The organism is Streptomyces sp. Inha503 (genome assembly GCF_047215865.1).
Lineage (GTDB): Bacteria > Actinomycetota > Actinomycetes > Streptomycetales > Streptomycetaceae > Streptomyces > Streptomyces lycopersici.
In genome coordinates, this window is sequence record NZ_CP178360.1 from 4,119,112 (window position 1) to 4,175,556 (window position 56,445).

General features: G+C 71.8%; 50 protein-coding genes and 3 pseudogenes (2 of these 53 cut by a window edge). 34 read left to right on the plus strand and 19 right to left on the minus strand.

The genetic code is table 11. The annotated features are described in order from the left end of the window. Together efeU and ACJX2R_RS17015 are read left to right on the plus strand one after the other, a co-directional pair. A protein-coding gene (gene efeU / locus ACJX2R_RS17010) for an iron uptake transporter permease EfeU (protein ID WP_413100787.1) crosses the window boundary here: on the plus strand, positions 1-355 show its 3' portion. 623 nt of this gene lie to the left of the window's left edge; the window shows 355 of its 978 coding nt (coding positions 624-978); the start codon falls outside the window, past its left edge; its stop codon occupies positions 353-355. After that, complete coding sequence (locus ACJX2R_RS17015) at positions 342-1,211, plus strand: hypothetical protein (RefSeq protein WP_413100788.1); 870 nt, start codon at positions 342-344, stop codon at positions 1,209-1,211. Before efeU ends, ACJX2R_RS17015 begins: the two co-directional genes overlap by 14 nt. Positions 1,212-1,300: 89 nt before the next feature. Here the strand turns inward: ACJX2R_RS17015 and ACJX2R_RS17020 are convergent, their stop codons facing one another. Further along, positions 1,301-2,032 carry a bifunctional DNA primase/polymerase gene (locus tag ACJX2R_RS17020; protein ID WP_413100789.1) on the minus strand — a complete coding sequence of 244 codons (732 nt, stop codon included), beginning with the start codon at positions 2,030-2,032 and terminating at the stop codon, positions 1,301-1,303. A 168-nt stretch (positions 2,033-2,200) separates the two neighbouring features. On the opposite strand from ACJX2R_RS17020, the gene ACJX2R_RS17025 reads away from it, so the two are divergent. Then, a complete protein-coding gene (locus ACJX2R_RS17025; protein WP_413100790.1) occupies positions 2,201-3,109 on the plus strand; it encodes a glycerophosphodiester phosphodiesterase in 909 nt (302 codons plus the stop codon). A gap of 435 nt (positions 3,110-3,544) precedes the next feature. Further along, entirely contained in the window at positions 3,545-4,561 is a 1,017-nt protein-coding gene (locus tag ACJX2R_RS17030; RefSeq protein WP_413100791.1) for a small ribosomal subunit Rsm22 family protein, read from the plus strand. A gap of 377 nt (positions 4,562-4,938) precedes the next feature. Here the strand turns inward: ACJX2R_RS17030 and ACJX2R_RS17035 are convergent, their stop codons facing one another. The 3 genes from ACJX2R_RS17035 to ACJX2R_RS17045 form a co-directional block, all read right to left on the minus strand. Beyond that, a complete protein-coding gene (locus tag ACJX2R_RS17035) occupies positions 4,939-6,270 on the minus strand; it encodes a cytochrome P450 (protein WP_413100792.1) in 1,332 nt (443 codons plus the stop codon). Between the two features lie 203 nt (positions 6,271-6,473). Next, positions 6,474-7,478, minus strand: a complete 1,005-nt coding sequence (locus ACJX2R_RS17040) for a serine hydrolase domain-containing protein (RefSeq protein WP_413105878.1) — start codon at positions 7,476-7,478, stop codon at positions 6,474-6,476. 59 nt (positions 7,479-7,537) lie between these two features. Further along, positions 7,538-8,863 carry a multidrug effflux MFS transporter gene (locus tag ACJX2R_RS17045; RefSeq protein ID WP_413100793.1) on the minus strand — a complete coding sequence of 442 codons (1,326 nt, stop codon included), beginning with the start codon at positions 8,861-8,863 and terminating at the stop codon, positions 7,538-7,540. Between the two features lie 95 nt (positions 8,864-8,958). Between ACJX2R_RS17045 and ACJX2R_RS17050 the strand changes: the two genes are divergently transcribed. Continuing rightward, positions 8,959-9,957, plus strand: coding sequence for a Gfo/Idh/MocA family protein (locus tag ACJX2R_RS17050; protein ID WP_413100794.1), 999 nt, complete (start codon positions 8,959-8,961; stop codon positions 9,955-9,957). A gap of 244 nt (positions 9,958-10,201) precedes the next feature. Here ACJX2R_RS17050 and ACJX2R_RS17055 read toward each other — a convergent pair whose 3' ends face one another. After that, positions 10,202-10,969 carry a hypothetical protein gene (locus tag ACJX2R_RS17055; protein ID WP_413100795.1) on the minus strand — a complete coding sequence of 256 codons (768 nt, stop codon included), beginning with the start codon at positions 10,967-10,969 and terminating at the stop codon, positions 10,202-10,204. Positions 10,970-11,400: 431 nt separating this feature from the next. Between ACJX2R_RS17055 and ACJX2R_RS17060 the strand changes: the two genes are divergently transcribed. Then, the gene (locus ACJX2R_RS17060) at positions 11,401-11,766 is read left to right on the plus strand and encodes an alpha/beta fold hydrolase (protein WP_413100796.1); all 366 of its coding nucleotides are present in this window, start codon (positions 11,401-11,403) and stop codon (positions 11,764-11,766) included. 186 nt (positions 11,767-11,952) lie between these two features. Then, positions 11,953-12,207 (plus strand): alpha/beta fold hydrolase, encoded by a 255-nt coding sequence (locus ACJX2R_RS17065; RefSeq protein WP_413100797.1) that lies wholly within the window; start codon positions 11,953-11,955, stop codon positions 12,205-12,207. Positions 12,208-12,310: 103 nt separating this feature from the next. Here ACJX2R_RS17065 and ACJX2R_RS17070 read toward each other — a convergent pair whose 3' ends face one another. Continuing rightward, on the minus strand, positions 12,311-13,933 hold the full coding sequence (locus tag ACJX2R_RS17070) for an alkaline phosphatase D family protein (protein ID WP_413100798.1): 1,623 nt from the start codon (positions 13,931-13,933) through the stop codon (positions 12,311-12,313). Between the two features lie 173 nt (positions 13,934-14,106). Here ACJX2R_RS17070 and ACJX2R_RS17075 point away from each other — a divergent pair, with 173 nt between their 5' ends. From ACJX2R_RS17075 to ACJX2R_RS17085, 3 genes are all read left to right on the plus strand, one after another. Then, complete coding sequence (locus tag ACJX2R_RS17075) at positions 14,107-14,880, plus strand: SDR family oxidoreductase (protein WP_413100799.1); 774 nt, start codon at positions 14,107-14,109, stop codon at positions 14,878-14,880. 278 nt (positions 14,881-15,158) lie between these two features. Then, the gene (locus ACJX2R_RS17080) at positions 15,159-15,776 is read left to right on the plus strand and encodes a hypothetical protein (RefSeq protein WP_413100800.1); all 618 of its coding nucleotides are present in this window, start codon (positions 15,159-15,161) and stop codon (positions 15,774-15,776) included. Positions 15,777-15,922: 146 nt separating this feature from the next. After that, entirely contained in the window at positions 15,923-16,771 is an 849-nt protein-coding gene (locus ACJX2R_RS17085) for a glycosyltransferase family 2 protein (RefSeq protein ID WP_413105879.1), read from the plus strand. A gap of 798 nt (positions 16,772-17,569) precedes the next feature. Here the strand turns inward: ACJX2R_RS17085 and ACJX2R_RS17090 are convergent. Further along, positions 17,570-18,190, minus strand: a complete 621-nt coding sequence (locus ACJX2R_RS17090; RefSeq protein WP_413100801.1) for a TetR/AcrR family transcriptional regulator — start codon at positions 18,188-18,190, stop codon at positions 17,570-17,572. A gap of 200 nt (positions 18,191-18,390) precedes the next feature. Between ACJX2R_RS17090 and ACJX2R_RS17095 the strand changes: the two genes are divergently transcribed. From ACJX2R_RS17095 to ACJX2R_RS17155, 13 genes are all read left to right on the plus strand, one after another. Further along, positions 18,391-19,455, plus strand: coding sequence for a DMT family transporter (locus ACJX2R_RS17095; protein WP_413100802.1), 1,065 nt, complete (start codon positions 18,391-18,393; stop codon positions 19,453-19,455). Positions 19,456-19,531: 76 nt separating this feature from the next. Next, on the plus strand, positions 19,532-20,734 hold the full coding sequence (locus ACJX2R_RS17100; RefSeq protein WP_413100803.1) for a PP2C family protein-serine/threonine phosphatase: 1,203 nt from the start codon (positions 19,532-19,534) through the stop codon (positions 20,732-20,734). 19 nt (positions 20,735-20,753) lie between these two features. Next, on the plus strand, positions 20,754-23,273 hold the full coding sequence (locus ACJX2R_RS17105) for a SpoIIE family protein phosphatase (RefSeq protein ID WP_413100804.1): 2,520 nt from the start codon (positions 20,754-20,756) through the stop codon (positions 23,271-23,273). Between the two features lie 162 nt (positions 23,274-23,435). Then, on the plus strand, positions 23,436-25,358 hold the full coding sequence (dnaK, locus tag ACJX2R_RS17110) for a molecular chaperone DnaK (protein WP_413100805.1): 1,923 nt from the start codon (positions 23,436-23,438) through the stop codon (positions 25,356-25,358). A 41-nt stretch (positions 25,359-25,399) separates the two neighbouring features. Next, positions 25,400-26,041, plus strand: coding sequence for a nucleotide exchange factor GrpE (locus tag ACJX2R_RS17115; protein ID WP_413100806.1), 642 nt, complete (start codon positions 25,400-25,402; stop codon positions 26,039-26,041). A gap of 7 nt (positions 26,042-26,048) precedes the next feature. Next, positions 26,049-27,020, plus strand: a complete 972-nt coding sequence (locus ACJX2R_RS17120; RefSeq protein ID WP_413100807.1) for a DnaJ C-terminal domain-containing protein — start codon at positions 26,049-26,051, stop codon at positions 27,018-27,020. Then, a complete protein-coding gene (locus ACJX2R_RS17125) occupies positions 27,017-27,403 on the plus strand; it encodes a chaperone modulator CbpM (RefSeq protein WP_413100808.1) in 387 nt (128 codons plus the stop codon). Before ACJX2R_RS17120 ends, ACJX2R_RS17125 begins: the two co-directional genes overlap by 4 nt. Next, entirely contained in the window at positions 27,394-30,036 is a 2,643-nt protein-coding gene (gene clpB, locus ACJX2R_RS17130) for an ATP-dependent chaperone ClpB (protein ID WP_413100809.1), read from the plus strand. Before ACJX2R_RS17125 ends, clpB begins: the two co-directional genes overlap by 10 nt. 121 nt (positions 30,037-30,157) lie before the next feature. Beyond that, entirely contained in the window at positions 30,158-30,421 is a 264-nt protein-coding gene (locus tag ACJX2R_RS17135; protein ID WP_262703286.1) for a UBP-type zinc finger domain-containing protein, read from the plus strand. Next, entirely contained in the window at positions 30,421-32,214 is a 1,794-nt protein-coding gene (locus tag ACJX2R_RS17140; protein ID WP_413100810.1) for an FAD-dependent oxidoreductase, read from the plus strand. Before ACJX2R_RS17135 ends, ACJX2R_RS17140 begins: the two co-directional genes overlap by 1 nt. Further along, positions 32,211-32,771 (plus strand): Hsp20/alpha crystallin family protein, encoded by a 561-nt coding sequence (locus ACJX2R_RS17145; RefSeq protein WP_413100811.1) that lies wholly within the window; start codon positions 32,211-32,213, stop codon positions 32,769-32,771. Before ACJX2R_RS17140 ends, ACJX2R_RS17145 begins: the two co-directional genes overlap by 4 nt. Positions 32,772-32,840: 69 nt before the next feature. Further along, positions 32,841-33,272, plus strand: coding sequence for a DUF2267 domain-containing protein (locus ACJX2R_RS17150; protein WP_262703283.1), 432 nt, complete (start codon positions 32,841-32,843; stop codon positions 33,270-33,272). An 83-nt stretch (positions 33,273-33,355) separates the two neighbouring features. Further along, positions 33,356-34,126, plus strand: coding sequence for an IclR family transcriptional regulator (locus ACJX2R_RS17155; protein ID WP_413100812.1), 771 nt, complete (start codon positions 33,356-33,358; stop codon positions 34,124-34,126). 3 nt (positions 34,127-34,129) lie between these two features. Here ACJX2R_RS17155 and ACJX2R_RS17160 read toward each other — a convergent pair whose 3' ends face one another. Both ACJX2R_RS17160 and ACJX2R_RS17165 read right to left on the minus strand, forming a co-directional pair. Next, positions 34,130-35,005, minus strand: a complete 876-nt coding sequence (locus ACJX2R_RS17160; RefSeq protein ID WP_413100813.1) for a citryl-CoA lyase — start codon at positions 35,003-35,005, stop codon at positions 34,130-34,132. Then, positions 35,002-36,228, minus strand: coding sequence for a CaiB/BaiF CoA transferase family protein (locus tag ACJX2R_RS17165; RefSeq protein WP_413100814.1), 1,227 nt, complete (start codon positions 36,226-36,228; stop codon positions 35,002-35,004). Before ACJX2R_RS17165 ends, ACJX2R_RS17160 begins: the two co-directional genes overlap by 4 nt. A 135-nt stretch (positions 36,229-36,363) precedes the next feature. Between ACJX2R_RS17165 and ACJX2R_RS17170 the strand changes: the two genes are divergently transcribed. Continuing rightward, positions 36,364-37,782 (plus strand): MFS transporter, encoded by a 1,419-nt coding sequence (locus ACJX2R_RS17170; protein ID WP_413100815.1) that lies wholly within the window; start codon positions 36,364-36,366, stop codon positions 37,780-37,782. Between the two features lie 8 nt (positions 37,783-37,790). Here ACJX2R_RS17170 and ACJX2R_RS17175 read toward each other — a convergent pair whose 3' ends face one another. After that, a complete protein-coding gene (locus tag ACJX2R_RS17175) occupies positions 37,791-38,693 on the minus strand; it encodes an alpha/beta fold hydrolase (protein ID WP_413100816.1) in 903 nt (300 codons plus the stop codon). A gap of 116 nt (positions 38,694-38,809) precedes the next feature. On the opposite strand from ACJX2R_RS17175, the gene ACJX2R_RS17180 reads away from it, so the two are divergent. From ACJX2R_RS17180 to ACJX2R_RS17190, 3 genes are all read left to right on the plus strand, one after another. Beyond that, entirely contained in the window at positions 38,810-39,712 is a 903-nt protein-coding gene (locus tag ACJX2R_RS17180; protein WP_413100817.1) for a LysR family transcriptional regulator, read from the plus strand. An 81-nt stretch (positions 39,713-39,793) separates the two neighbouring features. Next, a complete protein-coding gene (locus ACJX2R_RS17185) occupies positions 39,794-40,870 on the plus strand; it encodes a tartrate dehydrogenase (protein ID WP_413100818.1) in 1,077 nt (358 codons plus the stop codon). Between the two features lie 157 nt (positions 40,871-41,027). Beyond that, positions 41,028-42,335: a serine hydrolase domain-containing protein gene (locus tag ACJX2R_RS17190; RefSeq protein WP_413100819.1), complete on the plus strand. Its 1,308-nt coding sequence runs from the start codon at positions 41,028-41,030 to the stop codon at positions 42,333-42,335. Here ACJX2R_RS17190 and ACJX2R_RS17195 read toward each other — a convergent pair. From ACJX2R_RS17195 to ACJX2R_RS17210, 4 genes and pseudogenes are all read right to left on the minus strand, one after another. Continuing rightward, positions 42,311-42,388: a 50S ribosomal protein bL37 gene (locus ACJX2R_RS17195; RefSeq protein ID WP_370443954.1), complete on the minus strand. Its 78-nt coding sequence runs from the start codon at positions 42,386-42,388 to the stop codon at positions 42,311-42,313. The genes ACJX2R_RS17190 and ACJX2R_RS17195 overlap by 25 nt on opposite strands. A gap of 119 nt (positions 42,389-42,507) precedes the next feature. After that, positions 42,508-43,554 (minus strand): NAD(P)-dependent alcohol dehydrogenase, encoded by a 1,047-nt coding sequence (locus tag ACJX2R_RS17200; RefSeq protein WP_413100820.1) that lies wholly within the window; start codon positions 43,552-43,554, stop codon positions 42,508-42,510. A 50-nt stretch (positions 43,555-43,604) separates the two neighbouring features. Continuing rightward, positions 43,605-44,063 carry a MerR family transcriptional regulator gene (locus tag ACJX2R_RS17205; RefSeq protein WP_413100821.1) on the minus strand — a complete coding sequence of 153 codons (459 nt, stop codon included), beginning with the start codon at positions 44,061-44,063 and terminating at the stop codon, positions 43,605-43,607. A gap of 175 nt (positions 44,064-44,238) precedes the next feature. Next, a pseudogene (locus ACJX2R_RS17210) lies at positions 44,239-44,620 on the minus strand (TetR family transcriptional regulator); the annotation flags it as partial. Positions 44,621-44,709: 89 nt separating this feature from the next. On the opposite strand from ACJX2R_RS17210, the gene ACJX2R_RS17215 reads away from it, so the two are divergent. The 3 genes and pseudogenes from ACJX2R_RS17215 to ACJX2R_RS17225 all read left to right on the plus strand — a co-directional run. Beyond that, positions 44,710-45,759, plus strand: a complete 1,050-nt coding sequence (locus ACJX2R_RS17215) for an amidohydrolase family protein (RefSeq protein WP_413100822.1) — start codon at positions 44,710-44,712, stop codon at positions 45,757-45,759. Positions 45,760-45,798: 39 nt separating this feature from the next. After that, complete coding sequence (locus tag ACJX2R_RS17220; RefSeq protein WP_413100823.1) at positions 45,799-46,344, plus strand: hypothetical protein; 546 nt, start codon at positions 45,799-45,801, stop codon at positions 46,342-46,344. Positions 46,345-46,826: 482 nt separating this feature from the next. Continuing rightward, a pseudogene (locus ACJX2R_RS17225) lies at positions 46,827-46,934 on the plus strand (helix-turn-helix domain-containing protein); the annotation flags it as partial. Between the two features lie 168 nt (positions 46,935-47,102). Here the strand turns inward: ACJX2R_RS17225 and ACJX2R_RS17230 are convergent. From ACJX2R_RS17230 to ACJX2R_RS17245, 4 genes are all read right to left on the minus strand, one after another. After that, on the minus strand, positions 47,103-49,133 hold the full coding sequence (locus ACJX2R_RS17230; RefSeq protein ID WP_413100824.1) for an ABC transporter ATP-binding protein: 2,031 nt from the start codon (positions 49,131-49,133) through the stop codon (positions 47,103-47,105). Between the two features lie 90 nt (positions 49,134-49,223). Then, positions 49,224-49,370, minus strand: coding sequence for a hypothetical protein (locus ACJX2R_RS17235; RefSeq protein WP_262703113.1), 147 nt, complete (start codon positions 49,368-49,370; stop codon positions 49,224-49,226). Between the two features lie 408 nt (positions 49,371-49,778). Beyond that, on the minus strand, positions 49,779-50,996 hold the full coding sequence (locus tag ACJX2R_RS17240) for a sensor histidine kinase (protein ID WP_413100825.1): 1,218 nt from the start codon (positions 50,994-50,996) through the stop codon (positions 49,779-49,781). Beyond that, complete coding sequence (locus ACJX2R_RS17245; RefSeq protein ID WP_413100826.1) at positions 50,993-51,811, minus strand: response regulator transcription factor; 819 nt, start codon at positions 51,809-51,811, stop codon at positions 50,993-50,995. Before ACJX2R_RS17245 ends, ACJX2R_RS17240 begins: the two co-directional genes overlap by 4 nt. Positions 51,812-51,980: 169 nt before the next feature. Between ACJX2R_RS17245 and ACJX2R_RS17250 the strand changes: the two are divergent. Continuing rightward, positions 51,981-52,277 (plus strand): annotated as a pseudogene (locus tag ACJX2R_RS17250) (ABC transporter ATP-binding protein); the annotation flags it as partial. A 1,141-nt stretch (positions 52,278-53,418) separates the two neighbouring features. On the opposite strand, the gene ACJX2R_RS17255 reads toward ACJX2R_RS17250, so the two are convergent. Continuing rightward, the gene (locus ACJX2R_RS17255) at positions 53,419-53,706 is read right to left on the minus strand and encodes a hypothetical protein (RefSeq protein ID WP_413100827.1); all 288 of its coding nucleotides are present in this window, start codon (positions 53,704-53,706) and stop codon (positions 53,419-53,421) included. 382 nt (positions 53,707-54,088) lie between these two features. Here ACJX2R_RS17255 and ACJX2R_RS17260 point away from each other — a divergent pair, with 382 nt between their 5' ends. The 3 genes from ACJX2R_RS17260 to ACJX2R_RS17270 all read left to right on the plus strand — a co-directional run. After that, on the plus strand, positions 54,089-54,610 hold the full coding sequence (locus tag ACJX2R_RS17260) for a hypothetical protein (RefSeq protein ID WP_413100828.1): 522 nt from the start codon (positions 54,089-54,091) through the stop codon (positions 54,608-54,610). An 85-nt stretch (positions 54,611-54,695) separates the two neighbouring features. Beyond that, positions 54,696-55,250: a toxin gene (locus ACJX2R_RS17265; RefSeq protein ID WP_413100829.1), complete on the plus strand. Its 555-nt coding sequence runs from the start codon at positions 54,696-54,698 to the stop codon at positions 55,248-55,250. A gap of 50 nt (positions 55,251-55,300) precedes the next feature. Then, a protein-coding gene (locus ACJX2R_RS17270) for an MAB_1171c family putative transporter (RefSeq protein ID WP_413100830.1) crosses the window boundary here: on the plus strand, positions 55,301-56,445 show its 5' portion. It continues 28 nt past the right edge of the window; only the first 1,145 of its 1,173 coding nucleotides appear in the window; it begins with the start codon at positions 55,301-55,303; the stop codon falls past the right edge of the window.

The following is a 56,445-nucleotide window of genomic DNA, read 5'->3' on the forward strand; positions in this document are numbered from 1 at the left end:
GCCCGGGCTGCACTCGCTGGCATTCGACATCAGCTCCACCATCGCGCCGGACTCCTGGTACGGCACGGTGCTGAAGGGCGTCTTCAACTTCCAGCCGGACCCGACCTGGCTCCAGGTGTGGATGTGGGCGCTCTACCTGGTCCCCACGCTCGCGCTGTTCCTCCGCCCCGGTAGGGTGTCGCCGTCCACAGCAGCCCCCACGAATCGGGAGCCGGAGCCCCATGACACGCAGGTCGCCCCGTCGGCAACTGGCAGTTCCGACCGCAGCGGTGGTACTGACGCTGGGGATGACGCTCACGGGGTGCATGACGGTGCACGGCGAGCGGGAGAACATTCCGTCGGTGGACAAGGCTGAGGCGCCCAAGGCGCTCAAGCGGTTCACCGACACCTACAACAAGGCGTACCGGGAGCTGGATCCGGCGCTGGCGAGCCAGGTGGAGACGGGCCCGCTGGAGGCCATCACCACGGCCGACCTCAAGGCCCAGCACGCGAGCTCGCCCGACGGCAACCCCAAGTACCCGTCGCTGGAGCTGTCCGACGTCACCTACCGCATCCCCAAGCAGGTGGGCTGGCCGAAGTTCTTCGTCGCGGACACCGACAGCAACCGCGACGACAACCGCTGGCTGTTCGTCTTCACCCGCGGCGGTGCCGATGAGCCGTGGAAGGCCGCGTATCTGTCGATCCTCAGCCAGGACGAGGTGCCGGACTTCGCGACCGACAAGGACGGCTGGGCCAAGCCGGTCCGGGCCGCCGGGCCGGCCCCGAAGCTGGCCACCCGGCCGGACAAGCTGAGCGCGGAGTACGCCGACTACCTGATGACGGGCAAGGGCTCGGTCTTCGCCGACGGCCAGTCCACGTCGGGGCTGCGGGACACCCGGAAGAAGTACCTGCGCACGCCGAAGTTCTGGACCGAGTACATCGACAGCCCGGCGCAGGGCGCGCAGGACGCCCCGGTGGGGCTGCGCACCTCGGACGGCGGGGCGATCGTGTTCTTCGCCTCGCACCACCGGCAGAAGCAGACCATGGCGAAGGGGTTCCGGCCCAACCCGGATCCGCAGATCAAGGCGCTGATGACGGGGGAGGCGAAGAAGGCGGTGACGCTGACCCGCATCGCGGAGTCGGCGGTACGGGTCCCGGCGAAGGACGCGGCCGACCCGAAGGTGGTCTTCCTCAACCGCCTGGAGGGCGTAACCGCCGCGAAGGGCGAATAGGCCCGTGGGGTTTCGTCGTCGGGTGCGGGCCGGTGGGTGGGGTGTGCCCACCCGTTCCGCCCCGCAGAACGATTGCCCACACCCCTGCCTTACCGCCCCATGGGCCAAGCGGCCGTCTCCCGATCCTCGCCCGCGAAGCGGGCACACGCATCGGTGAGCGCCTCCAGCAGCGTCAGCGGATCCGGCAGCGCCCGCTCCGGCCCGAGCACCCATCCCACATGCCCGTCCCCGGGCAGCCTCGCGGGCGGCACCAGCACATAGCTCCCCCGGCAGTGCCACCGCAGCCCCGGATGCTCATCCATCGTCTCCGGATGGCAGTCCAGCTCACACGGCCACCACTCGTCCTCGTCGTCGGGCGTACCCCGCGTGGCCGTGAAGAAGAGCATCCGGCCCTGCTGGAGATCGCCGCTGCTCGTGGCCACGGGCCCGACCTCGACCTCGGCCTCCCCCAGCCGCTCCAGGGCCAGCCGCCCCGCGTCCGCGGGCACGTCGAGCACATCGTGGACGATGCCGGTGGCGGTGATGAAGTTGGCCTGCGGATCGGCGCGCAGCCACTGCGTGACCTTGTCCGGGTCCGTCGTCGCCTGGGTCTGCCAGGCGAACGAGACGGGGTGGCGGGCCGGGGTGGGACAGCCGATGCGGTCACAGGAACAGCCGTAGCCGGAGGGGTGCGCGGCCGGCGCGAGTGGGAAACCCGCCGCCGCGGCGGCCATGAGCAGATCCTCGCGGACGCCCCCGGCGCCCGCTCCCGTGCCCTGGTCGCCGCCCGCTCCGCTCCTCGGCCGGCGCAGCCACTGGGAGAACCTGCCCTTGCGTTCCATCTACCGCCTCGCTTCACCGCCGGTACCGGCGGTACCGCCGGTACCCGATCAATGCTGCCACCATCCTGCTCCGGAAGTGGCCGGTGTCCGCATCCGGGGTGGTGAGAGCACCCCGACCGGGTGCCGATATCAGGGCATAACGGATGTCGCGCCCCTAGCGTGCCATTTATGATCAGCAGGCATTTTCTGACCGCCGTCGTGGTGCTGGGCCTGTCCATACCGGCGGCCGTCGCGGCCCACCCCACCGCTCGTCCGTCCGTACGACGCCTCATACCCCCGGCCGCCGAACCGGCCCGCCCCGACCTCCAGCCCGCGCTCACGACGCCGTCGTCCCGTAAGCCCGCCGTCGTCTACACCGCGCACCGCGGCGGCGCCCTGGAAGTGCCCGAGAACAGCATGTCCGGGCTGGCCAGCGCCTTCAGCAGGCATGACGTCCAGGTCCTGGACTTCGACAGCCGCATGCTGGCGGACGGCACGCTCGTGGTGATGCACGACGCCACGCTGGACCGCACCACCGACCGGACCGGGCCCGTGCGGGCCCTGACCACCGCCCAGTGGCGCGACGTCCGGCTGCGCCCCGACCCCTCGCTGCGCGGCACCTGGCGACCCGAGCGGCCGCCGACCGTCGCCGAGGTGCTGGACCGGTTCGGCGGCCGGATCACCCTGATGGTGGAGGCCAAGGACCCGGAGAGCCTGCCGCGGCTCGCGAAGATGATCCGCGACCGGGGGCTGATCCACTCCGTCTACGTCAACAGCAACCGCCCCGAGGTGGCCCGCGAGGCCCACCGCGAGGGGCTGCTGACCCAGCTGTGGCGGTCCGCCCGGCAGATGCGCACCGACACCCCGCGCGACTGGCGCGGAGTCGTCGATCTGCTGGACGTCGACTACCGGGCGCGCGACAAGGACGTACGGCGGGCCGTCGCCTCCGGGATACCGCGGGTGTGGGCGCACACCGTGGACACCCCGGCGCAGCGGGACCGGATGCTGCGGCTGGGCTGCGACGGCATCATCACGGACGCGCCGGGACGGCTGATCTCCACGCCCGTACGAACGCCACGGGCGCCCGGCGGGGGATGAGCGGCAGTCCGCGGTAGGCGGACCGACCGCAGGGCCCGCCCGTGGGCCACGCGGACCGACCGCAGGGCCCGCCCGCAGGCACGCGGACCCACCAGCAGGGCCCGGCCCCGGGCGCGCCGACCGACCAGCAGGACCCGGCCCCGGGCGGCGAGGCCGACCCTGGATGAGGCCGACCCTGAGGGCAGCGGGACCCCGTGAGGCCCCCGGTCCCGGCCCCGGGCGGTGGCCCCGGACGACGGCCCAGCCCCCGGTCCGCGCGACGGGGCGGCCCTGAGGGCAGCGGACCGCGCGGCGGGGGCGGCCCTGGGGGCGGCGGACCGCACGGCAGGTTCCCGGCCCAGGCGCCGAAGGCGCCGCCCAGGGGCAGCGCGGCCCCCGCGAGAGGCCCCGGCCCAGGCGCCGAAGGCGCCCCCTCCCGCCGGTAGAATCCCCCGAATGCACGCCCCCGACGCCGCCCCCACCGACGAGACGCCGCACACCGCGCTCGCCGGGCTCCTCGACGGTCTGCCGCCCCGCCAGGCGGCTCAGGCGGTCGACCGGCTGATCGGCCACTACCGGGGGCGCACCCCGACCGACGCGCCCGTGCTGCGCGACCGCTCCGACGTCGCCGCGTACGCCGCGTACCGGATGCCCGCGACCTTCGAGGCCGTGCGGGCCGCCCTCGACGCCTTCCGCGCCCGTACGCCCGACTGGGCCCCGGCCACGCACATCGACATCGGCGGCGGTACGGGCGCGGCCAGTTGGGCGGTGGCCGCCGCCTGGCCGCGGGCCGGGCACACCACCACGGTCCTGGACTGGGCCGAGCCCGCGCTGGCCCTCGGCCGCGAACTGGCCCGGCAGGCGCCCTCCGAGGCGCTGCGCACCGCCCGCTGGCAGCGCCGGGCCATCGGCGACGGCCTCGCGCTGCCGGACGGGACCGATCTGGTCACCGTCAGCTACGTACTGGGCGAGCTGACCGAGGCCGACCGGCACGCCGTCGTGGCCGAGGCGGCGCGCGCGGCGCGGGCCGTGGTGCTGATCGAACCGGGCACCCCGGACGGCTATCTGCGGATCCGCGAGGCCCGGGACCGGCTGCTGGCGGCCGGGCTGCGGATCGTCGCCCCCTGCCCGCACGGCGCGTCCTGCCCGATCGAACCCGGCGCCGACTGGTGCCACTTCGCCACCCGGGTCCGCCGCTCCTCCCTCCACCGGCGGGTCAAGGGCGGTTCGCTGCCGTACGAGGACGAGAAGTTCAGCTATGTCGCGGCCGTGCGGTTCGACGCGACGCCCGCCGGGGCGCGGGTGGTGCGCCGTCCGCAGATCCGCAAGGGCCAGGTGCTGCTGGACCTGTGCGCGCCCGAGGAGGGGCTGGGGCGGGCCACGGTGACCAAGCGTCAGGGGCCGCTGTACCGCGCCGCCCGCGATGTGTCCTGGGGCGATGCCTGGCCCCCCGAGGCTGAGCCGCCGCACTAGGCGCTCCGCCAGTCGCTCCGCTGGATGCCCTGACCTGCCGTCGATCGTCCACGCCACCGTCGTGGCCGCTCACCTCCACGCAGCGGAGCCGCGCACCGACACAGCCCCGCGCCTCCGGCGGATTTTTCCCCTACCCGCCCCTTCCCGAACCAGGGGCTTCGCCCCTGGACCCCAGAACCCCGGTTTCGAGTGGAGGGAAGCAGCCCGCCGCAGCATCACGAGCCGCCGGACACCGCCTGGCCCGCGGCCAGTGCGGAGGAGCACCCCCCGTCACCAGGGACTTCGCCCCTAGACCCCGGCACCTGGGGCGGAGCCCCAGTTTCGGGAAGGGTCAGGGAATAGCCCGCCGCAGGCGTACGCGTACCGCCGGGCGCCACCTAACCCCCTGCCGGGGCGGGGGTGAAGGTGACCGGGAGGGAGACCAGGCAGCGGTACCAGAGGGAGTCCATCCACTGGAGCTCATCGGGCTCGACCGCCAGCTCCAGGTCCGGCACCCGGTCGAGCAGCACCTCGATCGCCGTCTCCGAGATGATCTTGCCCAGGTCGGGCGCATGCGCCGGGCAACCGTAGTCGCCACCGGAGAAGGACACATACGCGTTGTTCCCGGCGTAGCCCACCGTGGAGTCGGGCCACAGCAGCGGGTCCGCGTTGGCGGCGGCGAAGCCGAGGACGAGGAGGTCACCGGCGCGGATGCGCTGGTCCCCGAGCGTGGTGTCCCGGGTGGCGAAGCGGCCGATGACGTTCTGGAGCGGGGAGTCCGCCCACAGCACCTCGTTCATGGCCTCGCCGATGCTGCGGCGGTTGCCCGCGAGGGTCATGGTGAACCGGTCGTCGGTGAGCATCAGCCGGACGGTGTTGCCGATCCAGTAGGACGTGGCGGGCATGCCCGCGGCGATCATCACCATCAGGTCCCCGACGAGTTGCTCGTCGGTGAGGTCCGGGGAGTTCTCGATGTACCGGGAGGTGACGTCCGGGCCGGGCTCCTCGCGCTTGGCCGCCACCAGCCGCTGCACCACCTCGGCGGCGCGCTGCTGGGCGGCCATGGCCTCGTCGTTGGAGAGCAGCGAGACGGTCACCGCCTCCGCCATGTACTCCAGCTGATCCTCGGGCAGGCCGTACATCGTGCCCATGGCGAGGGCGGGCACCGAGTAGACGTAGTCGAAGACCAGGTCCGCCTTGCCGCTGCCGACGAACTTGTCGATCAGCGAGTCGGCGAAGCGCTCGCAGTGCCGGCGCAGTTCGAAGGGGTCGACGGAGGCGAGGGCGTCGCTGACGGCCGCCGAGCGCCGCCGGTGCTCGTCCCCCTCCGTGAAGTGGATCATGGGGCTGTGGGCCACCCAGGGCATGAGGGGCCAGTCGGACGGCACCTCGTCCCAGCGGTTCCAGCGGCGTGAGTCGCGGCCGAAGGTCTGGACGTCGGTGACGACCTGGCGTATCTCGCGATAGCCGAGGACGAGCCAGGCGGGGACGTCGGACTCCAGCAGGACCGGGGCGACCTGCCCGTGGTCGCGCCGCATCCGCTCATAGCTCTCGGTCGGATTCCGCAGGTACCGCTCCCCGTACAGCAGTGCGGGGCCGGTGGAGGAGGGGTCGGCGTGGGCGGGGCAGCCGGGGGGCGGCGCCGCCGGGCCCGGGTCGCCGGGCGCGTCCTCCGCGCCCGGTTGGTCCTGGGGGTCCGAAGAGTCCTGCGGGTCCTGGAGGTTCGTCACAGCGGTCTTCCTCATGGCGGTGGAGCAGCGCGGCCGTCCGGGGGTACACGGCAGTTGCACAGGCTAACCAAGCGATCGGATCAGGCCAACTGTCCTGACATCACCGACCGGTGAAGACAGGTCAGTCCGAGGCGCGCGGGCCAGTGCCATCAGCCCGAGAGCGCGGGCCAGTGCCATCAGCCCAGGGCCACGGCCCGACGCCGTCAGCCCAAGGCGCGGGCCAGCGCCGTGGCCGCCGCCGCGCGGGGCGCGCTGTCGCCGGGGCGGCGGCGCGGATGCACGGTGGTGGCGAGCAGCACCAGATAGGCCCCGCGGGCCCGGTCCACCACCAGGCTGGTCCCGGTGAACCCGGTGTGCCCCGCGGCGCCCCGCCCCGCCAACTCCCCCATGAACCACGCCTGGTCGACCTCGAAGCCCAGCCCCGGCGCGGTCAGCATCAGCCCGGTGGACTCCGGCGACAGCACGGGCCCGCCCCCGGCCAGCAGCGCCCGGCACAGCACGGCCAGGTCCCCGGCGGTCGAGAAGAGCCCGGCGTGCCCCGCGACCCCGCCCAGCGCCCAGGCGTTCTCGTCGTGCACCACACCCCGCAGCATCCCCCGGTCCAGCTTGCCCCAGGGCCGCCGCTGGTCCTCGGTGGCCGCGATCCGGGGGAGCCAGGAGGCGGGCGGGTTGAAGCGGGTGGCGGTCATGTCCAGCGGGCCGGTGACCGTCTCCTGGACGAGCCGGTCAAGCGGTTGCCCGGCCGATCGCTCCAGGACGCGCTGGAGCAGCAGGAAGTTGAGGTCGGAGTAGCGGCGGGCGGTGCCGGGCGGGGTGACCGGCGGCTCGGCCGCGAGCCGGGCCAGCGCCCGCTCCCGCCCGTCCTCCTCGTACAGCGGCAGTTCGGGGATCAGCCCGGAGGTGTGGGTGAGCAGCTGCCGCACGGTGATGGCGTGCTCGGCGGCGGCCGTGCACTCCGGGGCGTACCCGGCCACCCGCCCGTCCAGCGAGATCAGCCCGCGCTCGACGGCCCGCAGCGCCACGATGGTGGTGAACAGCTTGGTGAGCGAGGCGAGGTCGAAGACGGTATCCCGGCGCACCGGCTCCCACCGCTCGCGCGGCAGCTCCACGCCCCGGTCGGAGGTCTCGTCGTACGCCGCGTGGCGCACCGCCCAGCCGAAGCACTCCTCGGCCAGCGGGCCGGAGCCGGTCCCGGCGGCCAGTGCCACCCCGGAACACCAAGGGCGCTCCCCCTCGGGAAGCGCCCTGACGGTCTCCAGCAGCCGGGTCAGACCACGGTCACGCTGTGCTTCGTACGTCGCTGCCACGGACGGCAGAGTCCCATGAAGCAGGCCATGGCCGCGAGCGCGCAGCACAGCTGGACGACGGCCATCGGCACCGCCGTGGTCTCGCCCGCGATCCCCACCAGCGGGGAGGCGACCGCGCCCAGCAGGAAGGTGGAGGTGCCCAGCAGCGCGGAGGCGGAACCGGCGGCGTGCGGGGTGCGCATCAGCGCCGAGGCGTTGGTGTTCGGCATGGCCAGACCCATCGACGACATCAGCACGAACAGACAGGCCGCGACCGGCCCCAGACCGGCCTTGCCGAAGACCCCGGCGGAGAGGACCAGCAGCGCGGTCGCCGCGAGGGCGATCAGCGTCAGCGCCACGGCCAGCACCTTGTCCATGTTGACGCGGCCGACGAGCACCCGGCCGTTGATCTGGCCCATGCCGATGAGGCCGATCGAGTTGAGCCCGAAGAGGAGGCTGAAGGTCTGCGGCGAGGCGCCGTAGATCTCCTGGACGACGAAGGACGAACCGGAGACATAGGCGAAGAGGGCGGCGAAGGCGAAGCCGCCCGCGAGCATGTATCCGGCGAAGACGCGGTCGGCGAGCAGTCCGCGCATCGTACGGAGCGTCTGGCCGAGCCCGCCGTCGTGGCGGCGCTCCGCGGGCAGGGTCTCGCCCAGGAAGCGCCAGACGACGAGGGTGAGCAGGGCGCCGATCACGGTGAGGACGACGAAGACGCCGCGCCAGTCGGTGAAGCGCAGGATCTGCCCGCCGATGACGGGCGCGGCGATGGGCGCGACGCCGGAGATCAGCATGAGAGTGGAGAAGAAGCGGGCCATCGCGATGCCGTCGTACAGGTCGCGGACGACGGCGCGGGCGATCACGATCCCCGCCGACCCGGCGAGCCCCTGGAGCAGCCGGAACCCGATGAGCAGCCCGGCGGTGGGCGCGAAGGCGCAGATGGCGGTGGCGATGACGTAGATCACCATGCCGATGAGGAGGGGACGGCGGCGGCCCCACTTGTCGCTCATCGGGCCGACGACGAGCTGGCCGAGCGCCATGCCCATCAGACAGGCGGTGAGGGTGAGCTGGGCGGTGGCGGCGGAGCTGTGGAGCGCGTCGGTGACCTCCGGCAGGGCCGGGAGGTACATGTCCATCGAGAGGGCGGGGAGAGCGGTGAGCCCGCCGAGGACGAAGGTGACGAGGAGGCTCGTACGGCGCTGCGCGGTCGAAGCGGTGACCTGGGGCGCGGCGGCGGAGGGGGGAGAAGAGGGTTCGGGTCTGGGAGCCCGGGAGGGAGCGGCGGCCGTTTGGCCGGGCTGCTGCATGCTGACCTTCCATGAGTCGTTGAATCGTTGTCTATGCTCTCAGCTGAATTGGAGTGCTCACGACCGAATAAGCACCGAACAAGCCAGGGGTGAGGATGTCCGGACCGAAGGCCGAGCCCGTGCGGTGGGGGATCCTGGCGACCGGTGGCATCGCCGCGTCGTTCACCACAGATCTGCTGGAGATGGCGGACGCGCAGGTCATGGCGGTGGGATCGCGCAGCCCGGAGTCGGCGAAGCGGTTCGCGGAACGGTTCGGGATACCCCGGGCCTACGGCGGCTGGGAGGAGCTGGCCGCCGATGACGACATCGATGTGATCTATGTCGCCACCCCGCACTCGGCCCATCGGACGGCGGCCGGGCTGTGTCTGGAGGCGGGGCGTGCGGTGCTGTGCGAGAAGCCGTTCACGCTCAATGTCCGCGAGGCCCAGGAGCTGGTGGACCTCGCCCGGACCCGGGGCCGCTTCCTGATGGAGGCGATGTGGACGTACTGCGATCCGGTCGTCCGCCGGATGACCGAGCTGATCCACGACGGCGCGATCGGCGAGGTCCGGGCGGTCCACGCGGACTTCGGGCTGCCCGGCCCGTATGCCCCGGACCACCGGCTGCGCGATCCGGCGCTGGGCGGCGGCGCCCTGCTGGACCTCGGCGTCTATCCGGTGTCCTTCGCCCAGCTGCTGCTCGGCGAGCCGGACGAGGTGCGGGCGGTGGGACAGCTCTCCCCCGAGGGCGTGGATGTGAACACGGGCCTGGCACTGGGCTGGGACGGCGGGGCGGTGGCGCTGCTGTCCTGCTCGATCACCGCCGATACGCCGATGACAGCGGCGGTGACGGGCACGGCGGGGCGGATCGAGTTCCCGCGCGGCTTCTTCCACCCCGAGCGCTTCGTACTGCACCGGCCGGGCCGGGATCCGGAGGAGATCACGGCGGTGGACGGGCTGCGCTCCTACCAGCGGGAGGCGGCGGAGGTGATGCGCGCGCTGCGCGCGGGCGAGACGGAGTCCCCGCTGGTGCCGCTGGACGGCACGCTGGCGGTGATGCGGACGCTGGACGCGGCGCGGGGGCGGCTGGGGGTTCGGTACCCCGGGGAGGGCTAAGGGGTTTCCGGCGGTACGCGTACGCCTGCGGCGGGCCACGCGGCGGAGCCGCATATCGGTGCTTCCCCCTCCCCGCCCCTTCCCGAAACTGGGACTCCGCCCCAGACCCCGCTCCTCAATCTCCCCCAGCTACCGCTGGGAGGTGCCCCCTGAGGGGCTGGAGGGCGGGGCTCCGCCCCAGACCCCGGGGTCTGGGGGCCGAAGCCCCTGCCACGCGCCGGACACCCCGTAGTGGCTCAAGCCATTAGCTCGCACCCGTGCCGCAGTCGGTGCGGATCACGGGGCTGGCCGCCCAGGACTCGCCGACAGGCGTCCCGTCGACCTCGATCCTGATGGCGAGCCGGTAGTTGTAGGTGCCGGTCCGGCCCCGCGGGCAGAGATCCGAGACCGGTGCGCCCTCCTGGCGCTGTCCGCCGGTCCACTTCGTGTGCCGGGGGGCGCTGTAGCCACGCCAGCCCGACCAGCTGTCCCGCTCCAGCCGGTAGATCTGGCGCATCCTCTCCGGCCGCCCGTGGCAACGGGTGGCGAACCCGTCGCCTCCGATACGGGCGCGCGGGCGCGCCCCTCCGACGACGATCTCCCCCTCGACCTCGATGGGTTTGACGGTGGTGGTGCACCACCAGCCGCGGACCCGCACGATCCGCTCCTCCTCGCACCGGGCGGGAGAGTCCGGGTGCCGGAAGTCGACGACGCGCTTGGAGTCCGGGTTCTTGGGTGCCGCGTCGACGTCGCCCACGGTCATGTGCACCGAACCGTCGTCCATCTCCTCCGCGCGGTAGGCGAGTCGAGTCGTGACCGGCGGCGAGGTCGAGGCCGGAGCCGAAGTCGGGCGATCCGATGTCCGCGAGGCACACGGTTCTGGCCGCTCCGGCAGCGCCGCGCTCCCCGGCTCGCGGGCGCCCTTACAGCCGCTCAGCCCCAACACGGTCACGGTCACCAGGACACCCCGGACTATCCAGCCACGGCCACGCATCGCCGTCTCCCCGTACTCGATCGCCACAATGGCGGCCACCGTAGCAAGGCCGCGACGAACCCCCGTGAGGGCCGGTGTTACGGCGATGAGTTAAGAGGTCACTCCATCGGACCATTCTTCGGTCCGTTGGTGCCGCGGGAAATGATGCCGCCGCATTCCCGCCGACCTTATGCTGCCTTTCACGCGTCTTATGCGCCCACCAGAGCCGCCTTTACCACTCACCCCGGCCCTCATCAGAAATGACGTATGGCAGGAGCACCATGAGTAAGCGCAAACTCAACGTCAGAAAAGTCATCGTGTTGATCGCAGCGGGGATCGCCGGGCTCGTACCGGTGGCCACGGCCTGCTCAACCGCTGCTGATCCCCCACAGGCTGACCGTACGTCGGCCACGCACACACCCGGAGCACAGAGCGAGGGCCGACTTCCACCGGGCTTCACATCACGGTACGCACAGGTCAATGGATTCCGCATGCATTACGTGCGAGGAGGCAGCGGGTCTCCCGTCGTGCTGCTGCACGGTTTCCCGCAGACCTGGGCCGAGTGGCGAGAGGAGCTCGGCCCCCTCGCGAAAGACCACACGGTCATCGCCGTCGATCTGCCCGGAACCGGCGAGTCCGGGTTCCCGAAGAGCGGCTACGACACGGCTCAGATGGCCAAGGACGTGCACTCACTGCTCGAACAACTGCGCTTGAACAAGGGAATCCAGGTCGTCGGCCATGACATCGGCCTGTGGGTCGCCTACCCATACGGCGCACAGTGGCCCCGAGAAGCCGCCGCATGGCCGTGCTGGAGGCGCCGATTCCTGACGACAAGATTTACGACTTCCCGGCCCTGAATCCCACGGGCGGACCGTCGGAGTGGCAATTCGGACTGTTCCAGGAAAAGCCACTGGCCGAGAATCTCATCGAGGGACACGAACGTGCCTTGGTCGAGGGATTCATCGGCCAGTACCTGGCAGTGAAGTCGGCCTTCACCCCGGCCGACTACGAGTTCTACGCCCGATACCTGCGACGCCGGGCGCGTGACCGCGTGGATGAACATGTACCGGGCGCTCTACACCAACATCGATCAGAACAAACAGTTCCGGGCCAAGGGAAAGCTGCCGATGCCGGTCCTCGCGATCGGCGGGCAGAAGGCTCTGGCCGGAAGCGTCGCCGACCAGTGGCGCGCCTACGCGACACACGTCGAAGGCAGGGTAATCCGTGGTTCCGGTCACTGGATCACCGAGGAGAAGCCTCATGAGCTGACCAGAATGCTGCGCCAGTTCCTGCGGTAACCGCCAACGGCCCGGGGTCGGTGTCCTCTTTGTGGGGCCGGTGGCTCTTTGAAGGCGGGGCCCGCGGCGCCGGTCGGCGCCGCGGGCCCCCATCGCCCGCCCGTCAGACCTGCTTCAGGCCGGGGTTCCCGGCCTCGCTGACGAGCGACGCCGCCGTGGTGAGCGGCGCGCCCTGGGTCGTGACCGCGGAGACAGTCTTGTAGTCGGCCCGTGCCCGCTCCTCGTCCAGCGAGACCGTCACATAGCCGCGCCGGCCGTTGTAGAACTTCATATGCGGGTTGGCGGCCATGTAGGTGGCCCAGTTGTCGGGCTTGTCGGCGCCGTCCTTGCCGCTGCTGATGGAGGTGCCGACGAACTCCACGCCCAGGGTCCGGGAGCCCGGGTCGTCGAAGTCCTTCTTGATGTCGAAGGCGTAGTGCACATGGACATCGCCGGTCAGGACGACGAAGTTGGCCAGGCCCGCCTTCTCGACACCGGCCAGGATCCGCTCCCGGGAGGCGGGGTAGCCGTCCCAGGAGTCCATGGAGAGCTTGGAGCGCGCGGCCGTGGTGTTCTTCCGCTGGGAGAAGGTGACCTGCTGCGGCAGCACGTTCCAGGTGGCGGTGGAGCGCTGGAAGCCGTCGAGCAGCCAGCGCTCCTGGGCGGCGCCGGTGAGGGTGCGCGAGGGGTCCTCGGACTCCGGCCCCGGGTACTGCCAGCCGTCGCCGTACGCCTGGTTGGAGCGGTACTGGCGGGTGTCGAGGATGTCGAACTGGGCCAGCTTGCCGTAGTGGAAGCGGCGGTAGAGCCGCATGTCGGCGCCGTTCGGCTGCTGCGGCATCCGCAGCGGCATGTTCTCCCAGTACGCCCGGTAGGCGGCGGCCCGGCGGATCAGGAACTCGTCGGACGGGCCGCCGTTCTCGTCGATGTCGCCCGCGTAGTTGTTCTCGGTCTCGTGGTCGTCCCAGGTGACGTACCAGGGGAAGGCGGCGTGGGCGGCCTGGAGGTCCTCGTCGGACTTGTAGAGCGCGTAGCGCAGCCGGTAGTCCCCGAGCGTCATGGTCTCCTTGTTGAACACCGCGGGGAGGGTGCGGTCGGTGTAGCCGCGGGCGCCGCCCGCGGCGTTGACCGCGTACTCGTACTGGTAGTCGCCCACGTGGAAGACGGCGTCCAGGTCCTCCTGCGCCAGGTGGCGGTAGGCGGTGAAGTAGCCGTCGTGGTACGCCTGGCAGGACACCAGGCCGAAGCGGACCTCCTGGACCTTGGCGCCCTGGGCGGGGGTGGTGCGGGTGCGGCCCACCGGGCTGGTCCAGTCCCCGGCCTTGAAGCGGTACCAGTAGACGCGGCCCGGTTCGAGCTCCTTGGCGTCCACGTGCACCGTGTAGTTGAACTCGGCATGCGCGGTGGCTGTCCCCCGGCGGGCGACGCGGCTGAACTTCTCGTCGCGGGCGATCTCCCACTCGACCTTGACGGTGCCCTCCTCGGGCAGCCCGTTGCCCGGCTCGTAGGGGCGGGGCGCCAGCCTGGTCCACAGCACGACGGCGTCGGGCAGCGGGTCGCCGGAGGCCACGCCGAGCGTGAACGGGTTGTCGGCGAGGGCGCGCGGCGACACCTGCGCGGCGTGGGCGCTGGGCAGGTTGGTGGTGAAGGCGAGCGCGGCGGCGGCTCCCGTCACGGTGAGGAAGCGGCGGCGTCCCAATGTCGCGGCCGCCGCTCGTATGGCGCGCTGATGCGAGTCGTGTGCCATGTGCTCTCCCCTGGCTCGTGGCGTCAGAGGAATTGGAGTGTCGGGGGACGGCCGGGTGTTTGCGTGCACACGACATGGATATGACCGCTCGGTGAGCTCCATTGCCGGAAGGGACCTTTACGGCGAATCGGCGCCACCACATGGCGAACTGACGTGGCGTACGCTGCGGCGCCATGAGCGACGGACGTGTATCGGTGGTGTCGAAGGTGGCGGTGGTGACGGGCGCGGGCTCCGGGGTCGGCCGGGCCGTGGCGCTCGAACTCCTGGAGGCGGGCTGGTCGGTGGTGCTGGCCGGGCGCCGCGAGGAGGCCCTTGCCGAGACGGCGCGGCTGGCCGGTGGCGGCCCCCCGGCCCCCGTGGTGCCGACGGACGTGGCCAGTCCGGAGCGGGTGGACGCGCTCTTCGCGGCGGTGCGGGAGCGGTTCGGACGGCTGGATCTGCTGTTCAACAACGCGGGCAGCTTCGGCCCGCGCGGCGTGCCGGTGGAGCATCTGGCCTACGAGGACTGGCGGTCGGTCGTGGACACCAACCTCACGGGGGCGTTCCTGTGCGCACAGGCGGCGTTCCGGCTGATGCGCGATCAGGACCCCAGGGGCGGGCGGATCATCAACAACGGCTCGCTGTCGGCGCATGTGCCCAGGCCGGACAGCGTGGCGTACACGGCCACCAAGCACGCCATCACGGGGCTCACCAAGTCGCTGTCGCTGGACGGGCGCCGGTACGGCATCGCCTGCGGGCAGATCGACATCGGCAACGCGGCGACCGAGATGACCGAGCGGATGTCCGCCGGGGTGCCGCAGGCGAGCGGGGAGGTGGTGGCCGAGCCCGTGATGGACGTCGCGGACGTGGCACGTACGGTGCGGCATATGGCGTCGCTGCCCCTGGAGGCGAATGTGCAGTTCGCGACGGTCATGGCGACGGCGATGCCGTACATCGGCCGCGGCTGACGGATGAGGGAACGTCACCCGTCGTAGATAACCCTCCGATTGTGGAGATAATGTGAGGATGCGGGCAATTCACCCCATCGGCACAGCGGTTCCCGGACACCTCCTCGCCTCCCCCCGGACTGTTCGAGGACCGCTCGATATGGCAGGGTCGATTCCCACCGCGCCACATCCTTCACCGCTGCCCCACCACCGCCCCACACCGCGCCACACCGTCCCACCACCGCGCCACACCGTCCCACCACCGCCCCACACCGGCATCCGAACGAAGAGAGACCGCCGTGCGTTCTCTGCCGCTCACCCTGGTCGCCCGTCTGCTGCCCGTCGCCGTCCTCGCCGCCGCGGGGGTGGCCATGACGACGTCGGACGACTCGGATACGAGCGCCACCCCGGCGGGCCCCTCCCCCCAGACCTCGGCCCCGGCCACCGGCGCCGCCGCGCCGCGCTACGCCAAGCCGCCCGAGGAGGCGTGCACGGTCCTCCCGGAGTCGATGATCAAGGACCTCGTGCCGGGCGCCAAACCGGCCGGGAACGAGCTGAAGTCCAGCGACCTCAACCGCCGTACGGGCTGCTCCTGGCACGCGCTTGACGACTTCGACTACCGCTGGCTGGACATCGCCTACGACGTCAAGAGCGTCGCGGGGAAGGGGAAGCAGAAGAGCGAGGGCGGCAGCGCGGTGCCCGGCCTCGGCGACGACGCCTCGGTGACCGAGAAGACCACCGATGACGACGACCAGGGCATACGCGAGGCCGTGGTGACGGTCCACCAGGACAACGCCACGGTCACCGTGACCTACAACGGCGGCGACTTCGAGAGCCACAAGGCCGCCGACTCCGATGACATCCGTAAGGGCGCCATCGACGCGGCCAAGAAGGCGCTCGCCGCACTCGACGGCTGATTGCCTTGCTCAGTCCTTGATGAACATCAGCCGTACGGAAGTGTCCTTCTGAGTGAACGGTTACGATCGCGGGCATCGCAACCGAACTCTGGAGTCCCGCCGTGTCCGCCGCCCCCGAACCACGCCTGGGTATCGCCATCCTGACCATGGGCAACCGGCCCAGAGAGGTGGCCGCCCTCCTGGAGTCGGTCGCGAAGCAGGACGTACCCCCGGCCCGCGTCGTGGTCGTCGGCAACGGCTCCCCGCTCCCGGAGTTCCCGGAGTTCCCGGGCGAGGTGACCACGGTCGAGCTGGCGGAGAACCTCGGGGTCTCGGGCGGCCGTAACGTCGCCTGGCGGCGGCTGCGCGAGTTCGGCGACGTGGACGTGGTCGTCGACCTCGACGACGACGGGCTGCTGGTGGACGCCGACGTCTTCCGCCGGGTGCGCGATCTGTACGCCGCGGATCCGCGCCTGGGCATCGTGAGCTTCCGCATCGCCGACGAGACGGGCGAGACCCAGCGCCGCCACGTACCCCGGCTGCGCGCGTCCGACCCGATGCGCGGCGGCGAGGTGACCACCTTCCTCGGTGGCGCCCACGGCCTGTCGATGGCGATGCTGGAGCAGATCGGCGGCTGGCCGGACGAGTTCTTCTTCACCCATGAGGAGACCGACCTCGCGTGGCGGGCGCTCGACGCGCGCTGGAAGGTCGTCTATGCCCCCGAACTGCTGCTCCAGCACCCCCGGACCTCCCCCGCCCGGCACGCCGTCTACCACCGGATGACCGCCCGCAACCGGGTCTGGCTGGCCCGCCGCCACCTGCCGCTGCCGCTGGCCCCGCTGTACCTGGCCACCTGGACGCTGCTCACGCTCGCCCGCACCCGCTCCCTGACCGGGCTGCGGGCCTGGGCGGGCGGCTTCCTGGAGGGCCTGCGCACCAGCTGCGGGCGGCGCCGCCCGATGCGCTGGCGCACGGTCTGGCACATGACCAAGCTGGGCCGCCCGCCCATCATCTGACGGCCCGGCGGCCGGGCCGACGGCCTTACGGGGCCGACTCGAAGGCACCAACGCCCCTACGCGGTGTCCGGCGAACCGTGCCGCCTGCGGCGGGCTGTTCCCCTCCCCGCCCCTTCCCGATACCAGGGGCTCCGCCCCTGGACCCCAAAGCCCGAGTCGAAGCCCCGGCCACGCGGCGGAGCCGCACATCATTGAGACCGCGGAAAGCGACGGAGCCCCGATCCGCAGCCTGAGGCGAAGCCCCGGTTTCGGGGTCTGGGGCGCAGCCCCGGCGGGGCCCGGGGCGCAGCCCCCGTGGCGCCTGGGGCGGAGCCCCCGTGGGGCCTGGGGCAGAACCCCGGTGGGACCTGAAGCAGAGCCCCGGCCGGGCCCGAGGCGAAACCCCGGCGGGAGCTGAGGCGAAGCCCCCGTGGGATCTGGGGCGGAGCCCCCGTGGGATCTGGGCGAAACCCCGGCGGGGTCCGGGGCGAAACCCCCGCGGGGCCTGGGGCGAAACCCCCGCGGGGCCCGGGGCGGAGCCCCCGTGGGGTCCGGGGCGAAACCCCCGCGGGGCCCGGGACGAAGCCCCGGTTTCGGGGTCTGGGGCGAAGCCCCCGTGGGGCCCGGGGCGAAACCCCGGCGGGGCCCGGGGCGAAACCCCCGTGAGGCCTGGGGCGAAGCCCCGGTTTCGGGGTCTGGGGCGCAGCCCCGGCGGGGTCTGGGGCGGAGCCCCCGTGGGGTCCGGGGCGCAGCCCCGGTTTCGGGGAGGGGTGGGGTGGGGGCAGCCCGCCGTAGGCGTGCGGGTACCGCCGGGCGCCCCTAAGGCGTCAGCCCGAGGGTGGGGAAGACCGACGCCTCGAGGAAGCGCGTCAGATACGCGCGGTCGGCGGCCCGGCCCTCGAGCAGGTGGCGGACCCGCATCGCGCCGATCAGCTGGGTGGGGACGAACTCGAGGGCGGGGTTGTCCGCGGCCACCTCGCCACGCTCCACCCCCCGGCGGACCATCGCCTGGATCGTCTTCACCTCGTGCTCGATCAGCGCGGCGCGCAGCGCCTGGAGCAGATCGGGGTTCTGCAACGCGGCGTGCCCGAGGGCGTACACCAGCGCGGTGTCACCGCCGCACACCTCCCCCGCCTCGCCCACGGCCTCCGCGACGGCGCGCAGATCGCCCGCGAGGGAACCGGTATCGATGCCCTCCAGCGCGAAGGGGCGCTTGCAGGAGCGCAGCGCGGCGACGACGAGCTGGGGCTTGCTGCACCACTGCCGGTAGAGGGTGGAGCGGCTGGCGCGGGTGCGGGCGGCGACCGCCTCGATGGTGAGGGCCTCGTAGCCGCCCTCCTGGAGCAGTTCGAGGACCGCCTGATAGAACTCCTGCTCCCGCTCTGGGGTGATCTTGGAACGGCGCTGCGGCGCGTCCGTCTCCGGGCTCTGCGTCGCCATCGGGTCCTCCTCCTCGGTCCACCGGACTCCGGCTCCCTCCCCGACCACGCAGTGTACCGACACATCCGCGTACCGATACGCCCTTGTACCGATACACCTCCGCACCGGTACACTCTTGTATCGATACGTTTGTGTGCCGATAGCGCCACTGGTGGCAGGCAGGCAGACAGTGCCCAAGTGCCCAGAGGAAGGCACGGTGGATGAACCCGACCGTCATAGCCGTCGCGCTCGCGCTCGCCTCGGCCGTCGCCTACGCGACCGCGGCCGTGGCGCAGGAGCGGCTGGCCGCGGGCGGCCGGCCGGACCGCATGCCGCGGCTGCTGCTGCGCGGCGCCTGGTGGGGAGCGGTCGGCCTCAACTCCACCGGTGCCCTGCTGCATGTGGCCGCGCTGCGGTACGGACCGCTCACCCTGGTCCAGCCGCTCGGCGCGCTGACCCTGGTGGCGGCCGTCCCGCTGGGCGCGCGGCTCGCCGGGCGGCCGGTGGTCCGGGACGAGTGGCGGGGCGTGGTCCTCGCCCTGCTCGGCCTCGGCGCCCTGCTGCCGGTCACCGCCGGGGAGACCCCGCGCGAGACGCTGAGCCTGCCGGAGGCGGTCGGGCTCGCGGCCGTCGTGCTGGCGTTCATCGGGCTGTGCGTCCGGTCGGGGCACGGGAGTCGCGGGACACCGGGCCGCGGGCTACGATTCGCCACCGCGTCCGGGGTCGCCTCCGGCGTCGCCTCGGCGCTCACCCAGACCCTCACGGTGGCGCTCGCCGGCTCCCGCGCCCCCGAGGCGGCCCTGGTGTCCTGGCGGACCGCGGTCGTGGCCGTGCTCGTCGCGGCCTTCGCGGTGAGCGGTCTGCTGCTGTCCCAGAGCGCCTACGCCAGCGGCCTCGGCGCGCCCCTTGCCACCCTGACCCTGGCCAACCCGGTGGCGGCGGCCGCCATCGGGATCGTGCTGCTGGACGAGCGGTTCCGGGGCGGGCCGGGCGGCTGGGCCCTGGCCGCCGTGGGCGCGGCGGCGGCCGCCCGCGGGGTGGTCCTGCTCTCGCGGGCTCCGCGGTCGGGGGTGGGGACGCGCGGGGACACCGTGGTCGTACGGAAGTCCGGCGTACGCGATGCCGCCGTGGCCCTGCCGGAGACCGCCGTACGAGAGACCGCCGTACGCCAGGCCGCCCTGGAGACCGCCGTACGCCAGGCCGTCGCGCGCGAGGCCCTCGCCCCCGGCGAGCCAACGCGCGAGCCCGCCGCCGTCCCCCGGGAGCCGGTGCCCACGCCCCAGTGACCCCCGTGGCCCCATGACCCCCGTGGCCCCCATGACCCCCGGGCGTCGCGGGGCCCGCCGCCGTAAGGTTGACCGCATGGTGGACGCGAACGTGTCGACCTCGGCCGAGACCGCTGAGCAGGCGCTGGAACAGCTGCTCAGGGCCACCCACGAGGCGTCACCGGCGGAGCTCCCGGTGGCCCTGGACCGCTACACCGAGGCCATGGACATGGGCCGCGCGGTCGTCTTCCTGATCGACCTCCGGCAGCGGCTGCTGATGCCGCTCGAGGAGGGGGAGCCGCGCCTGGAGCTCGACCACTCCCTGGCCGGATTCGCCTACCGCACCGACTCGGTGCGGGTCGAGGAGGAGGTCTCGGGCGGGCTCACCGTATGGCTGCCGCTGATGAACGGCGCGGAGCGGCTCGGGGTACTTCAGCTGCGGATGGCCTCCCTGGACGGGCTCAGGCTCTGGCGCTGCCGGACGCTGGCCTCGCTCCTGGCCCTGGTCATCACGGCCAAGCGGACCTATATCGACACCTTCGCGCAGCGCACCCGCACCCGGTCCATGCAGTTGCCCACGGAGATGCTGCGGGCCTTCCTCCCGCCCCGCTCCATCGGCACCGGCCGGGTGGTCTCGACGGCCGTCGTGGAGCCCGCGTACGAGCTGGGGGGCGATGCCTTCGACCACTCGTTCACCGAGGACGTCCTGCACGCCACGATCCTCGACGCGATGGGCCACGACCTGGCGTCCGGGCTGACCACCTCCGTGGCGATGGCGGGCAGCCGCAACGCCCGGCGCACCGGCGCCGACCTGGCGGCGCTCGTCACCACCGTGGACGAGGCGCTGGCCAAATGGCTTCCGGACCAGTTCTGCACGGGCGTCTTCCTCCAGTTGCACATGCCCAGCGGGGCGCTGCGCTGGTCCAACTGCGGCCACCCCACACCGCTGGTCATCCGCCACCAGCGGCTGCTGGACAAGGAGCTGGAGCGGCCCGCCGAACCGCCGCTGGGGCTGCCCGCGCGGCTGTCGGACGCGCCCCGCCAGATCCATGAGACGACGCTGGACCCCGGTGACCGCGTCCTGCTCTACACCGACGGGGTCGTGGAGTCGCGCGACGAGGGAGGCGAGCAGTTCGGCCTGGAGCGCTTCGCCGACCACATCATCCGCTCGACGGCCGCCGGGCAGAACGCCCCCGAGGTGCTGCGCCTGCTCATCCACGCGATCCTCGACCACCGGCACAGCGAACTCAGCGACGACGCCACGATTTTGATGATCGAGTGGCATCCGCCGGGTCCATGAGCCGTCCACCCGATGTCCGATGACGACGCCTCCCGACCCCACGGCCCCCCGCGTCCGGCCGGACCCGCCGCCCGGCGCCCCCGGCCTGGCCACGGCCACGGTCGACGACCACGGCGTGCTGACCGGGTGGAGCGAGGGCGCGCGGCGGCTGCTGGGCTACCGCGCCGAGGAGGTCGTGGGGCGGCCGGCGGCCGAGCTGCGCGCCGAGCCGACCGCCGGGGACACCGCCGGGGGAGCCGGGCGCTGTCTGGCGGACGAGCCCCGGTGGAGCGGCCGGATCGCGCTGTGCCACCGGGACGGCCATCCGGTGGAGGTCGAGCTGCTGGCCCAGCGCGGTCCGGGCGGTCCGGGCGGTCCGGGCGGTCCGGGCGGTCCGGTGGGCGACGGACCCGCGGGCTGGCTCCTGGTCTCCGCCGCGCCCCTGGAACCACAGGAGCCGGGCGTACCGGCGGACCACGTGTTCGCCCAGTGCCCCTGCGTCCTGGCGCTCTTCGACACCGAGCTGCGGCTGGCGCGGGCGAACGCCTATATGCAGGCCGCCACCGCCCGCAGCGAGGAGCAGATGCGCGGGCTGCGGCTGACGGAACTGGTGGGGCACGGGGAGAGCGAGGGGGTCGAGCGGGCCATGCGGCGGGTGCTGGAGAGCGGCGAACGGCTGGAATTGGAGGCCCATCTGCGGGAGCCGGGCGATCGCCAGGAGCACGCCTGGTCGGTCTCCCTGGCCCCGCTGGCCAATCCCACCGGCGGGCTGCGCGGCGTGTGCTTCGCGGCCCGCGACACCACCGCCGAGCAGGAGGCCCGGCAGCGGCTCCAGCTGCTCAACGAGGCGGGGGCGCGGCTGAGCGGCCATCTGGACCTGGACCGGATCGCCCAGGAGCTGGCCGAGGTGGCGGTCCCCCGGCTCGCCGACTTCGCCAGCGTCGATCTGCTCACCTTCCTCCACGAGGGCGACGAGCCCCCGGAGGGGCCACTGCGCGAGCCCATCACCCTGCGGCGCGCGGCCCACCGGTCCGTCCTGGAGGGCGCCCCGGAGGCGCTGGTCGACGTCGGGAGCCTGGCCACGCATCCCGAGCACTCCCCCACCGCGGCGTGCCTGATCAAGGGCCGGGCCGCGCGGTACCAGGTGACGCCGTCCCTGCTGGCGCGCTGGGAGGCCACGGACCCCGGCCGGGCCGCCCGGATCCGCGAGCACGAAAGCCATTCGGTGATCGTGGCGCCGATGCGCGCCCGCGGGGTCACCCTCGGTACGGCCTTCTTCGCCCGCCACCGCACCCCGGCGCCCTTCACCGACGACGACACGCTGCTGGCCGAGGAGCTCACCTCCCGCGCGGCCGTCTGCGTCGACAACACCCGCCGCTATCTGCGTGAGCGCGGAACGGCCGAGGCCCTCCAGCGCAGCCTGCTGCCGCAGCGGCTGCCCGAGCTGACCGCGCTGGAGATCGCCTCGCGCTATCTGCCCTCGGGCGCCTGGGCCGGGGTGGGCGGCGACTGGTTCGACGCGATCCAGGTGTCCGGCGGCCGCGCCGCCGTGGTGGTCGGCGATGTCGTGGGCCGGGGCATCCACGCGGCCGCCACCATGGGGCGGCTGCGCACCGCCGTGCGCACCCTGGCCGACTGCGATCTGCCGCCCGGCGAGCTGCTGACCCACCTCGACGACCTGGTCACCCGGCTGTCCTCGGACGAGAGCCCCGAGAGCTTCGGATCCTTCGGCGCCACCTGTCTGTACGCGATCTACGACCCGGTCTCCCGGCGCTGCACCATCTCCGCCGCGGGCCATCCCGCACCGCTGGTGGCCGACCCGGGGGGCACCGCCGACCTGCTCGACCTGCCCACCGGCCCACCCCTCGGGCTGGGCGGACTGCCGTTCGAGACCATGGAGACGGAGCTGCCCGAGGGCAGTCTGCTCGCCCTCTACACCAACGGCCTGATCAACGGCCGCGAGCGCGAGATCGGCGCCGGGCTCGAGACGCTGCGCGACGTCCTGAGCCGCCCCGCGCCCTCCCTGGACGCGCTCTGCGACGACGTCCTGCGGGCCCTGCCCCCGACCCATCCCGACGACGACATCGCCCTGCTCCTCGCCCGTACCCGGGCACTCCACTCCGACCGGGTCGCCACCTGGGACATCCCGGCGGACGCGCCCGCCGTCGCCGAGGCCCGCCGGAGCACCACCGAGCAACTGATCGGCTGGGGTCTCGAGGAGACCGTCTTCACCACCGAGCTGATCGTCAGCGAACTGGTCACCAACGCGATCCGCTACGGCCGTCCGCCCATCCGGCTGCGGCTGATCCGCGACCGCGACCTCATCTGCGAGGTCTCCGACGCCAGCAGCACGGCACCCCATATGCGGCGGGCCCGGGTCTTCGACGAGGGCGGCCGGGGCCTGATGCTGGTGGCCCAGATGGCGACGCGCTGGGGCACCCGGCAGAGCACGGACGGCAAGACGATCTGGGTCGAGCAGGACGTATCCACGGACGCCACGAACTCCACGGACTCCACGGACTCCACGGACTCCACGGACTCCACGGACTCCACGGACTGAGGGGACCGGCTCCACGGGCTGAGGGGCACCGGCCCCCCGGGGCGCAGGGGCCGATTCCTGTCCGATTTGTCACCCTGGAAGGAGAGGCCCCGTCCACCGATCCGCTTCCGCGGCCGACCGGGCGATGCATGCGGCCCGCGGCCGCCCCCGGAAGGAGTTGCCATGGCCAAGGCAGTCGGCATCGACCTGGGCACCACCAACTCGGTGATCGCCGCATGGGAAGGCGGTGAGTCCTCGGTCGTTCCGAACTCCGAGGGAAGCCGCACCACACCGTCGGTGGTGGCCTTCACCGACACCGGTGAACGGCTGGTGGGGCAGCTGGCCCGGCGCCAGGCGATCCTCAACCCCAAGGGCACCATCTACTCGGCCAAGCGGTTCATCGGCCGCCACTACGACGAGGTCTCCGCCGAGGCCAAGGCGGTCGCCTACGACGTCGTCCCGGACGAGGGCGGCCTCGCCCGCTTCAAGGTGCGCGAGAAGCTGTACTCGCCGGAGGAGATCAGCGCCCAGGTGCTGCGCAAACTGGCCGACGACGCCGGGAAGCAGCTGGGCGAGCGGGTGACCGAGGCGGTCATCACGGTGCCCGCGTACTTCAACGACGCGCAGCGCAGCGCCACCAAGGACGCCGGTGAGATCGCCGGTCTGACCGTGCTGCGGATCATCAACGAGCCGACCGCGGCCGCCCTCGCCTACGGCCTGGACAAGAAGGGCCATGAGACCGTCCTCGTCTTCGACCTCGGCGGCGGCACCTTCGACGTGTCCATCCTGGACGTCGGGGACGGGGTGGTGGAGGTCCGCTCCACCGCGGGCGACAGCCATCTGGGCGGCGACGACTTCGACCGGCGGCTGGTCGACCATCTCGCCGACACGTTCCAGCGGGAGAACGGGATCGACCTGCGCCGGGACCCACAGGCACTCCAGCGGCTCTTCGAGGCCGCGGAGAAGGCCAAGACCGAGCTGAGCTCGGTGACCCAGACCCAGCTCAACCTGCCGTTCATCACCGCGGACGGCTCCGGTCCCAAGCATCTGACCGAGACCGTGATGCGGTCCACCTTCGAGCAGATCACCGTCGATCTGGTGGAGCGCTGTCTGGGCCCGGTGCAGCAGGCCATGGCCGACGCCAAGGCCGGCGAGAGCGACATCGACGAGGTGATCCTGGTCGGCGGCTCGACCCGGATGCCCGCCGTACAGGCCCTGGTCCGCCGGCTGACCGGCGGCAAGGAGCCCAATATGAGCGTCAACCCCGACGAGGTCGTGGCGCTGGGCGCCGCGATCCAGGCCGGGGTGCTCAAGGGCGAGGTCAAGGACGTCCTGCTGCTCGATGTCACCCCGCTGTCGCTGGGCGTCGAGACCCGCGGCGGCGTCATGACGAAGATCATCGAGCGGAACACCACCATCCCGGTGCGCCGCACCGAGACCTTCTCCACGGCCGAGGACCACCAGCAGGCCGTGGACATCGTGATCCTCCAGGGCGAGCGCGAGCGGGCCGCCGACAACCGGGTGCTCGGCCGCTTCCAGCTGGCCGGCATCCGCCCGGCGCCGCGCGGCGAACCGCAGATCGAGGTCGTCTGCGACATCGACGCCAACGGCATCCTCAACGTCACCGCCCGCGACCGGGACACCGGCAAGGAGCAGTCCATCCAGATCAGCGAGACCGGCAACCTCGAACGCGGCGAGGTCGAGCGGATGGTCCAGGAGGCCGAGCGCAACCGCGGCGAGGACCAGGCGCTGCGCGAGGCCGTGGACGCGCGCAACGAACTGGACACCGGCGCCTACCAGGTCGAGAAGCGCCTCTCCGAACTGGGCGACGCGGTGCCCTCCCATGAGAGATCGCGCGCCGAGATGCTGGTGAACGACGCCCGCCAGGCGGTCAGGAACGAGGCCGGGACCGATCGGACCAGGCCACTGGCCTCCGAACTCCAGCAGGTCTACGCGGGCCTGGCCGCCCATGTGACGGCCGGTGCGGGCGCGGGCCCGGCCGGTGGACCCGGGGCGGGCGGCGCCCAGGGCACCGGCACCGGGGCCGGGGGCGGCGGAGGGGGAGACGACGAGGACGTCATCGACGCCGAGTTCGACAAGGGCTGAACCGAAAGGCCCATCCGACAAAGGCTCACCGAGAGGCCGCCATGTCCACTCAACCTCAGCAGCCCGACCCGGTGCCGGAGGGCGCCGTGACGGAACCGGAGCCGGAACTGGAACCGGAGCCGGAACTGGAGCAGGAGCAGGAGCTGCCCGCCCCGGGCACCGCGGAGGCGCGCGGCGCGGGCGAGGAGGGCCCCGGCCCGGACGCGGCCGGCGGCCCCACCATCGGCGAGGCCGGCGAGCGGGCCGCCGAGCAGGCCGCCGCGCTGGCCGAGCTCGACGACCGCTGGCGCCGGGCCCTGGCCGACCTGGAGAACCTGCGCAAGCGCCACGCCAGGGAGCTGGAGCGGGAGCGGGCCGCCGAGCGGGCCCGTACGGCGGTGGCCCTGCTGCCCGTCGTCGACAACCTCGAACTGGCCCTCTCCCACGCCGAGGCCGACCCCGGCTCGATCGTGGAGGGCGTCAAGGCCATCCACGACCAGGCCGTGGCCGCCCTGTCCCGGCTCGGCTACGAGCGGCAGGGCGAGACGGGGGTGCCGTTCGACCCGGCCCGGCACGAGGTGGTCGGCGTGGTCGAGGACCCCGAGGCCGAACCGGGCACCGTGGTCCAGGTGCTGCGCCCCGGCTACGGGGAGCCCGGCCGCCAGCTCCGGCCGGTGGCCGTGGCCGTGGCGAAGCGGGAGTGAGAAGGCCATGGCACGGGACTACTACGAGGTGCTCGGGGTCTCACGGGGCGCGAGCCAGGACGAGATCCAGCAGGCGTTCCGCACCCGGGCCCGCCGTCATCACCCCGATGTGAACAAGGACCCGACCGCCGAGGAGCGGTTCAAGGAGCTCAACGACGCCTACAGCGTGCTCTCCGATCCGAGGACCCGGGCCCGCTACGACCGGTTCGGCGAGGACTTCCGCAAGATCCCCGAGGACTGGGAGGAGCGCGTGGGCGCCGGTGCCGGAGGCGGTGGCGGTGGCTTCCGCGGCTGGACGACGGCCGGCGACGGCGGCCGGGTGCGGTTCACCCGTGGCTTCGGCGAGGACGCCGGGGGCGAGGGGGTGGACTTCGAGGACCTGTTCGGCGCGTTCTTCGGCGGTGGCGGCGCGGGGCCGGGCGGCGCGGGCGGCGTCACCATCCCCGGGGCCGACCAGGAGGCGGAGCTGCCGCTCACCGTCGAGGACGCCTTCCACGGCGGGCGCCGCGGGGTCACCCTGGCCGGGCCGACGGGGCAGCGCGCCTTCGAGGTGAACGTCCCGGCGGGCGTCATCGACGGGCAGCGCATCCGGCTGGCCGGGCAGGGCGGCCGGGGCACCGGTGACGCACCGGCCGGGGATCTGTACCTACGGGTGCGGATCCAGCCCCATCCGCGGTTCCGACTGGACGGCCGGAACATCCATGTGACGCTCCCGGTGTCCCCCTGGGAGGCCGCGCTCGGCGCGACCGTCCCCGTACCCACGCCAGGCGGCACCGCCAAGGTGACCGTCCCGCCCGGCTCCTCCGGCGGACGCCGGCTGCGGCTGCGCGGCGAGGGCATGCCGGACCCGCGCGGCCCCGACGGCGATCTGTACGCCGAGATCCGCGTCATGGTGCCGCCCCACCTCGGCCCCCGGGAGCGGGAGCTGTTCGAGGAGCTGGGCCGCACCTCCTCCTTCGACCCCCGGAGGGAGCGATGAGCACTCACGTACCCGGGACCGTCACGGTCACCCGCCACCCGCCCGTGACGTCCGTCCACTACGAGCTGGTGCCCGCGCGCAGGCTGTCCCTGGAGACCGTGGCCGACCGCACCGGGCTCCACCCCGACCTGATCCGGCGCTTCGTCGCCCTCGGCCTGATCGACGCCGAGCGCGACGCCGCCGGGCGGCTGGTGTTCGCCCTCGACGCCCCGGCGGCGCTGGCCCGCGTCGAGCGGCTGCACACCGGGCTCTGCCTCAACTACGCCTCCATCGGCCTGGTGCTCGACCTGCTCGACCGCATCAACCGGCTCGAAGCCGAACTGCGCCGCGGCGGCGCGAGGAGTGCGGAACCGCCGAGGAGTGAGGAACCACCATGGACATGAACCGCCTCACCCAGAAGTCGAGGGAAGCCCTCCAGGACGCCCAGACCAGGGCCCAGGGTTACGGCCACACCGAGGTCGACGGCGAGCATCTGCTGCTGGCCCTCCTCGAACAGCCCGACGGGCTGGCACCCAGGCTGATCGGCCGGCTGGGCGCCGACCCCGAAGCGGTGCGCACCCTGCTGGAGGCGCAGGTGGCCCGCAAGCCCAGGGTCACCGGCCCCGGGGCCACACCGGGGCAGATCTTCGCCACCCAGCGGCTGGCCCAGGTGCTGGACACCGCCGAGCGGGAGGCCGAGCGTCTGAAGGACGAGTACGTATCGGTGGAGCACCTGGTGCTCGCGCTCGCCGAGGAGGGGTCCGCCACCGCGGCGGGGCGGGTGCTCAAGGAGCACGGCGTCACCAAGGAGGCGTTCCTGGGCGCGCTCACCCAGGTGCGCGGCAGCCAGCGGGTCACCTCCGCCAACCCCGAGGTGGCGTACGAGGCGCTGGAGAAGTACGGCCGGGACCTGGTCCTGGAGGCCCGCTCGGGCAAGCTGGACCCGGTGATCGGCCGGGACGCCGAGATCCGCCGGGTGACCCAGATCCTCAGCCGCAGGACGAAGAACAACCCCGTGCTCATCGGCGACCCCGGCGTCGGCAAGACCGCCATCGTGGAGGGCCTGGCCCAGCGCATCGTCCGCGGCGACGTCCCCGAGGGGCTGCGCGACAAGACCGTCTTCGCCCTGGACATGGGGTCCCTGGTGGCCGGCGCGAAGTACCGCGGGGAGTTCGAGGAGCGGCTCAAGGCCGTGCTCACCGAGGTCACGTCGGCCCAGGGGCGGATCCTGTTGTTCGTCGACGAGCTGCACACCGTGGTCGGGGCGGGGGCCGCCGAGGGCGCCATGGACGCCGGGAACATGCTCAAGCCGATGCTGGCCCGCGGCGAGCTGCACATGATCGGCGCCACCACCCTGGACGAGTACCGCAAGCACATCGAGAGGGACGCCGCGCTGGAGCGCCGCTTCCAGATGGTGCTGGTGGACGAGCCGAGCGTGGAGGACACCATCTCCATCCTGCGCGGTCTGCGCGAACGTCTCGAGGTGTTCCACGGCGTCAAGATCCAGGACACCGCGCTGGTCTCCGCCGCCACCCTCAGCCACCGCTACATCAGCGACCGGTTCCTGCCGGACAAGGCCATCGACCTGGTGGACGAGGCATGTGCCCGGCTGCGTACCGAGATCGACTCCATGCCCGCCGAACTGGACGGGATCACCCGCCGGGTCACCCGGCTGGAGATCGAGGAGGCCGCGCTCTCCAAGGAGACCGAGCCGGCCAGCCGGCAGCGGCTGGAGGAGCTGCGCCGGGAGCTGGCCGATCTGCGCGCCGAGGCCGACGCCAAGCACGCCCAGTGGGAGGCCGAGCGGCAGTCCATCCGCCGGGTGCAGGATCTGCGCCGGGAGCTGGAGGAGGTGCGCCGCGAGGCCGAGGAGGCCGAGCGCGCCTACGACCTCAACCGCGCCGCGGAACTGCGCTACGGCAGGCTCCGGGAGCTGGAGCGCAAGCTGGCCGCCGAGGAGGAGCAGCTGGCCGCCAAGCAGGGCACGCACCGGCTGCTGCGCGAGGTGGTCACCGAGGAGGAGATCGCCGACATCGTCTCCGCCTGGACCGGGATCCCGGTCTCCCGCCTCCAGGAGGGCGAGCGGGAGAAGCTGCTGCGCCTGGACCAGATCCTCCAGGAGCGGGTCATCGGCCAGGACGAGGCGGTCAAGCTGGTCGCCGACGCCATCATCCGGGCCCGCTCGGGCATCCGGGACCCGCGCCGCCCGATCGGCTCGTTCATCTTCCTCGGCCCCACCGGCGTCGGGAAGACCGAGCTGGCCAAGACGCTGGCCGCCGCGCTCTTCGACACCGAGGAGAACATGATCCGCCTGGACATGAGCGAGTACCAGGAGCGGCACACGGTCAGCCGGCTGGTCGGCGCCCCGCCGGGGTACGTCGGCTACGAGGAGGGCGGCCAGCTCACCGAGGCGGTGCGGCGCAAGCCGTACTCGGTGGTGCTCTTCGACGAGATCGAGAAGGCCCACACCGATGTCTTCAACACCCTGCTCCAGGTCCTGGACGACGGCCGGATCACCGACGCCCAGGGGCGGCTGGTGGACTTCCGCAACACCGTGATCATCATGACCTCCAACATCGGGTCGGTGCACCTGCTGGACGGGGTCACCTCCGGGGGCGAGCTCAAGCCGGACGCCCGGGGCCTGGTGATGAGCGAGCTGCGCGGCCACTTCCGTCCCGAGTTCCTCAACCGGGTCGATGACATCGTGCTGTTCAAGCCGCTCGGCGAGGCCCAGATCGAGCGGATCGTGGAGCTCCAGTTCGCCGAGTTGCGCAAGCGGCTGGCCGAGCGCCTGATCGCCGTCGAGCTGACCCCGGCCGGGCGTGAGGTGATCGCCCACGAGGGCTATGACCCGGTGTACGGGGCCCGCCCACTGCGCCGCTACATCTCCCACGAGGTGGAGACCCTCATCGGGCGCGCCCTGCTGCGCGGCGATGTCGAGGAGGGCGCCACCGTCAAGGTGGACGGCCGACACGGCGAGTTGGCGGTCGGCTACGAACGGCAGCCGGAGATCGCCGGACTCGGGAAGGCCGCGTGAGCGCGATGCCGCCTCGGACCGTACCGCCCCGCCGTCGGCCGCACCCCGCGGACCGCCCCGCGGTCCGAGGTGCGGGCCGTCCCGTCCCTGCCCATCCTGGAAACGAGAAAGGGTGAACGCCATGGCCATCGAGCCCGATCCACATCTGTCGATGGTGCGCCAGGTCTCCCCGCGCACCCCCCAGGGGTGCGAGGAGTGCCTGCGCCTGGGGTCCCCCTGGGTCCATCTGCGGCTCTGCCTGACCTGCGGGCACGTGGGGTGCTGCGACTCCTCGCCGCTCAAGCACGCCCGGTCCCACGCGTACGCCGAGGAACACCCCATCGTCGAGCCCATGGAACCGGGCGAGACCTGGCGGTGGTGCTACGCCCACGAGGCCATGGCCTGATGTCGGGCGAGGACCGGCCCCCGGACACCGCCGCGGAGGGAGCGGCACCGGACGAGACCCCGGATCTGTACGGCGCGTTTCCGCGGCTGACGGGCCAGCAGATCGCGTTCCTCTCCGAACACGGCACCCGCCGGTCGGTGGCGGCCGGTGAGGCGGTCATCCGCGAGGGCGACCGGGGCACGGACTTCCTCGTCGTCCTCAGCGGCACCATCGCGATCACCGAGCACCACGGCACCCCGGACGAGCGGGTGCTGAGGGTGCACGGCCCCGGGCGCTTCATCGGCGAACTGGCCCTGCTCCGGGGGCAGGCGGCCTTCTACGCCGCCCACGCCCGGGAGGCCGGGGAGGTGCTGGCCGTCCCGGTGGACCGGCTGCGGGTGCTGGTGGCCCGCGCCCCCGTCCTCGGCAACCTCATCCTCCGCGCCTATCTGGGCCGCCGCGCCCTGCTGGTCGGGGCGGGCGCTGGGTTCCGCATCCTCGGCTCGCGCTACTCGCCCGACACCCGGCGGCTGCGCGAGTTCGCGGCCCGTAACCATCTGCCGCACCGCTGGATCGACCTGGAGGCGGACGAGGAGGCCGAGACGCTGCTGCGCCGCGTCTCGGTCGGCCCGGAGGAGACCCCGATCGTCATCTGGCGCGAGCACCAGGTGCTGCGCAACCCCGGCAACGCCGAACTGGCCCGGCTCATCGGCCTCTCCCCATCGGCGGGCACCCGCGGCCACTGCGATCTGCTGGTCGTCGGCTCCGGCCCGGCCGGGATCGCCGCCGCGGTCCACGGCTCCTCCGACGGTCTCGGCACCACGCTCGTGGACGCCTTCGCCACCGGCGGCCAGGCCGGCACCTCGTCCCTGATCGAGAACTACTTCGGCCTCCCGGCCGGGATCTCCGGCTCCGAACTCGCCGAGCGCGGTGTGCTCCAGGCGCGCATGTTCGGGACGCGGGTGAGCGTCCCGGCGGAGGCCACCTCCCTCGAACCGGACGAGGGCCACTACCGCGTCACCTTCGCCGACGGCGGCGAGACGACGTGCCGTACCGTCGTCCTGGCCACCGGCGCCCGGTACCGCAGGCTGGAGGTTCCCGGGATCGAGCGGCTGGAGGGCGCGAACGTCTATTACGCGGCCACCGTCCACGAGGCGCGGCAGTGCGGCGCGGACCCGGTCGTGGTGGTCGGCGGCGGCAACTCCGCGGGCCAGGCGTCGCTCTTCCTCGCCGAACGGGTGCCCCGGGTGTACCTGCTGATCAGGGGCTCGTATCTGGGCTCCCGGATGTCCCGCTATCTGGTCGACCAGATCGAGCGCCATCCGCGGGTGACCGTGGCCCTCGACACCGAGATCCGCGAGGTGCGCGGCGACGACGCCCTGCGGGCGGTCGTGGTGGAGCACCGCCGCACCGGGGAGCGCCGCGTCCTGAACGCCTGCTCGCTGTTCGTCTTCATCGGGGCCGAACCCCGCACCGCCTGGCTCTCCGGTGCCGTGGCCCTGGACGACCGTGGCTTCGTACTCACCGGCGCCGAGGCCGAGGCCCGGGCGGCGGCCGGTGTGTGGGAGGGCCAGGGCCGCCGCTGTCTGAGCCTGGAGACCAGTCTGCCGGGGGTCTTCGCCGCCGGTGATGTGCGCAGCGGCTCGGTCAAGCGGGTGACCTCGGCGGCCGGTGAGGGGGCGATGGCCGTCCACCACGTCCATGACCACCTCGGCCACACCACCGCCGACCTCACCCGCCCGTCCGGCGATCCGACACACCAATCCACCCCCCATACACATCCACTCCATACGACCGGAGGTGAAGGGCGATGAGCACACCCGCACGACGACAACAACCGCAGCGCCAAGGCGCGATGGACCGCCCCCGGGTCTGGGCACGCAATCCGCTGGCGGAGTTCGACGACCTGCTCAGCCAGATGGGCGGTCTGCTCGAATCCACGGTCGGCGGGGCCGCGGTGCCCGGACTCGCGGCGTGGACACCCGCCGCCGATGTGGCCGAAGCGGACGAGGCGTACCACGTCGAACTCGAACTCCCCGGCGTCCGGCGCCAGGAGATCGACATCGAGGTCAACGGCCAGGAGCTGACCGTCACCGGCGAGATCAAGGAACGGGAGCGCAAGGGCGTCCTGCGCCGTGGCGGGCGCCGCACCGGTCGTTTCGAGTACCGGCTGCTGCTCCCGAGCGAGGTGAACACCGAGGGCGTCAAGGCGGCCATGTCCGAGGGCATCCTCACGATCACCGTGCCCAAGGCGGAGACCGCCAAGCCCCGCCACATAGAGATCACCGAGAGCATCGAGGGCGAGAGCCGACGGCAGCAGGAACCCCAGCAACAACAGCAACAGCAACCGCAACAGCCAGGAGGCTTCTGAGTCTTCCACCCCCGTGGCGGCCCCCCGCCCCGCCGGGCGGCCGCCACGGGCACCGAAAGGACGAACACGATGGTTGCGACAGGCTTTCCCGCGTTCGACACGACCGTCGACAAGACCAACCGGCTCCTGAAGGACATCGAGGACGCGTACGGCTGGCCCAAGGAGCGCCGCAAACAGTCCTACGCCGCCCTGCGCGCGGTGCTGCACCAGCTGCGGGACCGGCTGACGGTGGACGAGGCCGTCCAGTTCGGCGCACAGCTGCCGATGCTGGTGCGCGGCATCTACTACGAGGGGTGGAGACCCGCGGAGACGCCCGTGAAGATGCACAGCGAGGAGTTCTTCCAGCGGATCCGGCACGACTTCCCGTACGCGATCCAGGGCGACACCGAACAGCTGGTCCACACCGTCCTGGAGGCCCTGCAACGCCACATCAGCGAGGGCGAGTGGGATGACCTCCGGGGCCGGATGCCCGCCGATCTGGTCGCCGTCATACCGGCGTAGCCGACTCCCGCCTGCCCTGGACCGCCTGGTGGTACCGTCGCACCGATGGGCGGCTCATGCGGTGTGCGGCGAGGAGGACGGCGATGGGGACGGCGGCCGGAGAGGGCGGCGAGGGCGTACGGAGCGTCCTGCGCGCACTGGATCTGCTCGCCCTGTTCGACGAGACCCACCGCTCCCGCAGCGTACGGGAGTTGACGGACGCCACCGGACTGGCCAAGTCCACCGTGGTCCGACTGGTGGCCACCCTGGAGCAGCGCGGGCTGCTGTGGAGCCGGGGGGACGGCCGACTCACCCCCGGCGCGGGTCTGCTGCGCTGGGCGGCGCTCGCCCAGGACGCCTGGCGGCTGCCCCCGGAGGCGGTGGAGTGTCTGCGCGTCCTCTCGGTCCGGTCGGGTGGCGAATCCTCGCGGATCTACATCCGCCAGGGCGGCTCCAGGGTGTGTGTGGCCCAGCACGAGGGCACCCAGCAGCTGCGCCATGTGGTGCGCATCGGCGAGGAGATGCCCCTGTGGGCCGGTGCCTCCGGGCACGTCCTGCTCATCGGCGGCTCGTCCCGGACGCTGAGCCGGGTGGCCGCGGCGGCCGGGCGCGGCCCGGACTTCACCTCCGTCCTGGCGACCCGGGCGCGCCTCGCCGCGGAGCGGGGCTGGGCGGTCAGCCACGGTGAGCGCGAGGACGGGGTGTCGGCCGTGGCCGCCCCGGTCACCGACGCGACTGGGCAGGTCGTCGCGGCGGTGGGGCTCGGCGGGCCCACCAGCCGCTTCACCGAGGAGCGCGTCGAGTCGTTCCGCCCGGCGCTGGCCGAGGCCGCGAAGCGGCTGTCGGAGCTGCGGTTCCTCGGCGGGAGCGGCTGACGTTCACGCGCTCTCGGAGCTGTTCCCACCGCTCTCCGGCCGGTTGAGGTCCCGGGGTGCCGGGCCCTCGTACGAGGGCAGCAGCCGCCGGGGCAGCGGGCCCTTGATCCTGGCCCCGCCGGACTTCTCCTCCCAGGCGTGGGAGAGGATGCCCACGCTGCGGGAGAGCACGAACAGCCCGCGTCCCAGCTCGGGCGGAAAGCCCAGTTCGCTGTAGACGATGGCGGTGGCGCCGTCGATGTTCATCGGCACGGGACGGCGGCGGCCCTCCGCCAGCGCCCGCTCCAGGGCCGTCCCGGCGCGCAGCGCCCAGCCCGGCGCCTCGCCGTCCGCCACCGCCGCGCCCACCAGGTCGAGCAGCGGGGTGCGGCGCGGGTCGTACGGGTGGAAGCGGTGGCCGAATCCGGGCACATGGGAGCCCGTGGCGCGGTACTCCGCCACCAGGTTCTTCGCGGCGTCGTCGAGGTCCGCTCCCCCGGCCGCGGCCCCCTCCAGCCCGGCCAGGACGCCCATGCACTGCTGACCGGCCCCGCCGTGGACGTCCCCCAGCAGGTTCACCCCGGTGGCCACCGCGTTGTTCAGCCCCAGTCCGCAGGTGGCCGCCATCCTGGCGGCGGCGATCGACGGGGCCTGGGGCCCGTGGTCGACGGCGGCGACGAGCGCGGCCTCCAGCAACCGGCCCTGGGTCCGGGTGGGCAGCTCGCCGCGCAGCAGCAGCCAGACGGTCTCGGCGAACGACACCTGGCCGATCAGCTGCTCGACCGGGTAGCCGCGCAGCAGGATCTCGCCCGGCCGGATGCGGCTGACGGCGGTGGCCCACCAGTCGGTGACGTCCTGCGGAACCGCCGCGGCCTCCGGCTCTCCGGACGGGCGGGTCATATCGCACCACGCTCCTTCATCGCGTCGATCTCCTTCGGGGTGTAGCCGAGTTCGGCCAGGACCTGGTCGGTGTGCTGGCCCAGCAGCGGTGGCGGGGCGGTCGCGGCCGCCGCTTCGCCGTCGACCCGGAACGGGCTGCCCAGGACGCGCAGTTCGCGCGCCCGCCCGTCCGGGAAGGGCAGCGTGCGGACGAAGTCCCGCTCCGCGAGCTGCTCCAGGCCCAGCGCGTCGGGTACGGACAGCACCCGCGCCGCCGGTACCCCCGCGTCGGCGAGGATCTCCTCCCACTCCCCGGCGGTCCGCTCGGCGAGCCCCTTCTCGACCTCGACCCGCAGCTCCTCGCGGTGGGCCTTGCGGTCCGCGGGATGGGCGAACCGCTCGTCGTCCAGCAGCTCCGCGCGGCCGATGAGCCGGCACAGGGTGGCGAACTGCCGCTGGCGGTTGGCCGCGATGTTGAGGTAGCCGTCCGCCGTGCGGAAGGTCCCCGACGGCGCGGCGGTGAAGTTCTCGTTGCCCATGGGCCGCGGCGGGCGTCCGGTGATCAGGTAGTTGGAGGTCACCCACCCCATCGCGGTGAGCGCGGCCTCCAGCATCGAGACGTCCAGATACGCGCCGCTTCCGGTGCGCTCCCGGCGCACCAGGGCCGCCGCCACGGCGAAGGCGGCGGCCATGCCGCCCAGGGTGTCGGCCACCGGGAAACCGGCGCGCAGCGGGCTGACTTCGGGGGTGCCGGTCACGCTCATCATCCCGGAGAGGCCCTGCACGATCTGGTCGTAGGCGGGCCGGGTGCGCAGCGGTCCGGTCTGGCCGAAGCCGGAGACGGCGCAGTAGATCAGCCGCGGGTTCTCCCGCATCAGGACCTCGCGGCCGACGCCCAGCCGGTCCATCACCCCGGGCCGGAAGTTCTCGAGGAGGACATCGGCCCCTCGCACCGCGCGCAGCAGGGCCGCGCGCCCCTCGTCCTCCTTGAGGTTCAGGGTCAGCGAACGCTTCCCGGCGTTCTGGGCCAGGAACGACGCGCCCAGCAGATCCTCGCTCAGCTGCCGGTCGGCGCCCAACTGGCGGGCCAGGTCCCCGGCCCCCGGCATCTCGACCTTGAGGACGTCGGCGCCGTGCAGGGCCAGCTGATATCCGGCGAAGGGCCCGGCGAGGACATTGGTCAGATCCAGCACCCGGATGCCGTCGAGCAGGGGTGGCGGGGCGGCGGGGGCGGGCGTGCTCAACGGATGACCTCCAGCGCGAATCGGGGTGTGACCCCTTGCCACGGGGTGTGTGCCTCCATAACATCACCGAACCACCAAGTGGCACAAGCGAACCACACAGTGGTACTCGATCAACGGTGACAAGGGAGTCCACCCATGACGCACACCGGCAGTTCCGCCACCAGAAGGCCGGTCTTCCAGCCCAAGGTCGCCCTCGCCGCCGTCTTCGGCACCACGGTGGAGTGGTACGACTTCGCCCTCTACGGAACCGCGGCCGCCCTCGTCTTCAACAAGATCTACTTCCCGGACAGCGATCCGCTGGTCGGCGCGGTCCTCGCCTACGGCACCTTCGCCATCGGCTTCCTCGCCCGGCCCCTGGGCGGCGCCTACTTCGGGGAGCGGGGCGACACCCGGGGCCGTAAGGGCGTACTGGTGGCCACCCTGCTGATGATGGGGCTCGCCACCACGGCCATCGGACTGCTGCCGACGCATGCGCAGATCGGCGTCGCGGCGCCGGTGCTGCTGACACTGCTGCGCTTCGTCCAGGGCTTCGCCGCGGGCGGCGAGAAGACCGGAGCGCTGATCATCCTCTTCGAGAACGCACCGCCCAAGTGGCGCGGACTGCTCACCTCACTGCCCGCGATCGGCACCGGCACCGGCACCCTCCTGTCCACCGGCGCCTTCGCGCTCACCACCGGGCTGCTGTCCGAGGACGCCTTCCTCGCCTGGGGCTGGCGGATTCCCTTCCTGCTCAGCGCGGGCCTGACCTTCTTCGGCCTCTGGGTGCGCCGCTCGCTGCCGGAGACCGCCGAATTCCAGCAGGCGCGGCAGGCGGGTTCCGTCGCCGAGACATCCGGCCACTCCGCCACGTCCGGCCCCTCCGCCACGTCCGGCCGCCCGCTGCGGCAGCGGATCGCCGAGAGCCGCTGCGTCGCCGCCTGGCGCCACTACCCCAAGGAGATGCTCATCGTGATCGGCGCGGGCGCCGCCGAGAACGCGGGCTACTACGTCTTCGGCACCTTCTCGGTCACCTACGCCGAGGACCGCGGACTGCCGACCGCCGCGCTCCTCAGCGGCATCTCGCTGGTCGCGGCCGTGAAACTGGTGACGGTGCCGGCCTTCGGCGCGCTCTCCGACCGCGTCGGACGGCGCCCGGTCTCGATCGGCGGGGCCCTGGTGCTGCTGGCCGCCGCCTGGCCGTTCTTCACGGTGATCGACGGCGGACACACCTGGGCCATCTGGCTCGCGCTCTTCCTCACCCTGGGCATCGGTCAGTCCGCCGTCCTCGGCTCCCAGCCCGCGTTCTTCGCCGAACTCTTCGACACCACGGTCCGGTTCAGCGCGGTCGGCATCGCCAACAACATCGGCACCGTGCTCACCGGCGGTCTCGCGCCCATGCTCGCGTCCGCCCTGCTGCTCTGGTTCGACCACAGCGTCACGGGCGTGGTCGTCTTCATCGCCCTGATGAGCGCGCTCACCGTGGTCACGGTGGCACTGGCGCGGGAGACACGCGGGGCCGCCGACCCGGCCGAGGAGACCACCTCGCGGAAGGAGAACCTCCAGACGGCGCCGTAGGTCTCCGGTCAGGCGCTCCCGTGCTCCCCGAGGAACGCCCGCAGATGGCGCAGCGTCTCGTCCGGCGCCTCCTCCGGGAGGTAGTGGTCGCACGGCAGCGCGTGCCCGCGCACATCGTCCGCGTAGCCGCGCCAGACCTCCGGTACGTCGTAGTGGCGGCCGACGAAACCGTGCGCGCCCCACAGGGCCAGCAGCGGTGCGGTGACCCGGCGGCCCGCGGCGGCGTCCGCGTCGTCGTGGACCAGGTCGATGGAGGCGGCGGCGCGGTAGTCCTCGCAGCTGGCGTGGATGGCCGCGGGATCCGAGAAGCAGCGGATGTACTCGGCCTGGGCCGCCTCGTCGAACGGGGTCCCGCCCCGGTGGCGCGCCCCCATCCGGGTGCGGATCCAGAACGCGGGGTCCTGGCCGATGAGGTGTTCCGGGATGCCGTGGTCCGCGGCCAGGAAGAACCAGTGGAAGTAGCCGAGACCGAAGTCCTTGTCGGCGTGCTGGAAGACGTACTGCGTGGGCACGATGTCCAGGACCGCGAGCGCCGAGACCGCGCGCGGATGGTCGAGGGCCAGACGGTGGGCGACCCGGCCGCCCCGGTCGTGACCGACCACCGCGAACCGGTCGAAGCCCAGCTCCCGCATCACCAGCAGCTGGTCGCGCGCCATGGCCCGCTTGGAGTACGGGGTGTGCTCGGCGTCGGACACGGGCTTGTCGCTGTCGCCGTAGCCGCGCAGATCGGCCAGGACCACCCGGTGGGTGGCGGCGAGCGCCGGGGCGACGTGGTGCCAGATCATATGGGTCTGCGGATAGCCGTGCAGGAGGAGGACCGGCGGCCCTTCCCCGGCGGTGCGTACGTTGATTCCCACCCCCTCGACGTGGACGGTGCGGCGGTCGAAGTCGTCCAGCGGCTGCTCGCTCATGCCCCGATCCCAGCAGCCCCCGCGGTGCGCGTCCAAGACCCGTTGACGACAATGCTTATAAGCAACACCTATGGACCTGACGGCGCCGAAGGCGGCAGGAGCGGGGAGGCGGCGCGGTGGATGTGCGGCAGCTGGAGTACTTCCTGGCCGTGGTGGACCACGGCGGGTTCAACCGGGCCGCCGCCGCGCTGTATCTGTCCCAGCCGTCCCTCTCCCAGGCCGTCCGCGCCCTGGAGCGCGACCTGGGCAGCGACCTCTTCCACCGCATCGGCCGCCGGGCGGTCCTCACCGACGCGGGCACGGCGCTGATCGGACCGGCGCGGGAGGCGGTGCGCAGCCTCCAGCTCGCGCGGGCCAGTGTGGAGTCGGTGCACGGACTGCGCGGCGGCCGGGTGGACATCGCGGCCCCGCCCTCCCAGGCCGTCGAACCGCTCACGGGGCTGATCCACCGCTTCGCCCACGCCCATCCCGAGGTGTCCGTACGCGTGCAGGCCGCGTTCACCCCGCGCGATGTGACGGAGATGGTGCGCACCGGCGTGTGCGAGCTGGGGCTGCTGGCCTCCCCCGACCCCGTACCGCCGGGCGATGTGCACACCTATCCGCTGGCCGAGCAGCGCTTCGTGCTGCTGACACCGCCGGACGGGCCGTTCCGCCCCGGGGTACCGGTGCGCCATGAGCAGCTGTCCGGACACCGGCTGATCGTGGGCCAGAAGGGCACCGGGATGCGCCGGTACGTCGACGATCTGGTGGCCGAGGGCGTGGCGCTGACCGTGGTGGTCGAGACCGAACACCGGGTGTCGATCCTGCCGCTGGTGCTGCGGGGCGTCGGCCTGGCCGTGGTGGCCGACGCCTGGCGCGGCCTCGCGGAGCGGGCGGGGGCCCGGGTCCTGGACCTGGAGCCGAGCACCAGTCTGCGTATCGCCCTGGTCAGCAGGCGGGCCCGGCTGACACCGGCGGCGGAGGCGTTCGTCGGCACCGCCATGGAATCCCATGGGGCGGGCCGCCGTGGAAACTCATAGCGCGCTCATAGGGCCGGCCTATAAGACCCATGCGATCTGCGTCTTGGACGCGGAAGTCGCCCCCCTGCTGCAATCCCCTCCATGACGAACCGCCGCACGACCACCACCCACCGCATCGCCCTGATCCCCGGCGACGGCATCGGCAACGAGGTCATCCCGGCCGCCCGCCGCGTCCTGGACACCGTCGCCGCCCGGCACGGCCTCGGCTTCACGTACGAGACGTTCGACTGGTCCTGCGAGCGCTATGCCGACCTCGGCGCGATGATGCCCGACGACGGTCTTGACCAGCTGCGCGGCCATGACGCGGTCCTGCTCGGCGCGGTCGGCTACCCCGGTGTCCCCGACCATGTCTCGCTGTGGGGGCTGCTGATCCCCATCCGCCGGGGCTTCCAGCAGTACGTCAATCTGCGCCCCATCCGCGTCTTCGAGGGCGTGCCCAGCCCGCTGCGCGACGCGGGCCCCGGCGATGTCGACCTCGTCGTCGTCCGGGAGAACGTCGAGGGCGAGTACGGCGAGATCGGCGGCCGCCTCGGGCGGGGGCTGCCGGAGGAAATGGCCGTCCAGGAAGCGGTGTTCACCCGCAAGGGCGTCACCCGCGTCCTGGACTACGCCTTCTCCCTCGCCGAGCGGCGCGGCGGCCGGCTCACCTCGGCCACCAAGTCCAACGGCATCATCCACACCATGCCCTTCTGGGATGAGCTGGTGGCCGAACGCGCCGCCGCGCACCCGGAGGTGGCCTGGGACCAGGAGCACATCGACGCCCTCGCCGCCAAGTTCGTCCTCGACCCACGGCGCTTCGACGTCGTCGTGGCCTCGAACCTCTTCGGCGACATCCTCAGCGATCTCGCCGCCGCGGTCGCGGGCAGCATCGGCATCGCCCCCGCGGCCAACCTCAACCCCGAACGCGACTTCCCGTCCATGTTCGAGCCCGTCCACGGCTCCGCCCCCGACATCGCCGGACGCGGTATCGCCAACCCGCTCGGCGCGATCTGGTCCGCCGCCATGATGCTCGACCACCTCGGCCACCCCGAGGCGGCCACCCGCGTCACCGACGCCATCGCGGCCGTCCTGGCGAAGACCCCCGTCCGCACTCCGGACCTGGGCGGTACGGCCACCACCGAGGAGTTCACCGACGCGCTGCTCGAACTGCTCCGATGACGGAAGGACCGGCCTCTTCACCATCAGCGGCCCGCGCCCTCCGCCGGCCGTAGTGGGGTTGTCCCCAGGGCGATGGGGGTGGCTGGCCGGATCGATCCCGGGCTCGGCGGTCTCTAACGTGACCATTCGGTCGCGATGGGGCTTCGAGGGGGATCACATGAACGTGGTCAGGCGCAGGCGGGTACTGAGTGGCGGACTCACACTGGCGGTGGCGGCGGGTGCAGCGGCGGCGGCGCCGAAGGGCGTCGCGGCGGCGGCACCGAGGGGTGACGACGCGCCGCGGCAGAACACCACCGCCACGGCCACCGCGGCAGAACACGACCTCCGCCTGCGCCTACGCCTGCGCGCGATCCTGCACCGGCTGACCACGGTCGACGGCGTGCCCGGAGCGCTCGTGGAGACGCGGAACCGGTCCGGCAGCGCGGTCCTGACCAGCGGCGTAGCGAACGTGAAGAGCCATGCGCCAATGCGCCGCGACAGCAGGTTCCGGATCGGCAGCATGACCAAGCCGTTCGTGGCGACGGTCGTGCTCCAGCTGGTGGGAGAGCATCGCATCGCCCTCGACGCGCCTGTGGAGCGCTATCTGCCCGGTGTCATCCGCGGACACGGGAACGACGGGCGGATCATCACCGTACGCCAGCTGCTCCAGCACACCAGCGGCGTGCCCGACATCCTCGACCACCTCACCCCGCAGGACGTCCTCAAGGACCCCCTCGCCCACCACGACACCCGCGACCTCGTGAAGACGGCGCTCGCCCACCCCCCGACCTTCGAGCCCGGCACCGGCTGGCGCTACTCCAGCACCAACTACCTGCTGGCCGGCCTGCTCATCGAAAGGGTCACCGGCCACCCGTACGGCGAGGAGATCCACCGGCGCATCATCACGCCACTCGGGCTGCACGAGACGTACGTACCGGGCGACGACCCGACGATCCCAGGACCGCATCCCCGCGGCTACGCCCGGCCGGGCGAGAACGCGCCGCTCATGGACATCACCGCGATCAACCCCTCGGTCGCGGGCGCGGCCGGAAGCATGATCTCCAGCGGCACCGACCTCAACCGCTTCCTGGACGCACTCGTACGCGGCAAGCTGCTGCGCCCGGCGCAACTGCGGCAGATGATGACGACCCGCCCGACCGGCAACCCCGACGGCCGCGCGTACGGCCTCGGCCTGGAGAGCAGACCACTGCCCTGCGGCGGCCTCTACTGGGGGCACAGCGGCGACATCCTCGGCTACGGAACGGTGGGCGGCGCCACGGTCGACGGCAGACAGGCGACGGTCATGGTGAATCTCGACCCGGGCGGCACGGACGCCCAGGACGCCGATATGAAGGCCGCCGTCCAGACGGCCCTCTGCGAGGGGGCTCCCCGCGCCCGGGCGCGCGGTGGCGCGCCACGCGCTCGGGGAGCCCATCACCCTCACTCGGCGGAAGCCCCAGGTCAGGACTGGGGACGGCTACCGTGATTGGCCCCGTTCTTACGACGGGCCTTCTTCTTACGACGTCGCTTCGACGACATGTCGTCTCCTTTCCGGCAATGCTTTTCGCCCTATGTGTACCGATCACCTCGGCATCTCAAGCGATGATCGCGGCGCGCTTACCCAGCCCCCGACACCTCACGCCCCTCCGTGAAACACCTCACGCCGCGCATCGGGCCAGGTCGAGGACGAAGCGGTAGCGCACGTCGTTGCGGGCCAGCCGGTCGAGGCCGGTATTGACCTCGTGCGCGGGCACGATCTCGGTTTCGGCGGTGATGCCGTGTGTGCCGCAGAAGTCGAGCATCTCCTGGGTTTCGGCGGTTCCGCCGCTGCCCGCGCCGGCCAGGTTCTTCGCGCCGACGATCAGGCTGAGGGCGCTGAGCCGCAGGTCTTGCTCCGGGATGCCGACCAGGCAGAGGGTCCCGTCGATCGCCAGGGCGCTCAGATAGGGCTCCAGCGCGTGCGGCGCTCCGACGGTGTCGAGGATCAGGTCGAAGCGCCCGGTTTGCGCGGCCATCCGCTGCTCGTCCCGGGAGAGGACCACATCGTCGGCGCCCAGTCGGCGTGCTTCGGCGGCCTTGTCGGGGGAGGTGGTGAACTGCACGACCTCGGCGCCCATGGCATGGGCGAGTCGGAGGGCGATATGGCCCAGGCCGCCCATGCCGACTATGCCGACCGTCCGGCCGGGGCCGGCGCCCCAGCGGCGCAGCGGTACGTAGGTGGTGACGCCCGCGCACATCAGCGGGGCCACTCCCGCCGGATCCAGCCCGCTCGGCAGCGGATAGGCGAAGTGCTCGTCAACGACGTATTCGGTGGAGTATCCGCCTTGGGTGCGGGAGCCGTCGACGCGGTCGACGCCGCCGTAGGTGAGGGTGACTCCCTCGTGGCACCAGTTCTCCCGGCCGGCGCGGCACGCGGGGCAGGTACGGCACGAGTCGACGATGTTGCCCACCGCGACCTGGTCGCCGACCGAGAACCGCGTGACCGCGTCGCCGACCGCGCTGACCTCCCCGACGATCTCGTGACCCGCCACGAGCGGGAAGGCGGCCGGGTCGCCGTGGCGGATCGCGGACAGGTCGCTGGCGCACACACCGCAGTAGCGGACCCGCACGGCCATGTCCGTGTCCCGTGGCTCCCGGCGCTCGAAATCCCACGGGACCACGGCCGCGCCGGGTGCGTGAGCCGCCCATCCACTGACCTTACGCATGCTCAATTCCCGTCTTTCGTCGTTCGTGTCGCTCGCGCCGTACGCGTCGTTCACGTCGTACGCGGGCCCGCTTCGCCCGGAGGGAGGGCGCCGGGGGCGGCGGTGCCGATCTCGTCCTCGCAGTCCAGACCGCGCCGTTTCAGATCGCGGTGGTGCGCGATCTTCTCCCGCACCACCGCCAGGTCCTGACGCAACTGACCGATCTGCTGTTCGATGGCCGCGGCGCGCCGCTCCAGGAGCGCCGTACGCCTGTCGTGCCACTCCAGGCCGGACCCCATCCGCACGAAGGCCCGCACGTCGTCCACCGACATGCCGGTACGGCGCAGCGCCTGCACCAGGCGGATGAACCGGATCGCGGCGGGCGAATAGCGGCGCCGTCCGCCAGGGCCTCGTTCCACCAGCGGCAGCAGACCTTCGCGTTCGTACCAGCGCAAGGTGTCGATGCTCAGCCCCGTCAGCTCCGACACAGCGCGGATGCCGATCCGGTCCGGCTCGGAGGAGTCAGCCATGCCCCCACGCTAAAAGCTGGAGTCGACTCCAGCGCAAATGTCCCGGCCCTGCCGGTGACCGTCTGGGTGCCCCGGTGTCCGTTGAGGTCGGCCTTGGAGGACGGATACATCAGGTGGGGGTAGGTCGACTCGACGCGCTGCGCGTGACCGGCGCCGAACGGATGAGCGTGAGTTCCTAGTCGGCCGCGGAGAGCCGGTCGAGCCATTCGCCGAGCAGCTGTCGCTCCGCACCGCTGAGCGCGGTCTGTTCGGGCAGGAGGGCGCGCAAGGTCCGGGCGGCGCCGGCCGGGCCCGCGTCCCGCACGGCGGGTTTCTCGTGGGTGACGGCGGTGACCATGGATTCGCGCATGGCCGTGAGCAGGGCCGGGTCGCGCTGATCCGCGCAGATCCTCCACGGGGTCCCGAGGGTGGGCGTCCGCGTGCTTGGCCGCGAGGAACGTGGCGTAGCCATGCTCGGCCACCGCCTCGAGGAGCCCGTCCTTGTCGCCGAACAAGCGATAGATCGCGGGTGGCTGTGCCCCGGCGGCCGCCGCGACCGCGCGGATGGTCACCGAATCAATGATAACGCTGATCCGATTCCATCGATACGATCGGTGTTATCGTCATTGATGTATCACCGGAAACAGCGAGTCAAGAGGAGAGTGCCATGCCCGAGAAGCTGCGCATCGTAGGCCTGGAGGAACACGTGGTCCTGCCGGTCCTGCTCGACGCATGGGCGAAGGCGGGGGTTCCGCGGATCCCGCAACTCGGCTACGGCGACGAGCCGTTCGCGCGGCGGTTGCGAGACGTCGGCGATCGGCGCCTGGCCGACATGGACGACCAGGGCGTGGACGTCGCGGTGCTGTCCCTGGCCACCCCCGGGGTGCAGAACCTCGCGGCGACGGACGCCGTGAGCGTCGCGCGTGCGGCGAACGACGCGCTCGCCGAGGTCGTCCAGGCCCACCCGCGGCGCTTCCAGGCGCTGGCGGCCATCCCGACACCGTCACCCGAAGCCGCCGCGGCGGAACTCGAACGAGCGGTCACACGGCTGGGCTTCCGCGGCGCGATGCTCTACGGGCGCACCGGCGACAAGCCGGCCGACGCACCGGAGTTCGACGGCCTCTACGCCACCGCCGAGCGGCTCCGGGTGCCCCTGCACTTCCACCCGCAGACCCCGGTACGGGCGGTCCAGGAGGCGTACTACTCGGGACTGCCCCACGGGGTGGGCCCCATGCTCGCGACCGCCGGACTGGGCTGGTACTACGACCTGGGCGTGCAGTACCTGCGGATGATCTTCTCCGGCGTCTTCGACCGCCACCCCGGCCTTCAGGTGATCGCGGGACACTGGGGCGAGGTCGTCCTGTTCTACCTGGACCACATCGGGATCCTGCGACACGCGGCGAAGCTGGAGCGCCCCCTGGCCGACTACTTCCGCCAGAACTTCTGGGTCGCGGGAAGCGGCACGGTCAGCGAGCGCTATCTGCGGTGGACGGCGGAGGTCGTCGGCACGGACCGCATGCTGTACTCGACCGACTACCCCTACACGTTCGGGACGCGGCCCGGCGGCTTCCCCTTCCTGGACACCAGCGGCGGGGTCGCCCGGTCGTTCCTGGAGCAGGCGCCGTTCACCCAGGAGGAGAAGGCGGCCATCGGGTCCGGCAACTGGGAGACACTGACCGGCCATGTCGCGGCCGCCGCCACGGACGTTGGGCCCTGAGCAGGACATACCCCCAGTCGGCCGGCCGGGGCGCCTCCCGTGACCTGGGCTGGCTTGCTGCCGCCATGCTCGTCACCATCGTGCTGTGATGGGCTTCGAAAGCTTGGCTGTGGCGGCGTCGAGGCCGTCCTGGAGTCCTTCGACTTCGCCGAGCCAGCCGTTACCGCGGGCCGCGGTAAACCCCGCACAAAAAACTTCCAATTCACGCCCTGCTGCTCGGAGGACTCACCGTCGGCGCGGCCCCGGCCGGCGCATCGCAGGCGCCGCGCGCCGCGCGCCGCCTATGACACCCACTGGCAGTTGGCCTACAACAATGAGGCCGATTGCAACGCCGATCCGCAAAAGCATGTGGCACAGGGCCACATCATCAAGCAGACCTGCCATCTCGACACGTTCCGGCAGTACATCTTCGCCTGGCAGGAGCCGGCCGGACGGGGCGATCACCTCCACACGCAAACCAACTACTCGATGGAAAGCTGTCTGGACAGCCAGAGCGGCTATGCCGAGGACCACGACATCGACAAGCCGTGTGCATACAACCCCGTCACCTTCAAGTTCGACTACGTCTGGTCCGAACGGGGCTGACGAGGCGCCGGCGAGGCCGGCATCCGGGAAGCCGAAGGCCTCCGCGGCGGTGAGCGTCGCGGGGGCCCGGTGCGAGCACGGTCCCGTGGCGCGTCACCGCACGGATCGCCCACCATGGCGTGCCTCAGGGGTTCGAAGTCGCGCCGGGCCGCGCGCGAAACAGCGACGAAATGCCCTCGGCTGGTACACAGGCGCCCATGCGTGTACTGATCGTGGACGACATGAGGGATGACGACGCGGACGATCCCGTGGGCGACGTCGTACGGCGCGGGGAATCCGCGGCCGAGCGGCTGGCCGGTCAACTGCGGCGTGCCGGGCACACAGTGGAGGTCGTCGGGGGCGACGATGCCGCACCGAGCCCGCCACGCCCGTCCGTTCTGGAGTGCGCCGGACTCGTACTGGACGCGCCGGGCCGCCGGGTCAGTCGCGACGGGTGGCCGGTGGCGTTGACGGGCCGGGAGTTCGACGTACTCGAAGTGCTGATGCTGGCCGACGGGGCGGTGGTCAGCGGCGAGGAATTGCTGGCGCGGGTGTGGCGCGGGGAGTCGGGCGCCCGGAACACCGCCCTACGGATCGCGGTCAGCAGGCTGCGGGCCAAGCTGGGGCGGCCGACGGTGGTGGAGACGGTGCCGCGGGTGGGGTATCGCCTGCGGCACGCGGGCCGTTCCGCGGAAGGCCGCTCCCTAGCCGCCCGGTCGTCCGGGGAACGTTCCGCGGCAGCCCGCTCCCTGGGCGCCCACTCGTCCGGAGCCCGTTCCTCATGGAGTGGCCAACTGCCGGGCGGCGCCGTTGCCGTGGAGACGGGAGTAGGTGCCGCCACGGTCCAGCAGCTCCTCGTGGCGGCCCGACTCCGCCAGGCGGCCGTGGTCGAGGACGAGGATGTGGTCGGCGTCGGGGGCCAGATGCAGGTCGTGGGTGATGAGCAGGGTCGTACGGCCGGATATGAGGCGTCGTAGCGGGGCGATCACCTGGCGGGCGGCGAGGGCGTCAAGGCCGGCGGTCGGCTCGTCCAGGACCAGCACGGGCGAGTCGCGGAGCAGGGCACGGGCGATGGCGATGCGCTGGAGCTGGCCGCCGGACAGCTGGGCGGTGCCCGGCGCGATATGGGTGGCGTAGCCGTCGGGGAGTGCGTCGATGAACTCGTGCGCGGCGGCGTCGCGGGCGGCCCGGAAGATCTCGTCGTCGGTCGCGCCGGGCCGTCCGCACGCGATGTTCTCGCGGATGGTGCCGTGCAGGACGAGCGTCTCCTGGGGGAGCAGGGTGACGCGCTCGCGCAGGAACTCCAACGGGAGGGCGTCGAGCGGCATCCCGTCGAGCCGGATGTCGCCCGCGACCGGATCGTAGAAGCGCGGCAGGAGCTTGGCGACGGTGGACTTGCCGGCGCCGCTGGGGCCAGTGATCAGGATCAGCTCCCCGGGGCGGGCGGTGAAGGAGACGTCGCGGAGCGCGGGCCGCGCGGGGACGTGGCCGACGATTGCCGTGCTCCCGCCGGGAGTCGGGCCGGGGTCGGTGCCGAAGCCCGTACCGGTGGCCCCGCCGGTAGCCTCGCCGAGGTCCGAGTCCGCGACCGTGCCGGGGTACTCGAAGGCGACCTGCTCGAACTCGACCACGCCGTGGATCTCCTGGACGGGCCGTTCGGCCCCGGGCGGGTCCGTGACGGCGGGCCTGGCGGCGAGGATCTCCAGCAGCCGCTCGGCGCCCGCGGTGGCGGCGGTGACGGTGAGCCCCAGCTGGCCCAACTGCCGGATCGGCGGGAAGAGATAGCCGAGGAAGGCGGCGAAGGACAGCAGCTGGCCGAGCGTCATCCGGCCCTCGGAGATCTCCCAGGCGCCGAGCCCGATGATGGTCAGCACGCAGACGGTCTCCATCACCTGGACCAGCTGCTCGTACATCTCGCTCAGCCGGTTCCCGCGCACCGACGCGCGCATCCAGGCGCGGGCCTCGGCGCTCAGCCGCTCCTCCTCGTTCCACCGCCGGTTGTACGCCTGGGTGAGCACGACGTTTCCCAGCGACTCCTCGACGACGGAGGTGATCGCGCCGTCGGCGACGCGTTCCTGCCGGGCCGCGGTCTTGATGCGGCCGGCGAACTGCCGGGCGGTCAGCCAGAACAGCGGCGCCAGCGCGAACGTGGCCAGGGCCAGATCCCAGCGCAGCATGAGCGCGGCGCCGAAGAAGAACACCGTGCTGAACAGCGCCGACACGGTCTGGACCACGCCGGAGACGACCATCTGCTCGATGGCCTCGACGTCACCCGTGAGGCGTGTGACGAGGTCGCCCTGCCGGTGGCGCTGGAAGAAGTGCGGCGGCAGCACCTGTACGTGGCTGAAGATCCGGGCCCGGAGCCGCATGACGAAGCGCTCGGCCACCCATACGGCGGCGGAGTTCCCGACGTAGCCGATGAGGGCTCCGAGGACCGACATCGCCAACCACTGCCCGGCCGGCCCCCAGAACGCGCTGACCGACCCCTTCTGGAGGGCGTTGTCGGTGAGTTCACCGAAGAGGAGGACGGCGCCGGTCTCCGCGAGCGCGGCGGCCACGACGCACAGGCATATCAGCACCAGCCAGCGCCGGTCGCCCTTGGTCAGCGGCCAGAACGCACGGAAGGCGTGCAACGCGTTCTTCGACAATCCGGTGTGCGGGGCGGCGGCGGCCGGCTCGGCGCCGGCCACGTCTTCCGCGTCCTCCGTGAATTCCGCTGCGGGATTCGGCGCGGGCGCGGGTGCGGGGAATTTCGGTGCGGGTGCGATGGCCCGCAGCCGGACCGTCGGCTGATCCTCGTACGGAGGCATCACGCCACTCCTCTTCCGTCCTCGTCCTTCAGGGTGCGTACACGCCCGGAGGCGGGCCCCCCATGGACCCGCCTCCGGAATGTGGTGTTGTCAGCAGCCGCCGATGGGGCGCCCCGGACGCACCGGACGGGTCGGCTGGGTCGGCATGGGACGGCCCGGCCGAACGATGCTGATGCCGCCGGGACGCTTGATGATGTCGACGGACTTGGCCGGCTGGGTCTTCCTGGGCTTGCTCATGAGATTCTCCAATTCTTGATGTTTCGTAAGTGTTTCCCGGTCGGTTATCCCCGGAAAAGGAATGCGAACCGCATTCCCCGTCGCTTCCGGCTTCCGTTCTCCGGTGGCGATGAGGAATACATTACGCGAGCCGGAAGGGTTGTCATCACCTTTTTTGATGAGGTCTCGCTTAATTAAAAATGAGAGCGTTTCTCATACGTAACAGAGGGCTTTATAAAGGGGTTATGCGGGTGGTTAGGTGGGCGATTATGCGGGGTTTTCGGGGCCGTCATGCGGGGGTGTGCGGGGCCGCTATGCGGGGGTGTGCGCGGCTCCGCGCACACAAGACGGCGCACGCCCGAGCGGCGACCGCACACATGCGAGCCGGCCCCGGGACACGTGTCCCGGGGCCGGCTCGCATGTGTGCGGTCAGGCCGCCGTCGTCAGCTGCGGGGCCGGGGGGAAGCAGACGCGGATCGTGAGGCCGCCGTCCGGGTTCGCCGTCGCGCGCGTGGTCGCGTCGTGGGCGCGGGCGATCGAGGCGACGATCGAGAGGCCCAGGCCGGCGCCGCCGTCCGACGGGTCCCTGCGGTGGCCGCGTTCCTGCGCGCGCCGGAACGGCTCGAAGAGGCGCGGGACATCCTCGGACGGCACCACCGGGCCGGTGTTGGCGACCTCCACGCCGTCCGCGTCGACGCGTACGTGGACGGTGCCGCCGGGGTGGTTGTAGTGGAGGCCGTTGGACACGAGGTTGTGGACGGTGTGTTCGAGGAGGACCGGGTCGCCCTCGACGGACAGCGACTCCGCCGTCTCCACGTGCAGGGCGATGGAGCGCCGTGCCGCCTCGTCGCGCAGGCCGTCCGTACAGCGGGCGGTGATGTCGTGCAGGGCGACGGGTTCGCGGCGCTGTAGCTGGCGGTCGGATACGGCGAGCAGCAGCAGGGACTCGATCAGGCGCCCGCTGCCATCCGCGTTCTCGATGAGTTTGCTCCGCATGCGGGCGACCTTCTCCGGGGGCGGGTCGTCCGCGAGACCGATCTCGGCGGCGGCGCGCTGGACGGCGACGGAGGTGCGCAGCTCGTGCGCGACGTTGGCCGCGAAGCGCTGGCGGGCCGCGACGAGACGCTCGATCCGGTCGAGCATCTCGTCGAAGGTGTCGGCGAGTTCCTTGAGTTCGCCGCGGGGTGACGCGAGGGCGAGCCGCTCGTGCAGGTTCTCGGCGGAGAGCTGACGGGCCTTGGCCGTGATGACGGCGACGGGACGCAGCACACGGCCCGCCATCCACCAGGCCAGTGCGGCGGAGAGGACGGTGAAGGCGGCCAGGGACGCGCCGGAGACGGTGAGCAGGCGGCTCAGCGCCGCGTCGCCGGCGGCGTCGCTCACCTGCCGCACTTGCAGGCCCACCGCCTCGCCGCTCTTGCTCGTCTTCCTGGTCGGTGTGGGGGTGACGCCGGTGTCGTTCCATCGCGGTGCGGTGGTGCGGGGCGTGTCGTACGCGTTCTCCGGTATCGCCCGGGTGACCGCGGTGTCGATACGGGAGTCGAGGCTCTGCTGGAGGAGGACGTAGACGAGTGCGGTGAGCAGGACGCCGGCCAGGACCAGCAGTCCGGTGTAGAGGGCGGTGAGGCGCGCGCGTTCGCTGTTCATCGGGCGGCGCCGTCCGGGTCCGGGCGCAGGGGGGCGGGCACGGATGACTCGGGCACGGCGCCGGGCGAATCCAGCGCGGTGCCCGGCGTATCGGGCGCGGGCGGAGCCGGTGGGGGCGAGTCGGGCGCGGCACCCTCGCCCGCCCCCGTCTCCGGCCCCGCGCCCAGCCGGTAGCCGGCGCCCGGGACCGTCTCGATGACCGGCGGATCGCCGAGCTTGGCGCGGAGCTTGGAGAGGGTGACGCGGACGGCGTTGGTGCGGTAACTGGTGTCCTCCTCCCACACCTGCTCGATCAGGTCCTCGCCGCTGACGACCGCGCCGTCGGCCCGCAGCAGCGTCTCCAGCACGGCGAACTCCTTGCGGGACAGGGCCAGATAGCGGCCCTGCCGACTGACCTGGCGCCTGGCGGTGTCCAGGACCAGCCCGGCCCGTTCCAGCACGGGCGGCAGCGCGGGCCGCGCGCGGCGGCCGAGGGCGAGCACGCGGGCCAGCAGCTCGTCGTACGCGAACGGCTTGGTGAGGTAGTCGTCCGCGCCCAGTCCGAGGCCGGCCACCCGGTCCCGTACGTCCCCGGCCGCGGTCAGCATCAGGATGCGGGTGAGCAGCCGCTGCCGTACGACGCGACGGCACACCTCGTCGCCGTGCAGCACGGGCAGGTCGCGGTCGAGGACGAGGACGTCGTACGCGCCGAAGCGGAGCTTGTCCAACGCCTCGCGGCCGTCGTGTGCCACGTCGACGGCGAGGGCGTCGCGCCGCAGCCCCTCGGCGATCATCTCGGCCAGGAACTCCTCATCCTCCACGAGCAGCACACGCATGGCTCCTGTCTACCGGATGAGGGGGTTTCGTCGTTGTAAAGGGGATCGCCGAGAGAAACGAAACACGCCTCTGCGGCAGGGTCTCAGCGCAGGCGCACATGTACCGGTCGGCCAGCGCATACGCGCCGTCCACCAGCACCAGCCACACCGCAGGATCACCATCGTTGACGAGGCGCTGGAACGCGTCGGACTCGCCGACCGCGCCCGGCACCGGCCGCATGAGCTGTCCGGCGGCCAGAAGCAGCGGATCGCGATCGCACGGGCGGTGGTCGGCGATCCCGAACTGCTGCTCGCGGACGAGCCGACCGGCGCGCTGGACTCCGCGTCCGGCGAGTCGGTCATGGAGCTGCTGCACGACCTGAGCGCGGCGGGCGCGACCATCGTGGTCATCACGCATGACCTCGAGGTCGCGGACCAACTGCCGCGGCGGGTACGGCTGCGGGACGGCGCGGTGGTCGAGGACGTGCTGGGGGGCGTGCGATCGTCCGTACGGGACGGGGCGGCCGATCCGGGCACGCCGAACGACGCGGTCCCGTCGTCCGGTTCGGCGGACGGGTCCGGTACCGCGGGTACGGCCGGTGCGTCCCAGAGGGTTGGGCGCGCCTCGCGTCACACACGCGGACGGCCCTGCGCCCGTCTCAGGAGACTCGCGGGGCGGGCGGTGATCTCCGAGTATGCCAAGGCCCCAGCGAGCTGGACGGGGGCGCGGGCAAGTGGGCCCGGTGCACAACGCGTGCACACTCACGCGGGAACTCCCGGGGACTCCCAGGCAGAGGAGGGAAGTGCGGGGGCCTGACCGAGGGCCCTGAACAGCGCATATTCCCTGGTCAGGGGCTTGGCGGCGGACGAGTCGGCCTGTACGCCGGGGAGTGTCACCCCGACGCTCCCACCTGCGCGAACATGCGGGAGGGCCACTCGTGTGGCTACTTTGATGGCTACGCACGTTTCTGACCTTGCTTGACACCTACGTTGGCACCGCTTCGCTGCCCGGCCCAGCAGCTAAGTGCCTAAGCTCGTCAGCCCCGCGCACGGACGAGGACCTCATCGCGGAGGCCCGCCAAGCCAACCCAAGAATGTCCACCATGTGGACATGATCTGTGGCTTGCATCACAGCCCTAATGCAGGCGGGCGATTCCCAGTGGGACCATCTCCGAAATTCAGAGGCCCAAGCTGCGCCAGGCAACCACTCTGCACGGACGACATATCGCCCGCCCCGTCCGCACCGGCCGCACGCACAACCGGATTGAATCCAAGCCAGTTGCTGATAGACGTCGGCGACCCTCCCATAAGGCACGCCCACTGACGGAGCGGGCGCGCCTGGCCACGACCCTTGAACTTGCGACGAGGACCCGGAATGGAGACTCACCCTTTCCAAAACGGCAAGCATCCGGAAATTCAGACCTTCACCCATCACGGGGCGCTCCACGGCGATCGACTCAACCCCACGAACCTGAGGGTGCGGGATCAATGGGGTGATCGTGGCGGGCGTCGAGCCACGCACACCGAGCAGTCGACGGTCGACGGGGGTCGCACCCGGCCCCTCCGGGCAAGCTGTGGCGATGATGCCCCAGGGAGCCCCCGCCGTAGCAGTCGCGCAGCAAAAGGCGCTACTGGGTCTTCGACGGAGCCGGTACGGACGCCCAGGTCACATACCCAGCCTCGTCGCCGCGGTACTGGCCGATGTCGTCGACCAGGCGGTGCACGAGATACAGGCCCGGCTCTACCTCCGGATCAGGCAGGGGCCGGTCCATCTCCCCGACGGTGAGCAGGACATGGGCCCCGTCGCATGAGATCCGCCCCGCCAGGTCAACGCTCGCGCGGTGCCGCGCGGTGACGTCGACCAACTCCGTGAGCACTCCGAGCACTGACTCGGCGACGGCTACGGCTTCCGACATCTCGCCAAGTAGCGCCGGCAGCACCATTGCGGCGAACCGGCGCGAGCGGCGCATGGCTTCGGTGGGTTGGCGTTCAGGGCCGGTCCGGAACTCGAGGGAGTTCTCCGTGCCGAGGGCCTGCAAGCCAGCGTTGCTGCGCCTAGCCGCGGGGGGCCGCAGACCGGAGGCCCAGAGCGGAGGCATGGTGTCGGAGATCGCCACGGTTCGTCCATCACTCCATCCCGTCGAGTGGGTCAAGCCAGAGCACGGCGCAATCCGGCCGCGCTACCCCCGTCGAGCGGCTCTGTGTGTCATTGAGTTAACAGTGACGTAGGATGTTTACGCAAGCCGGGTCTTGATCGAGTTTTCAAACAAGTTCGATCACTGAACAACAGGTGAACTCTTGCTCAGCGAGATGGGTCACCGCCCGAACCCCTTGCGCGCAAATCGGATCAACTGGCACACGAACGGGCTGGGGGCGGAAATGGGTGGCGACGAGAGAGACGAGCCACACACCTTGCAGGAGAAGATCGTCTACCTGCTGGATCACGCGTTCCCGGATGGAGCTCCGAGCGACCGCGAGTTCTGCCGGATCGTCGAGAGTCACGGAGGCGCCCTCTCTCACAGCTACTTCGGCAAGCTGCGCAAGGGACAGATCACCGAGGTACGCGACGAGACCCTGCAAGCCCTGGCCCTCGGCTTCGGTATCGCCAACTGGCGCTTCTTCAAGGACGAATCGGATGTCGTCGAAGACGTCATGGCGGGCCTCGCGCTCCTCGCAGGAACCCGGACCGGCGACATCAGCGGCATCGCGGGCCGAAGCATCGGCGAGGAGGGCATGTCCGCCGAGATGCTCGACTTCGTCCTCGAGCAGGTCCGCAAGTTCCAGCAGGGCGACGGCAGCCCCGAGGCCACGACCCCATAGCGAACGCTTGTTCGCAACCGGTCGATCCCATCACCCCCGCCCCTATCGCACACCGCTGCGAGAGAAACCAACGTCGAGGCCGCTGATGTCCCTGCGCGAGCTGCGTAGAGTCTGCGAAGTCGGGCTAGCCGACCTTCCCATCCCAACGAAGTTCAGCATCCCCGCCCTCGTGCGCAACATGGAACAGGCTCGCCATCGCCGGATCGTGCTCGTCCCTCTACCGGACCGGATGGTGCACCCCAACACCGCGTGCGGGCTGCGTGTGAAGGCCCCCGAATTCAGCATGATCCTCTTCCGTCGACGGCCCACGGTCTATCAGACCGATCACGTCATCCTCCACGAGCTGACCCACGAGTGGTTCGACCATGGAGGCACACTCAGCCTTGAAGACCTTCAGAAGATGATGCCGGTCTTCAACACCACACTCCTCCAGCGCTTCGTCGCAGACCGCCCCATCCAGGCCCGCGCGAACTACGAGAGCAAGGACGAGAAGGTGGCCGAACTCGGCGCCAGCTTGATCCGCCGCATGGCGCGGGATGTCGCGAGCGACGACATGCTTGGCCGCCTTGGTGACTCTCTCTCCCGACCAGTAGGCGACCGGAGATTCCGCCGCCGCCCGTTCACCAACCCCCGCTCGTAACAGAAGGACCACCGTTGCTCGAATTAGCTGGCTACGCCGTAGCCGCACTGATGACCGCTGTCGCCATCTGGCGTGCACTCGGCGGTACCGACGCCCGCCGAAGATCCCTCTGGGGCTGCTTCCTTGGGTTCGCCGTCGCTCTTTGGACCAAGACGCAGTACGTGCGAATCGGGCTCAACCACAGCAAGATCACGGACGCCTCCGTCCTCATCAAGCACTATTCTGCCGGCGCGGCGATCCTGGCGATCCTGTACTACATCGTCGCTGTCTACGGGCAGTACCCTGCCGACGGAGACATGGCTCGCGCCGTAAAGGTATCCCGCTTCATCCAACGCGTGGCCACGAAGACGGCCCTGTCCGCCTTCCTCGTGATGACGGCCATGTTCTTCACCATCGTCGACCGGTCCAAGCCGAGTGATCGCTTCGTCTCCGACCACGCAGGCCAGTGGGGCGCCACGGCCTACATGACCGTCTTCTACGTTTACTTGAGCTGCGCGTCGGCCATCTGCCTCTACCAGTGGGCTGGCGCCTTCCGCCGCGAGGACCGCAAACTGCTCCGCGTCGGCCTGGGCATGATGGCATTCGCCATGGTGCTCGGCGTCCTGTACTCCGTCGGCCGGACGCTGTTCATGTGGTACTGGCTCGCCGAACAGCCCAGCCACACCTTCGCCTCTGACGTGGACACCAGCACCGAGGCCATGCAGCAACTACTGTTCGTCTTCTTCGCCCTCGGCGTCTCGGTCCCTGCCACGGAAAACGGGCTGCGTCGCGCACGCTCCTGGTACGCCCTCATACGTCTCTACCCGATGTGGCGAGAGCTGATGGCCGCCTTCCCCAGCATCCCGATGGAAACTCCTCACTCTCGCCGACAAGAGCTGACTCGCCGTGACCTCGACGCTGACCTCCAGCTCGGCAGATGGGTAAACGACCTGGCGGACGCCATCGAGAGGCTGCGCCACCACGTCCCGGATGGTCTGATGGCAGCCGCCCAGGAGACGGCCGACACCCGCAACGGCGCTGTCGCACAGGCGCACTGGATCAAGGCCGCCCTTGCCGCGAAAATCCAGGGCACGCCTGCGGGGCCCGTTGCCGCCTTCGAGCAGCAACAGGCCATGGATCAGGACGCCGAGGTCGCATGGCTCCTCGACGTCGCCAAGGCGTACAAGAAGGCCAACCGGTCCCAGGCACAGAACCT

What these genes read in the sequence shown, in the direction of transcription:
- ACJX2R_RS17020 (WP_413100789.1), bottom strand. Translation starts at nt 2,032, where the DNA reads ATGGAACGCAAGGGCAGGTTCTCCCAGTGGCTGCGCCGGCCGAGGAGC.
- ACJX2R_RS17025 (WP_413100790.1), top strand. Translation starts at nt 2,201, where the DNA reads ATGATCAGCAGGCATTTTCTGACCGCCGTCGTGGTGCTGGGCCTGTCC.
- ACJX2R_RS17030 (WP_413100791.1), top strand. Translation starts at nt 3,545, where the DNA reads ATGCACGCCCCCGACGCCGCCCCCACCGACGAGACGCCGCACACCGCG.
- ACJX2R_RS17045 (WP_413100793.1), bottom strand. Translation starts at nt 8,863, where the DNA reads ATGCAGCAGCCCGGCCAAACGGCCGCCGCTCCCTCCCGGGCTCCCAGA.
- ACJX2R_RS17050 (WP_413100794.1), top strand. Translation starts at nt 8,959, where the DNA reads ATGTCCGGACCGAAGGCCGAGCCCGTGCGGTGGGGGATCCTGGCGACC.
- ACJX2R_RS17060 (WP_413100796.1), top strand. Translation starts at nt 11,401, where the DNA reads ATGCATTACGTGCGAGGAGGCAGCGGGTCTCCCGTCGTGCTGCTGCAC.
- ACJX2R_RS17070 (WP_413100798.1), bottom strand. Translation starts at nt 13,933, where the DNA reads ATGGCACACGACTCGCATCAGCGCGCCATACGAGCGGCGGCCGCGACA.
- ACJX2R_RS17075 (WP_413100799.1), top strand. Translation starts at nt 14,107, where the DNA reads ATGAGCGACGGACGTGTATCGGTGGTGTCGAAGGTGGCGGTGGTGACG.
- ACJX2R_RS17085 (WP_413105879.1), top strand. Translation starts at nt 15,923, where the DNA reads ATGGGCAACCGGCCCAGAGAGGTGGCCGCCCTCCTGGAGTCGGTCGCG.
- ACJX2R_RS17090 (WP_413100801.1), bottom strand. Translation starts at nt 18,190, where the DNA reads ATGGCGACGCAGAGCCCGGAGACGGACGCGCCGCAGCGCCGTTCCAAG.
- ACJX2R_RS17095 (WP_413100802.1), top strand. Translation starts at nt 18,391, where the DNA reads ATGAACCCGACCGTCATAGCCGTCGCGCTCGCGCTCGCCTCGGCCGTC.
- ACJX2R_RS17100 (WP_413100803.1), top strand. Translation starts at nt 19,532, where the DNA reads ATGGTGGACGCGAACGTGTCGACCTCGGCCGAGACCGCTGAGCAGGCG.
- ACJX2R_RS17105 (WP_413100804.1), top strand. Translation starts at nt 20,754, where the DNA reads ATGACGACGCCTCCCGACCCCACGGCCCCCCGCGTCCGGCCGGACCCG.
- dnaK (WP_413100805.1), top strand. Translation starts at nt 23,436, where the DNA reads ATGGCCAAGGCAGTCGGCATCGACCTGGGCACCACCAACTCGGTGATC.
- ACJX2R_RS17115 (WP_413100806.1), top strand. Translation starts at nt 25,400, where the DNA reads ATGTCCACTCAACCTCAGCAGCCCGACCCGGTGCCGGAGGGCGCCGTG.
- ACJX2R_RS17120 (WP_413100807.1), top strand. Translation starts at nt 26,049, where the DNA reads ATGGCACGGGACTACTACGAGGTGCTCGGGGTCTCACGGGGCGCGAGC.
- ACJX2R_RS17125 (WP_413100808.1), top strand. Translation starts at nt 27,017, where the DNA reads ATGAGCACTCACGTACCCGGGACCGTCACGGTCACCCGCCACCCGCCC.
- clpB (WP_413100809.1), top strand. Translation starts at nt 27,394, where the DNA reads ATGGACATGAACCGCCTCACCCAGAAGTCGAGGGAAGCCCTCCAGGAC.
- ACJX2R_RS17135 (WP_262703286.1), top strand. Translation starts at nt 30,158, where the DNA reads ATGGCCATCGAGCCCGATCCACATCTGTCGATGGTGCGCCAGGTCTCC.
- ACJX2R_RS17140 (WP_413100810.1), top strand. Translation starts at nt 30,421, where the DNA reads ATGTCGGGCGAGGACCGGCCCCCGGACACCGCCGCGGAGGGAGCGGCA.
- ACJX2R_RS17145 (WP_413100811.1), top strand. Translation starts at nt 32,211, where the DNA reads ATGAGCACACCCGCACGACGACAACAACCGCAGCGCCAAGGCGCGATG.
- ACJX2R_RS17150 (WP_262703283.1), top strand. Translation starts at nt 32,841, where the DNA reads ATGGTTGCGACAGGCTTTCCCGCGTTCGACACGACCGTCGACAAGACC.
- ACJX2R_RS17155 (WP_413100812.1), top strand. Translation starts at nt 33,356, where the DNA reads ATGGGGACGGCGGCCGGAGAGGGCGGCGAGGGCGTACGGAGCGTCCTG.
- ACJX2R_RS17160 (WP_413100813.1), bottom strand. Translation starts at nt 35,005, where the DNA reads ATGACCCGCCCGTCCGGAGAGCCGGAGGCCGCGGCGGTTCCGCAGGAC.
- ACJX2R_RS17170 (WP_413100815.1), top strand. Translation starts at nt 36,364, where the DNA reads ATGACGCACACCGGCAGTTCCGCCACCAGAAGGCCGGTCTTCCAGCCC.
- ACJX2R_RS17175 (WP_413100816.1), bottom strand. Translation starts at nt 38,693, where the DNA reads ATGAGCGAGCAGCCGCTGGACGACTTCGACCGCCGCACCGTCCACGTC.
- ACJX2R_RS17185 (WP_413100818.1), top strand. Translation starts at nt 39,794, where the DNA reads ATGACGAACCGCCGCACGACCACCACCCACCGCATCGCCCTGATCCCC.
- ACJX2R_RS17190 (WP_413100819.1), top strand. Translation starts at nt 41,028, where the DNA reads ATGAACGTGGTCAGGCGCAGGCGGGTACTGAGTGGCGGACTCACACTG.
- ACJX2R_RS17195 (WP_370443954.1), bottom strand. Translation starts at nt 42,388, where the DNA reads ATGTCGTCGAAGCGACGTCGTAAGAAGAAGGCCCGTCGTAAGAACGGG.
- ACJX2R_RS17200 (WP_413100820.1), bottom strand. Translation starts at nt 43,554, where the DNA reads ATGCGTAAGGTCAGTGGATGGGCGGCTCACGCACCCGGCGCGGCCGTG.
- ACJX2R_RS17205 (WP_413100821.1), bottom strand. Translation starts at nt 44,063, where the DNA reads ATGGCTGACTCCTCCGAGCCGGACCGGATCGGCATCCGCGCTGTGTCG.
- ACJX2R_RS17215 (WP_413100822.1), top strand. Translation starts at nt 44,710, where the DNA reads ATGCCCGAGAAGCTGCGCATCGTAGGCCTGGAGGAACACGTGGTCCTG.
- ACJX2R_RS17230 (WP_413100824.1), bottom strand. Translation starts at nt 49,133, where the DNA reads ATGCCTCCGTACGAGGATCAGCCGACGGTCCGGCTGCGGGCCATCGCA.
- ACJX2R_RS17235 (WP_262703113.1), bottom strand. Translation starts at nt 49,370, where the DNA reads ATGAGCAAGCCCAGGAAGACCCAGCCGGCCAAGTCCGTCGACATCATC.
- ACJX2R_RS17240 (WP_413100825.1), bottom strand. Translation starts at nt 50,996, where the DNA reads ATGAACAGCGAACGCGCGCGCCTCACCGCCCTCTACACCGGACTGCTG.
- ACJX2R_RS17245 (WP_413100826.1), bottom strand. Translation starts at nt 51,811, where the DNA reads ATGCGTGTGCTGCTCGTGGAGGATGAGGAGTTCCTGGCCGAGATGATC.
- ACJX2R_RS17255 (WP_413100827.1), bottom strand. Translation starts at nt 53,706, where the DNA reads ATGTCGGAAGCCGTAGCCGTCGCCGAGTCAGTGCTCGGAGTGCTCACG.
- ACJX2R_RS17265 (WP_413100829.1), top strand. Translation starts at nt 54,696, where the DNA reads ATGTCCCTGCGCGAGCTGCGTAGAGTCTGCGAAGTCGGGCTAGCCGAC.